Here is a 57,671-nt window from a genome sequence, read left to right as displayed (position 1 = left end):
ATTGGATCAAAATAATAAACAAGGCCCTAATAAGATCATAATACTCTAAGGAATCAACATTCAAAAACAGCAACTTTAATAAACAATCGTAAAAGAAAAAACAAAATCACCAAACACCGAAACCACATGAAAACTAAATTTTTAATTTCCTTACTATTTACTTTCATCGGGGCCGGAACGCTTTGCGCACAAACGAGTACCCCTTTTACTTTAAAATTAGACCACGTTGCATTGTCAGTTAAGGACCTGGAAAAATCTGTTGGTTTTTATAAAAATGTTTTAAACTTTTCAGAGATAACCAACCTTACTAAAAAAGAGGGGATTCGCTGGATCTCCTTAGGAGAGGGAAAAGAGCTTCACCTTGTTGCTACAATCAAAGAACCCGTTACCATCAATAAAGCGGTACATTTAGCATTTAAAGCAACTCATTTTGAAGCATTAATCGACCTCTTAAAAACTCTAAAAATTACGTATTCTGACTGGCCTGGTAGACTGAATACAATTACCGTTCGGGCTGATGGAATCAAGCAAATCTACATTCAGGATCCTGATGGATACTGGATTGAGATTAATAGTGTTGAAAAATAGTAAACAAGGAAGTTTTCCCGTTCAGGCGTTTTTTTATTTCTAGCATAAGGTATTTGTATATGCTAGAGCTAAAGGTATTTACTAATCAAATATGTAAAAATTGAAACTTTTCTCCTAAATTGTGTAATGCTTTTTACCGCTTTGTTCACCAACTTTGTTGAACAATAAGTAGCGATTTTTAATCATTATAAAAATAAGATTATGAGCGATCATGCAAATGAATACACAGTTGAAGGAATAGATAAACTTAAAAGCCTAGTTAAAGAAATTAATACTTGCCTTTTTTGTACCAATCTTAAAACAAACGATGGAGCAACGACTAGACCAATGGGTGCCGTAAAAGTATGCGATGAAGGAAACATTTGGTTTTTTAGTGAAAAAGACAGTGATAAGAATAAAGAAATAGAACAAGATTCCAATGTTCAATTATTTTTTGCACATCCAGGTAAAGGAAGTTATATGGTTGTAAACGGTGAAGCAATCATTAGTACAGACCGGGATAAAATTGAAGAGTTGTGGACACCAGTAGTAAATATATGGTTCAAAGAAGGTAAAAATGACCCCAATATTTCCCTGATCAAAGTTAAACCAACAAGTGCCTATTTTTGGGATACTGACGGCAATCAAATGATTAACTTTCTAAAAATGGCTGCGTCCGTGGTTACCGGTACCAATTTAGTAAGTGGAAATGAAGGAGAAATAAAGCTTTAAAAAATAGTAAAAAAAAAACGCTTCAATAAATTGGAGCGTTTTTATAAAAATATAATTTCTGAGTAGCTTATTGCAGCACTCTATTTATTTGAGAGAAATTTTTCTCATAGTACTTTTCTTTTGTGGAAGATATGATTACACCATTGCTTAAGGAGGAGTGAATAAATTTAATTTCGCCTTCGCAAACCTCAACTACCATTCCAACGTGATTAATTTGACTTCTACCATTTGTTTTAAAGAAAATAAGATCTCCTTTTTGAGCTTCTTCTGTGTTTATTTTGGTACCCATACTCGATTGTTCTCGAGATGTTCGAGGTAATTTAATGTCAAATGCACCAAAAGTAGTACACATAAGTCCTGAGCAATCAAATCCCGATTTAGTAGTTCCGCCCGTGCGGTATCTCGTTCCTATATTTTCGGAAGCGCGTTCTATCAATTGGTCAAGAAAATCATGGCTAAAAGTAGGCTTGATTGCATTATTAAAATCAATTTTACTGCTTTCTATTTTAGTCTCTTTATCATTTAAATCGACAGCAAGAGCCACACTGTTTTCAGCAACTGTCTGAGAAAGAATACTCAATTTATAACCTACAGGAAGACCATTTTTAATCGCTGGATTTTGATTTTCTAACTCTTTAACTGTAATTCCGTATTCTTTTGCAATGGCATATTTTGTCTCTTTGGCCAGTACCTCTCTTGTAATTGTCTGCAGACTAGTTGGAGAATTTTGAATTGGTGCCGCTATCGTTTCTTGTGTTTTTGGTACACTAATTTGCGTTGACGCTATATTTTTAGACGCTGCTTCAGATACTGATGGAGTACCAAGTGAGGCAACAACCATTTCTGGTCTTGGTGAATCGACTCCTGGGATAACTACTTTCTGACCAACTCTAAGGGACTTAACTCCTAAAGACGGATTGGCTTTGTCAAATTCCTTAATTGTAATTCCGTATTTTTTTGTAATCGAATATTTAGTTTCTTTTGCTACTACTTCCCAAACGAAGGAGTGTGAGCTTTGGATTGCTTCGGATTCAATTTTAGATTCTTTAGCCGGTTCAATATTGGTAGGAATTTGTTTTGTTGTTGCAAGATTTGCTTTTTCGTTTGCAATTGCTGCAGCAGGTATATTTATTTTTTGACCAATTTTCAATTCGGCGGTTGCCAGTGAAGGATTGATTTGGTTTAATTCTTTAATGGAAATCCCGTATTGTTTGGCGATTCCGTAAAGTGTTTCTTTAGCTTGAACTTCGTGTTCTTTGGTCGCTTGATTTACAGCACTTTTGGTTTTAACGGTAGTGTTTTTGGTTGAAGCTACAGGAATTAATAAAACGGAATTGAGTTTTAAAAGGTTTTTAGCATTGGGATTTGACTTAAAAATAGCACTTTGCTTGACTTCATATTTCTCAGCGATGCTTGATATTGTTTCCCCTTTAACTATAGTGTGCTTTGTGATTTTTTCTTGTGCAAAAAGAACGATACTGTTCAAAAGAACTAGTCCTACTATTACCTTTAATCTCATATTCATTTGTTTCAAATTACCTACCCCTTTGTATTCTTTCTAGCGATCTCGGGATATAATTATTAGATCTCGCTAAACTTTTCTTTTTTACAATTTCATTGAAAGATGTAAAAATAATTTAAGGCTCTTTTTATAAAAGAGACTCAGACTGTGTCTATTTTACATTCCTATTGTTTTATGTTTCATTGGTAAAAACACTAAAAAACATGCCTCGTTGCAATTCTGTTGCAATTACTAAACTCGATGTCAAATTTTGAAGAATATTGATTGCAAAAACAAGCAAAAAAAGCTTCATTCCCAACAGAATATTTCAAAAAAGCTAATATAGGAGATTTAATCAAAAATTAGACTCTTTTTTTTAATTTTAACGTTCAAAAATTAAAAAACTACCCTGTTTTTTGAATTTTACTTCTATTTTACACCTTTGACTCTTTTCTTTTCTTCAAAAAATCTTATTTGAACAACAAGAAATATTTGAAAATAAGGGCTATCGTTTGTAGCCCTGATGAAAGAGGAAAGCCTTTTGAAATAGAATTGCTTATTTTTCCCGATCATAAAGAGCGACCAGCGGAAGCTCCTTTATGATCAGGAAAAAGCAATTGTATGAAAAAGCTTGAAACGGCCAGCAGGAAGCAGCTCCAAAAAAATAAGTGATTTTGAACAAAAAAGTATTATATAGGTAAAACACCAGTGTATAATGGTAACTAATTATTCAAATTCAGAAGTAAAGAATAACTTAACATTTGGATATTTATTTTGTGTCATCTGTATTGTGAAGTCTGAATCAGCTAGAAAAACTAATTGTCCGTATTTATCATGTGCTAGAAATTTTTGCTTGATTCGTCTGAATTCTTTAAACTCATCACTTTTTACATCATTTGGTTTTACCCAGCACGCCTTGTATACTGGAAAATTCTCGTAGGTACATTTAGCGCCATATTCATGTTCTAAACGGTATTGAATAACCTCGTATTGCAGCGCTCCTACTGTTCCAATGATTTTTCTGTTGTTCATTTCAAGCGTAAATAATTGCGCAACACCTTCGTCCATTAACTGATCAATTCCTTTGTCGAGTTGTTTGGCTTTCATTGGGTCTGCATTATTGATGTATCTAAAATGCTCTGGAGAGAAACTTGGAATTCCTTTGAAGCTCATGATTTCCCCTTCGGTTAAAGTATCTCCAATTTTGAAATTTCCAGTATCGTGTAAACCAACAATATCTCCCGGATAGGAGATGTCCACGATTTCCTTCTTTTCAGCAAAAAATGCATTTGGACTAGAAAATTTTAAATTCTTCTTTTGGCGAACGTGATAATACGGTTTGTTTCGTTCAAAAGTTCCTGAAACAATTTTTATAAAGGCCAGTCGGTCTCTGTGTTTTGGATCCATATTGGCATGGATTTTAAATACAAAACCGGTCATTTTCTCTTCTTTTGGATCTACCAATCGTGTTTCTGAATCTTTTGGTCTTGGAGATGGCGCAATTTGAACAAAACAGTCCAATAATTCTCTTACTCCAAAATTATTTAAAGCAGAACCAAAAAAGACAGGTTGTAATTTTCCGTCTAAATAGTCTTGTCGGTCAAATTTGGGATAGACTTCGTCTATTAATTCTAATTCTTCGCGTAAAGTAGCAGCAGGTTTTTGCCCAATAATTTTTTCTAATTGTGGGTTTTGTACATCTGAAAAAGCTATAGTTTCTTCAATATTTTTGCGGTTGTCCCCACTAAAAAGATTGATGTTTTGCTCCCATAAATTGTATATTCCTTGGAAGTCATATCCCATTCCTATTGGGAAACTCAGGGGAGTTACTTTTAAACCAAGTTTCTGTTCCACTTCGTCCATTAGATCAAAAGCATCTTTTCCTTCTCGGTCTAATTTGTTAATGAAAACGATAATTGGTATTTTTCGCATTCTACAAACCGCTACTAATTTCTCTGTTTGTTCCTCAACACCTTTGGCAACGTCAATTACTACAATCACACTGTCTACTGCCGTTAAGGTTCTAAAGGTATCTTCTGCAAAATCCTTATGTCCCGGAGTATCTAATATGTTTATTTTTTTATCTTTATAATTGAATGCCAAAACCGATGTAGAAACCGAAATTCCTCTTTGGCGTTCAATTTCCATGAAATCGCTCGTGGCTCCTTTTTTGATTTTATTGTTTTTAACAGCACCCGCTTCTTGGATGGCGCCCCCAAAAAGGAGTAGTTTTTCTGTAAGTGTAGTTTTACCTGCATCTGGATGCGATATAATCCCGAAAGTTCTTCTGCGTTGTATTTCTTCTAAAAAGCCCATATTTGTATAAATAGTCTGCAAAAGTACTATTTATAAGTGTGAATAAAAAAAATGAGACTGTCTTTTAGAACAGCCTCATTTTTTTTGCAAATTTTTTATGATTACATGTTTATCGACCAAACCGAATACCCATTTGGAGGACATTGTATTTTGACCCATTTGTCAGCTTGAGTTGTTGGTATCCATGCAGAATTTCCAGTAAAATCTTTTATTTGAGCATTAGTCCAGTTAGTCTGAATCCATCTCTCTTGCCATGTGGCGGAGTTATTGATATAGACTACTAATCCTGGATTTCCATTGTACCCATTTCTTCTGGCGATGTATTCATCAGTATCAGTATATAAAATCGAGGTTGTTCCCGTTGCTTTTTGGTTGTGAATCCAAATCAAATTGTTCATTTTGGTTTTGTTCAGCCATTCTTCATAATCTCTGTAAAAAATAGTTGGATATCCTTCATGGGTTAAGATGTAAGCATAGGCTAGCTCTTTTTTCCAAATCTCATCAGTATCGTGGTTGGAGACGAACGTAACTGCTTTGTGCGGGTTTCTTTTCCACATCATGTCATCGTTGAGGATGCTCAGGTTGTTTCCGTCAAATGCATCGTTCATTTTATAATAGCAGGCAAAATCAAAAACAGAACTATTGGCATTATTTGCCCAATCATTCAGTATGTTTACGTTAGAATCCCATAATTCACCCACTGAGAATCCACCAACGTTTGCATTCCAATCTTTTATGACCCAAGGAGCAAAACCTTTAACATAATCAAATCTCCAGCCATCAAATTTCATCGTGTTCTTGTAATACTTTCCTACGCCATCTGCTCTTTTCCAAAGCCAGTCTTGCACATTTGGTGCCACATGGGCTAAATCTGGAAAGCCGCCAAAAGCTCCTTCATCATTGTTTCCATAAGAATTTTTGTAAAAATCAGCGCTAGTTCTTGGGAATTTTCCAGAAGCTACGCCCGTAAAATTGGTGTACGTTTGAGTTCCTGTAAACGGATTGTTCTCTATCTGCCCTCCGCTATTGTGATTCAATACCATGTCAGCATATACTTGCATGTTTTCAGTATGTGCTTTTGTAATTAGACTTTCTAATTCGGTACGTGAACCAAATCGAGTTTCTACCGTGCCATTTTGATTGTAATTTCCAAAATCGAAATAATCAGTAGGATCGTATCCCATAGAAAAGGGTCCGTTCTGTGCCTTTGAAACGGGTGGAAGCCAAACGGAAACAATACCCACATTTGACCACGCCGTAATTTTAGTGTTTACCGTGTTCCACCAAGTACCGCCGGCAGGTACATCCCAGTAGAAAGCTTGCATCATAACACCTCCGCCTGGATTTGCGAGATATTTTCCGTTTGTAGTATTTGATGCTTTTCCGGTGCTGAAAGGATGACCATCATGATGGGTGACATCAATAACTTTAAATTGTTTCGCAGCAGCAGTAGCATCGTTTGTAAAATCATCACTTGAATTACACGAAGACAAACCAACCAATAATGCGGCCAGCAAGTAATTTTTAAAATTTTGTGTGTTCATAAAAAGAGTAATTTGGGGTTAGTTAATAGATTTGGGTAAATGCTTTTAAAAGCAGATTTAGAAATAATTTCTTGTATTAGATTTTGATTCGTAGGTTGTTTCAGAATTTCAAATCTCTACCATTTTGTGAATATTGAAATAGAGGGCGATAAAAAGTAGTATAACTTTATTTTTATATCTGTTTTTCTATCAAATTAATATGTTTTAGCTAATTTATACAATTTCTTACACGAGAAGCGTCAGAGTCTTTTTTAATTCGGAACGAAAACGTTGTAGTGTTGAGAACTTTTTATTTAGAGGTTTTAAAATGAGAATTTTATGGAAATGTAGCTCGCCTTTTGCGGTGAACTCATTAAATTTTAGTGAGATTTTTGTTTGTAGCCAATAGTATGAAGCAGCACATTTTTAATTTTGAAAATACAAATACAGTGCAAAGGAAAATTTTTAATCAATGATGAAGGTCAGATTCTAGAAAGTAGAATCTGCATTGGCTTTTTACAATCAGATTATTTCTAGTGTAGTAGCTTATTAAGCTAATTAAAAAATGTCTTTATAATATTTTGTTAATACTAGTTAGGAAACTTGTATTATCTAATTGAATTGCTATTTTTGTTCGTTTTAAATTTGAGGATAGCTACGGAATTGTATTATGAAAAGCAGTTCAATACTTGATTCTTAAAGCGTATATTTGCCAAAATTATTCTGGCTTTTATAGTTGGATTTAAAAACAACACAATCAGGATGTTTTACATTTAATATAAATTATAATAATGCCAATAAATAAAATACAAATGAAATCTATTAATAATAGAATTGCACTGACTTTTTTTCTTTTGCTTTTTACAAGTGTCATAACAAGTGCTCAAGAAATTATTAAGGACTCCGTTATCGCTCCTGTTAAAAAGATACAATCGACCGGAAAACTTAAAATTGACGGAGTAATAGCAACGGTGGGAGACTATATTATTTTAGATTCAGATATTGATAAGTCCTTTCTTGAAATTTCTACGCAAGGAGGTTCTGTGAATGATATTTCAAGATGTCAAATGCTAGGAAAATTATTAGAAGATAAATTGTATGCGCATCAAGCAATCCAAGATAGTATCGTAGTAACTGATTCAGAGGTAAAAGGAATGATGGAAGACCGCTTGAATTATATGATTGAAAAAATTGGTTCTTTAGAAAAAGTAGTTCAATATTATAAAAAGGATTCTGAAGAAGAATTTAGAACCTATTTCTCAGATATTTTAAAAGAAGGAAAGTTGACCTCTGAAATGCGAAATAAGATCGTTGAAGCAGTCGAAATTACTCCTGAAGAAGTTCGTAATTATTTCAAAACTATTCCTAAAACTGATTTGCCAACTTTTGGAGTGGAGTTAGAAGTGGCACAAATTGTTGTTACTCCAAAAGTCTCTGCTGAGGATAAGCAAAAAGTAATTGATAAACTGAATGAGTTTAAAAAAGAAATCGAAGAAGGCTCCAGTTTTTCAACTAAAGCAGTTTTATATTCTCAAGATCCGGGATCTAGATCGAATGGAGGATATTACAAAATGAATCGCAAAACTCCCTTTGTCAAAGAATTTAAGGAGGTTGCTTTTAGTTTAGCGGAAGGTGAAATATCAGCTCCTTTTGAAACAGATTTTGGATATCATATTATTTATGTAGAAAAAATTAAAGGACAGGAAATAGAGTTGCGTCATATTTTACTATCGCCAACGATTACTGAAACGGCGCTGGATGAAGCGAAAGAAAAAATTACTTTGATCAAGAAAAGAATTGAAGATAAAGAAATTACTTTTGCGGAAGCAGCCAGAACATTATCTGATGAAAAAGAAACAAGAGCCAATGGAGGAGCATTGATTAATCCACAAACGCAAGACACTCGTTTTGAATTGACAAAAATGGATCCTACTTTTTACAGTCAAGTTTCTAATTTGAAAGCAAATCAAGTTTCTGTTCCTATTTTAGACCAAGGAGAAGAAGGAAAGAAGAAATTCAAGCTGATCACTGTCACTAATAGAATTGATGAACATACGGCTGATTATGCTAAGGATTATATCAAAATTAAAGAATTGGCTTTAAAAAATAAGCAGATTCTGGCTATTGGAAAATGGTTTAATGAAAAAATAAAAGAAACTTATATCAAAATCATAGGCGAATACAGAGACTGTGATTTTGCAAATAATTGGCTTAAGAAATAGTACTATTTTTCAAATTTCAGGTACGTTTAGTACTAAAAAATTTTTCTTTTAATAAATAAAAAGAGTTAGTTTTATGATCTCATAACGCTAACTCTTTTTTAATTTTAAATACCTTATACATGTCAGACGTAGTAGCAATACAGAATTTAGTTCAAAAACGACAAGAGTTAAAAAGCGAAATAGCAAAAATTATTGTTGGGCAAGATGCTGTGGTAGATCAAATTTTACTTTGTATTTTTTCTGGTGGTCACGCCTTATTGGTAGGAGTTCCTGGATTAGCAAAAACCTTGATGGTAAATACGTTGGCGCAAGCACTGGGTCTTGATTTTAAAAGAATTCAGTTTACTCCTGATTTAATGCCCTCGGATATACTAGGAAGTGAAATATTAGATGAAAACAGACATTTTAAATTTATAAAAGGACCTATTTTTTCTAATATTGTGTTAGCCGATGAAATCAATAGAACACCGCCAAAAACTCAGGCTGCTTTGTTAGAGGCCATGCAGGAGCGTTCCGTGACTATTGCAGGTGAGAATTACAAGTTAAATTTACCTTATTTTGTTTTGGCTACCCAAAATCCAATAGAGCAAGAGGGAACTTATCCTTTGCCTGAAGCGCAATTAGACCGGTTCATGTTTGCTATAAAACTAGAATATCCCTCTTTTGCAGAGGAAGTTCAAGTTGTAAAGCGTACGACTTCCGACATAAAAAATACCATAAATCCATTATTTACGGCACAACAAATTATTGATTTTCAGGCTTTAATTCGCAGAATTCCCGTAGCGGATAATGTTATTGAATATGCTGTAACTCTCGTTAGTAAAACGCGTCCTGACAATCCACTTTCTACTGAATTTGTGAAAAATTATTTAGACTGGGGAGCGGGACCACGCGCTTCACAAAATTTAATTTTGGCTGCAAAAGCCAATGCTGCTTTCAACGGAAAATTCTCTCCCGATATCGAAGATGTCAAAGCGGTAGCAATAGGAATACTTCGTCACCGAATAATCAAAAACTACAAAGCAGATGCGGAAGGTATCACCGAAGAAATGATAATTACAACGTTGTTCTAAATGCTTTTTTTGTTGCTTTGAGCTTGATTTTCAGGAGTAACTACAACGTTTTCTTAATTATTCAATTATTTGCATTTTAGAAACGATACGAATACAATTGATTAGTTATGGATTAATCAATTTTATGTTAATTTTTTTAAATTTTATCATTTTTAAACAGTAAAAATCAGTATTAGGTAATAATATCTTTTGAAAACATGGCGTTCATTAAATTTTTTTAAATTTCATCTTAAAGAGCTAAATTTGCGTCATAAATAAAAAACTAGATAGTATGGCTTTTAATTTTGAGAGGATCAAAAGAAGCAGCCTTTAACATTGAAAACAATTGCATTATGAGCATTTATAACGATTATCTAAAGGAAATCGAAGAAAGAAAAGGACAAGGATTGCATCCAAAGCCAATTGATGGTGCTGAATTATTGGGCGAAATCATCACACAAATTAAAGATGTAGATAACGCAGATCGTGAAGACTCTCTTACCTTCTTTATTTACAATACGGTTCCTGGAACTACTCCTGCTGCTGGCAGAAAAGCTGCATTTTTAAAGGAGATTATACTTGGCGTATCCGTTGTAAAAGAAATTACTCCTGCTTTTGCGTTTGAACTATTGTCTCACATGAAAGGCGGTCCTTCGATAAAGGTGCTACTTGACCTAGCTTTAGATACAAATGTTGCTATTGCTAAAGAAGCAGCAGAGGTTCTTAAAACGCAATTTTTCCTTTATGAGGCGGATACCAATCGCTTAGAAGCGGCATTCAAAAGTGGAAACGAAATTGCTAAAGAAATTTTAGAAAGTTATGCTAAAGCGGAGTTTTTCACAAAGCTTCCTGAAGTAGTAGAAGAAATAAAAGTAGTTACTTACATTGCTGGAGAAGGCGATATTTCAACTGATTTATTGTCGCCGGGGAACCAAGCGCATTCTAGATCTGATCGTGAGCTTCATGGTAAATGTTTGATTTCCCCTGCAGCTCAGGATGAAATTCAGGCTTTACAAGCGCAACATCCAGACAAAAGCGTCATGTTGATTGCTGAAAAAGGAACAATGGGTGTGGGTTCCTCAAGAATGTCAGGTGTGAACAATGTGGCGCTTTGGACTGGTAAAAAAGCAAGTCCTTACGTTCCGTTTATAAATATTGCACCAATTGTAGCAGGAACAAACGGAATTTCTCCAATTTTCCTAACTACTGTTGATGTAACCGGTGGTATTGGTCTTGACCTTAAAAACTGGGTAAAGAAATTAGATGAAAATGGAAATCCAATTCGCAACGAAAGTGGTGATGTGGTTCTAGAGGAAGCGTATTCTGTAGCTACTGGAACGGTGCTAACCATCAATACTAAAACAAAGAAATTATACAATGGCGATACAGAATTGATCGATATTTCTAAGGCATTTACACCTCAGAAAATGGAATTTATAAAAGCTGGTGGTTCTTACGCGATTGTTTTTGGAAAAAAACTACAAACGTTTGCTTCAAAAACTTTAGGAATTGCGATTGTTCCCGTTTTTGCTCCATCCAAAGAAGTTTCTATAGACGGACAAGGTCTTACAGCCGTTGAAAAAATATTTAATAAAAATGCTGTTGGTTCAACGCCTGGGAAAGTCTTGCACGCTGGATCTGACGTTCGTGTTACCGTAAATATTGTTGGTTCACAAGATACGACAGGTTTGATGACTTCTCAAGAATTAGAGTCTATGGCCGCTACTGTGATTTCACCAATTGTAGATGGTGCTTATCAATCGGGATGTCATACAGCATCGGTTTGGGATAATAAATCGAAGGCAAACATTCCAAGATTGATGCAGTTCATGAATGATTTCGGTTTGATCACTGCGCGTGATCCTAAAGGCGTTTATCATGCCATGACGGATGTAATTCATAAGGTGTTAAATGATATTACTGTTGATGAATGGGCGATCATTATTGGTGGTGACTCGCATACCAGAATGTCAAAAGGAGTTGCTTTTGGTGCTGACTCAGGTACCGTTGCGCTTGCTTTGGCTACAGGAGAGGCATCTATGCCAATTCCAGAATCAGTAAAAGTTACTTTCAAGGGAGACATGAAAAATTACATGGATTTCCGTGATGTGGTGCATGCTACACAATCTCAAATGTTGAAGCAATTTGGCGGTGAAAATGTATTTCAAGGACGTATTATTGAGGTGCATTTAGGAACCCTTACTGCCGATCAAGCCTTTACTTTTACAGATTGGACGGCTGAAATGAAAGCGAAAGCTTCTATTTGTATTTCTGAGGACGACACTTTGATTGAATCATTAGAAATTGCCAAAGGTAGAATCCAGATCATGATTGATAAAGGAATGGACAACGAAAAGCAAGTGCTAAAAGGATTGATTGCTATTGCTAATAATAGAATTGCAGCTATTGAATCAGGGGAGAAACCTGCGTTGACTCCAGATGCTAATGCAAAATATTATGCGGAAGTGGTTATTGATTTAGATATTGTTGTAGAGCCAATGATTGCCGATCCAGACGTGAATAACGCGGACGTTTCTAAGCGCTACACGCACGATACCATTAGACCACTTTCTTTTTATGGAGGTGTTAAAAAAGTAGATCTTGGTTTTGTAGGTTCTTGTATGGTGCATAAAGGCGATTTGAAGATTCTTTCTCAAATGCTAAAAAACATCGACGAACAATATGGAAAAGTGGAGTTCAAAGCGCCGCTTGTAGTAGCGCCACCAACATACAACATCGTTGATGAACTCAAAGCAGAAGGAGACTGGGAAGTTTTACAAAAATATTCTGGATTTGAATTTGATGATAATGCTCCTAAAGGCATAGCGCGTACTGGATATGAAAACATTCTATACCTAGAGCGTCCAGGGTGCAACTTATGTATGGGTAACCAAGAAAAAGCGGCCAAAGGAGATACAGTTATGGCAACATCAACTCGTCTTTTCCAAGGAAGAGTTGTTGAGGATACAGAAGGTAAAAAAGGAGAATCGTTGCTTTCATCTACACCGGTTGTGGTATTGTCTACAATATTAGGTAGAACTCCAACAATGGAAGAATATAAAGCAGCGGTGAAAGGAATCAATTTAACTCAGTTTGCGCCATCTCATAAATTATTAGTAAAATAATATCTCATTTTTGTTAATTATATCAAAAAGCCTGAGTCTGTCAAAAGACTTAGGCTTTTTTTATGGGTATAGTTTCTCTATTTTTTGTACCTTGTGACTATTAAATACTTGAATTTTTATTACACATAACAAACAATCCTATACATTATGGCTTTTGATATTGAAATGATTAAAAAAGTGTACGACAACATGGCAACTCGTGTTGATAAAGCACGCGAAATAGTTGGACATCCACTTACTCTAACGGAGAAAATCTTATACAATCACCTTTGGGATGGAATGCCATCAAAAGCTTTTACACGTGGTGCTGATTATGTTGATTTTGCTCCAGATAGAGTGGCTTGTCAAGATGCTACTGCTCAAATGGCGTTGTTACAATTCATGCATGCTGGTAAAGCTAAGGTTGCTGTGCCTACAACGGTGCATTGTGATCACTTGATCCAAGCTAAAGTTGATGCGGTGACGGATTTGGCAAGAGCCAAAACACAAAGTAATGAAGTGTTTGAGTTTCTTTCGTCAGTATCTGATAAATACGGAATAGGTTTTTGGAAACCAGGAGCTGGAATTATCCACCAAGTGGTGTTAGAGAATTATGCATTTCCAGGTGGAATGATGATTGGAACCGACTCACATACCGTAAATGCGGGTGGTTTAGGAATGGTAGCTATTGGTGTTGGTGGTGCTGATGCTGTCGATGTAATGTCAGGAATGGCCTGGGAATTAAAATTTCCTAAATTAATTGGAGTAAAATTAACGGGTAAGCTTTCTGGTTGGACAGCTCCAAAAGACGTTATCCTTAAAGTAGCCGGAATTCTTACCGTAAAAGGGGGAACTGGCGCTATTGTTGAATATTTTGGCGAAGGCGCAACCGCTATGTCATGTACTGGTAAAGGAACAATTTGTAATATGGGTGCCGAAATTGGTGCTACAACTTCTACATTTGGGTATGATGATTCCATGAGTCGTTATTTGCGTTCCACAGACAGAGCTGATGTTGCCGATGCTGCCGATAAAATTGCGCCGTATTTAACTGGTGACGCAGAAGTATATACTAATCCCGAATTGTATTTTGATCAAGTAATCGAAATCAATTTAGACGAATTAGAACCGCATTTAAACGGTCCTTTTACACCAGATTTAGCAACCCCTATTTCTAAAATGAAAGAGGAAGCCATCAAAAATAACTGGCCTTTGAAAATTGAAGTGGGTTTAATTGGCTCTTGTACGAACTCGTCTTACGAGGATATTGCTCGTGCTGCTTCAATAGCAAAACAAGTTACGGATAAAAACTTAAAAATTAAATCAGAATTTACCATTACTCCAGGTTCTGAATTGGTTCGATATACTATAGAACGTGACGGATTTATCGATATTTTTGATAAAATGGGAGCGACTGTATTTGCAAACGCCTGCGGACCTTGTATTGGAATGTGGGATCGAGAAGGAGCAGACAAAGAAGAGCGCAACACAATCGTTCACTCATTCAATCGTAACTTCTCTAAGCGTGCTGATGGAAATCCAAATACTTTAGCATTCGTAGGTTCACCAGAATTGGTAACTGCACTGGCTATAGCGGGTGATTTAAGTTTCAATCCATTGACAGATACTTTGATCAATGAAAATGGGGAAAAAGTTAAATTAGAAGCGCCAACAGGAGATGAATTGCCTCCAAAAGGTTTTGCCGCTGAAGATCCCGGTTTTCAAGCACCAGCCGAAGATGGTTCTGGTATCGTTGTTTCGGTGAGCGAAACTTCGGAGCGTTTGCAGTTATTAGCGCCTTTCTCACCTTGGGATGGAAAAAATATTACAGGAGCTAAATTGCTTATCAAAGCATTCGGAAAATGTACTACAGATCACATCTCGATGGCTGGACCATGGTTGCGTTTCCGCGGACACTTAGATAATATTTCTAATAATATGTTGATTGGTGCTATCAATGCATTCAACCAAAAACCAAATAAAGTCAAAAACCAATTGACTGGTATTTATGATGCAGTTCCCGCCGTTGCACGTGCATACAAAGCAGCTGGAGTTCCATCGATTGTAGTGGGTGATCATAATTACGGAGAAGGATCCTCTCGTGAACATGCCGCTATGGAACCGCGTTTCCTAGGTGTAAAAGCAGTATTGGTAAAATCATTTGCCCGTATTCACGAAACAAACCTTAAAAAACAAGGGCTATTAGGTTTGACCTTTGCAACAGAAGCAGATTACGATAAAATTCAAGAAGATGACATAATCAATTTCACGGATTTAGTTGATTTTGCTGTCGGAAAACCCTTAACATTGGAATTCGTTCACGCAGATGGAACCAAAGATATAATTTTGGCAAACCATACGTATAACGAAGGTCAAATAGGTTGGTTCGTAGCCGGTTCAGCATTAAACCTGATTGCTGCTGCTGGAAAAATATAAGTAAAGTAAATAATTTTTATAGTAAAAACTCTCAAGCCAACTTGGGAGTTTTTTTATGGTTGGTGGATTCAATTAATTAATGCGAATTCCTGATTATTGTTTAATAATTGTAAATATACTTCATTTGGAGAATCAAATTGATGCCTTTTCCGAGGTCTATTATTTAACTTTTCTACTACTATTTGTACCTGTACATCTGTTATCATTTCGAAGTTTGAACCCTTTGGGAAATACTGCCGGACTAAACCATTTAAATTTTCATTTGCACCTCTTTCCCAACTGCAATAAGGGTTTGCAAAGTAATAATCTATTTCTAAAGCTTGTGCTATTAATTCATGTTTTGCAAATTCCTTACCATTATCCGATGTAATCGTTTTTAAAAAAGGCTTCCAGTTCTCCAATAATTCAATAGTAGCTTTTTTAACAATCTCAGCATCTTTACTCTCTATTTTTTTCATTTGTAACATCCCAGTTGCTCTATCATTTATCGTTAGTAAAGCTCCTTTATGGTCTTTCCCTATTACTAAATCAATTTCCAAGTCTCCAAATCTTTGCTTTTCTTCTACTTCAATTGGACGATTTTCGATGCCAACTCTGCCAACTATTAATCCTCTTTTATCTTTTAAAGCACCTCGCTTTCGGTAGGTCTTACCTTTACTTCGCAGATGCTTGTATAAATCTCCTGTGTTTTTCTTGTCATTTAAAATAAATTTATAAATTGTTTCATGGCAAACACAATTAATACCCTCTTTTAAAGATTTCCCAACTATTTGTTCTGGCGAGTAATCAGCGCGGATTAGTTTGCTGACGTACTGTTTAATTTCATTACTAAAACATTGATTTTTAGGCTTCTCTTTGTGCCTTTTATTACATTTTCGACTTGCTAAGTCTGCTTTATAATTAGAGTTACGCTCGTCCGAATTACGTTTTATCTCTCTATATATAGATGAAATGTGCACGTTTATATCAACAGCTATTTGCGCTTTACTGACGTTTTGTTGCATCAGAAATTCTAATTTGTATCTTTGTTCAACGGTAAAATGCTTCATACTTTGCGAATTTTAGGCGAGGAGCAAGTAAGATAAATTTTTCCATTTCAGCAAACAGGGAAAAGAATTAATTTTCTTTTCTTTGTTCTGAAAAAATATTTCATCTTTCTTTGAGATTCCTAACTTTCGCATTTATTAATTGAATTCAAGTATGTATTTTAGTGATGATTTTAAATTAGGCAACCATACTTTCCAAGTTCACCGCTTTCTTTAAAAAAGCTTTGATCAATAGGCGATTGGGTGCTACACCAGACGTAATTACTTGTTTCTTTGTGTTAATACCTTCTGTAGAAATGGTACTATTTGGATCTTGTTTCGAACCCATAAACCACAATACAAAATTCATACTGCTCGAAGAAGATACGGCTGAAACGCTTTCTTTTTTTGTTGAAACAGTCAGTTCAACTGTATTTAAATCTGCCACAGTATTTGCAGTTTGTGCCACAACACTTGTATTTGAAATTAGAATAAAAACAAATAGAATAAGGCCATTAACCATGGTTTTTGTATTTGCTTTTAAAGAAAAATATTTCATAACAATTATATTTTTACGAGAAAGACGGTTTGTATCTCTAACTCGATTGCGAAAGTATACCAATTAAAATCGAGCCGAAAATATTTTCGATGAAGCACCATTATAATCGTTTAAAGCACAAACTTGTTGTTTAAAGCGACTATTTAATATGCAGTTAACACTGCATTACCATGATCTCGATGGCAATCCATCATACCAGGAGCTCATTACTATGAAATTTTAAAAGCACTAATGCAACCAAAAAAAAAGTACCCAACACAGTTCGATGTGGAGCCATAACCAACACCACATAGTATAATATATAGTAGCATCGATTGATTACCGATTTAAATATCGGTTTCACAAAAAAACAAAATATGAAGTATAGAAGAATAAAACTGAAGATTTCATTCACCAGAGGTAGCCTTTTACCTTTGTAAAATAATAGTGCTATCCTTAGAAATAGGGAATAAAAAAAAAGGCTTCCGTTGTTACGGAAGCCTTTTAAATAACTTATGCTTGTCCCGCAGGACCAAAATTAAGCGGTATAGGTGCTTGTTCAGTGTCTTTTATTTCGCCATGAGCGACTTCAAAACGGTGAATATTTTCCCCAATTGCTTTTAATAATCTTTTAGCATGCTGTGGAGTCAAGACAATTCTTGATTTCACCTTAGCTTTAGGAATACCTGGCATGATACTTACAAAATCTAAAACAAACTCTGATGAAGAGTGATTTATTATTGCTAAATTGGAATAAATTCCTTCAGCAATTTTTTCGTCTAACTCAATATTAATCTGCTCTTGTTGTTGATTAGAATTACTCATACCTTAATAAATATATTCTTCTTTGTTAGCCATCATATCATTGTAATCCTCTTTTGAACCTACAATTGTATTATCATATTCTCTCATACCCGTTCCGGCAGGGATTCTATGTCCAACAATTACATTTTCTTTCAATCCTTCTAAGTAATCGATTTTACCTGCAACAGCAGCTTCATTCAATACTTTAGTCGTTTCTTGGAAAGATGCAGCAGAGATAAATGATTTTGTTTGAAGTGATGCTCTTGTAATACCTTGTAAAACTGGCGTTGCTGTTGCAGTAACAACATCACGAGCTACAACAAGATTTTTATCCGTACGTTTCAATAAAGAGTTCTCATCACGCAACTCACGAGGCGTAATAATCTGACCTTCTTTAAGCGCACTAGAATCTCCAGCATCTTCAACCACTTTCATACCGTATAATTTGTCGTTCTGAACGATAAAATCTTTAGTGTGAATCAATTGATCTTCTAAGAATAAAGTATCACCTGGATCTTGAACTCTAACTTTACGCATCATTTGACGTATTACTACTTCAAAGTGTTTATCATTAATTTTCACCCCTTGCAAACGGTATACTTCTTGAATTTCATTTACCAAATACTGTTGAACAGCCGCTGGTCCTTGAATTCTTAAAATATCATCTGGAGTAATAGCTCCATCAGATAAAGGTACACCTGCTCTAACGAAGTCATTCTCTTGAACTAGAATTTGACTTGATAATTTAACCAAGTATTTTCTAATATCACCGAACTTAGATTCGATAACAACCTCACGATTCCCTCTTTTGATTTTTCCAAAAGAAACAACACCATCAATTTCAGAAACAACTGCTGGGTTTGAAGGATTACGAGCTTCTAACAACTCTGTAATTCTAGGTAAACCTCCTGTAATATCTCCAGATTTAGAAGAACGACGTGGGATTTTTACCAATACCTTACCTGCTTTAATTTTCTCCCCGTTTTCAACCATCAAGTGGGCTCCAACTGGTAAGTTATAAGAACGAATCAATTCATTGTCTTTACCGTAAACCAATAAAGTTGGAATTAATTTTTTAGCTCTTGATTCAGAAATTACTTTTTCTTGGAAACCAGTTTGCTCATCAATTTCAACCATGAATGATTGACCTTGCTCTAACTCTTCGTAAGCAATTTTACCAGTGAATTCAGAAACAATAACTCCATTGTATGGATCCCATTTACAAATCACATCGCCTTTAACGACAGACTGACCGTCTTTTACGAAAATGGAGGATCCGTAAGGAATATTATTGGTACTTAATAAAATACCTGTTCTTTCATCAATTAATTTCAATTCAGTAGAACGAGAAACTACAATATCAACTGCATTTCCTTCACTATCTTCTCCCTTAACGGTTTTTAAATCTTCTATTTCAAGTTTACCATTAAATTTGGTAATGATACTTGACTCTTCGGATATACCACCCGCAACCCCACCAACGTGAAAAGTACGTAATGTTAATTGTGTACCAGGTTCTCCAATAGACTGTGCTGCAATTACACCAACAGCTTCTCCTCTTTGTGTCATTTTTCCAGTAGCTAAATTTCTACCGTAACATTTAGCACAAATCCCTTTCAACGCTTCACAAGTTAATGGAGAACGAACTTCTACTTTCTCGATAGGAGAAGCATCAATTGCTTTCATTATAACTTCTGTAATTTGCTGACCAGAATGAATTAAAATTTCATTATTCAATGGATTGATTAAGTCTTGTAGCACTACACGACCTAATATTCTTTCTCCTAATGTTTCAACAATTTCTTCATTTTTCTTCAATGCTGAGACTTCAACACCTCTAAGTGTACCACAATCATCGATATTAACAATAACATCTTGCGATACATCATGCAATCTTCTTGTTAAGTATCCTGCATCTGCCGTTTTCAAAGCTGTATCCGCAAGACCTTTACGCGCACCGTGAGTAGAAATAAAGTACTCAAGGATCGAAAGACCTTCTTTAAAGTTAGAAAGAATCGGGTTTTCAATAATTTCACCACCACCAGCAGTCGATTTTTTAGGCTTAGCCATCAAACCACGCATACCAGTTAACTGACGAATTTGTTCTTTGGAACCCCTTGCTCCAGAATCAAGCATCATATACACTGAGTTGAAACCTTGTTGGTCTTCTCTAATGTTTTTCATTGCTAACTCTGTCAATTGAGCATTTGCTGAAGTCCATACATCAATAACTTGGTTGTAACGTTCGTTATTGGTAATAAGACCCATGTTATAATTTGCAGAAATACCTTGAACTTGTTCTCTGGCGTCTGCAATTAATTTTGGTTTTTGATCTGGAATTCTAATATCACCTAAAGAGAATGACAATCCACCTTTGAAGGCAAATTTGTATCCCATGTCTTTCATGTTATCCAAGAAAGCCGCTGTTGTAGGTACATCAGTAGAACTTAAAACGTGCCCAATAATGTCTCTAAGATTTTTCTTAGTCAATACATCATTGATATATCCAGCTGCTTCCGGTACTACTTCATTAAATAATACACGACCCGCAGTTGTTTGAATAATTTTAAAAACTAATTCCCCAGCTTCATTGAAATCCTTAGCTCTTATTCGAACACGAGCATTCAATTCTACTCTACCTTCATTCAAAGCAATATTTACTTCTTCAGCAGAATAAAAAGTGATTCCTTCTCCTAAAATTTTAAGTTCAGGAGTTGACAAACGCTCTTTGGTCATATAATAAAGACCAAGCACCATGTCTTGAGAAGGTACCGTAATTGGAGCTCCATTAGCAGGATTCAGAATATTGTGAGAACCCAACATTAACAATTGTGCTTCCAAAATAGCTTCTGGTCCTAGTGGCAAGTGAACTGCCATTTGATCCCCATCAAAATCCGCATTAAATGCAGTACAAACTAAAGGGTGCAATTGGATTGCTTTTCCTTCAATTAATTTTGGTTGAAATGCTTGGATACCTAATCTGTGCAAAGTAGGAGCACGATTCAGTAATATTGGATGCCCTTTAATTACATTTTCAAGGATGTCCCATACTACGGGCTCTTTCTTATCTATTATTTTCTTAGCTGATTTTACCGTTTTTACAATCCCTCTTTCTATCAATTTACGGATAACGAAAGGTTTGTATAATTCTGCTGCCATATCTTTAGGGATACCACACTCAGATAATTTTAATTCAGGTCCGACAACAATTACCGAACGAGCAGAATAATCCACACGTTTTCCAAGTAAGTTTTGACGGAAACGACCTTGTTTTCCTTTTAATGAGTCAGATAAAGATTTTAATGGTCTGTTTGATTCTGTTTTTACTGCAGAAGCTTTACGCGTATTATCGAAAAGTGAATCTACAGATTCCTGCAACATACGTTTTTCGTTTCTTAAGATAACTTCTGGAGCTTTAATCTCCATTAATCTTTTTAAACGGTTGTTACGGATGATTACACGACGGTATAAATCATTTAAATCTGAAGTTGCAAAACGACCTCCATCAAGTGGCACAAGCGGACGCAATTCTGGTGGAATAACTGGTACCACTTTCATAATCATCCATTCTGGACGATTCTCACGGTTCAAGTTAGACTCCCGGAAAGATTCCACAACTTGTAATCTTTTTAATGCTTCCGTTTTACGTTGTTTAGACGTCTCATTGTTCGCATTATGTCTCAATTGGTAAGACAATTGATCTAAATCGATTCTTGCCAATAAATCCATAATACACTCTGCTCCCATTTTGGCAACAAATTTATTTGGATCAAAATCATCAAGATATTGATTGTCAGCAGGAAGTGTATCTAAAATATTTAAATATTCTTCTTCTGTAAGGAAGTCCAATCTTTGTACTGATTCACCTTCTGCATTTTTAGCAATACCGGCTTGGATTACTACGTATCTTTCGTAGTAAATAATCATATCTAATTTCTTAGAAGGAAGTCCAAGTATATAACCAATTTTATTTGGAAGAGAACGGAAATACCAGATATGAGCAATTGGCACAACAAGGTTGATGTGACCTACTCTATCTCTACGTACTTTTTTCTCCGTAACTTCAACACCACAACGGTCACAGATGATCCCTTTGTAACGTATTCTTTTATACTTACCACAAGCACATTCAAAATCTTTTACTGGTCCGAAAATACGCTCGCAGAAAAGACCATCACGCTCTGGTTTGTGCGTTCTGTAGTTGATGGTTTCAGGTTTCAATACTTCACCTCTTGATTCTTTCAAAATCGATTCAGGAGAAGCAAGGCCTATTGAGATTTTATTAAACCTTTTTACAGGGTTTTTATCTTTATTGTTATTATTTCTATTATTCATCATAGTTTTTACTATTGATTTATTTGCAATTAAAAATTGATTGTAGATTTATGACTTTCTTAAATCATTAAACTATTACCTCGAATTACTTCTCTAAACTTCAAATAAAAATTTTGAAGTGCTAATTATAAAACCAATTGAAGTTTTATAAAAAATCGGAACGATTTACGGGTATAAATCCTAAAAACTTTTATAAATGAGTAATCAGTCCCAATAAAAAATTGGAACTGATTACTTCAACTATTATTTATTCTTCTAAACGAATATCAAGTCCAAGACCTTTCAATTCATGCATTAATACATTGAATGATTCTGGTAATCCTGGTTCTGGCATAGACTCTCCTTTTACGATTGCTTCGTAAGTTTTAGCTCTACCGATAACATCATCAGACTTCACAGTCAAGATTTCTCTAAGCGTACTTGATGCTCCATAAGCTTCAAGTGCCCAAACCTCCATCTCTCCAAAACGTTGACCTCCAAATTGAGCTTTACCTCCAAGTGGTTGTTGAGTAATCAACGAGTATGGACCTATAGAACGTGCGTGCATTTTATCGTCAACCATGTGTCCAAGTTTCAACATATAAATTACTCCAACTGTTGCCGCTTGGTGGAAACGCTCTCCTGTACCACCATCATAAAGATAAGTATGTCCGAAACGTGGCACTCCAGCTTCATCAGTCAATGCATTGATTTGATCAAGAGATGCTCCGTCAAAAATTGGAGTAGCAAATTTTCTACCCAAGTTTTGTCCAGCCCAACCCAGTACCGTTTCATAAATTTGACCAATGTTCATACGTGAAGGTACCCCAAGTGGGTTCAATACGATATCAACTGGTGTTCCGTCTTCAAGGAAAGGCATATCTTCATGACGAACGATACGAGCAACAATACCTTTGTTACCGTGACGTCCCGCCATTTTATCCCCAACTTTCAACTTACGTTTTTTGGCAATATATACTTTCGCTAATTTCAAAATCCCTGCTGGCAATTCATCTCCAACAGTAATAGTGAATTTCTCTCTACGTAATGCACCTTGTAAATCGTTCAATTTAATTTTATAGTTATGAATCAAATCATTAACCATTTTATTAGTTGCATCATCAGCAACCCATTGCCCTTTACTTAAGTGAGCAAAATCTTCCACAGCATAAAGCATTTTTTGAGTGTATTTTTTACCTTTTGGTAAAACTTCTTCACCCAAATCATTCATTACCCCTTGAGATGTTTTTCCGTTTACGATCAAGAAAAGTTTTTCCACTAATTTGTCTTTTAATTCAACAAATTTAACTTCAAACTCCATTTCAAGTGCTCCTAAAGCATCTTTATCCTGAGTACGTTTACGCTTATCTTTTACAGCTCTTGCGAACAATTTTTTATCTAAAACAACACCATGTAAAGAAGGAGACGCTTTCAATGAAGCATCTTTTACATCACCTGCTTTATCCCCGAAGATTGCACGAAGCAATTTCTCTTCTGGAGTAGGATCTGATTCCCCTTTTGGAGTAATTTTACCGATCAAAATGTCACCAGGTTTAACCTCGGCTCCAATTCTAATCATACCATTTTCATCTAAATCTTTAGTAGCTTCTTCAGAAACGTTTGGTATATCATTCGTCAATTCCTCGTTACCTAATTTAGTATCTCTAACTTCTAATGAATAATCATCGACGTGAATAGAGGTAAAAATATCGTCACGAACTACTTTTTCAGAAATTACAATCGCATCCTCAAAGTTGTATCCTTTCCATGGCATAAAAGCAACTTTTAGGTTACGACCTAAAGCTAATTCACCATTTTGAGTCGCATATCCTTCTGATAATACTTGTCCAGGCACTACTCTATCCCCTTTTCTTACGATCGGTTTCAGGTTGATGCTTGTACCTTGATTGGTTTTTCTAAATTTAATTAGATTATATGTTTTTTCATCAGACTCAAAACTTACCATTCTTTCTTCTTCAGAACGATCGTATTTGATAGTGATAATATTTGCATCCACATATTCTATAACTCCATCTCCTTCAGCATTAATCAATACTCTAGAATCAGAAGCTACTTGACGCTCTAAACCTGTTCCAACAATTGGAGCTTCAGGACGAATTAATGGTACGGCCTGACGCATCATGTTAGATCCCATCAAGGCTCTATTCGCATCATCATGTTCCAAGAAAGGAATCAATGAAGCTGAAATAGAAGCAATTTGATTTGGAGCAACATCTGTGTAATCCACTCTTGTTGGCTCAATTACTGGGAAATCACCTTCCTGACGTGCAATAACGTCTTCGGCAGTAATTTTCCCAGTAGCATCCATTTGAATGTTTGCTTGAGCAATTAACATTCCTTCTTCTTCTTCAGCACTTAAGTAAACTGGAGTAGAAACTAAATCAACAGTTCCGTTAGTTACTTTACGGTATGGTGTTTCAATGAAACCCATTCCGTTTACTTTAGCATAAACCCCAAGAGAGGATATCAAACCAATGTTTGGTCCCTCAGGAGTTTCAATTGGACACAAACGTCCGTAATGCGTATAGTGAACATCACGTACTTCAAATCCAGCTCTTTCTCTTGAAAGTCCACCTGGTCCTAGTGCAGATAATCTTCTTTTGTGCGTAATCTCAGCAAGTGGATTGGTTTGATCCATGAACTGCGACAACTGGTTTGTTCCAAAGAAAGAGTTGATAACTGACGATAATGTTTTTGCATTAATCAAGTCAATTGGCGTAAACACCTCGTTATCTCTAACGTTCATACGCTCTCTAATGGTTCTAGCCATACGTGCTAAACCAACACCGAATTGTTGAGACAATTGTTCACCAACTGTTCTTACACGACGGTTTGATAAGTGATCAATATCATCAATCTCTGCTTTAGAGTTGATCAATTCAATCAAATATTTCACGATAGTTATGATATCCTCTTTGGTCAAGACTTGCTTTTCCATTGGAGTATCCAACCCTAATTTTTTATTAATTCTGTAACGACCTACTTCACCTAAGTTATAACGTTGGTCAGAGAAGAACAATTTATCAATAATACCACGAGCCGTTTCTTCATCAGGCGGTTCAGCGTTACGCAATTGTCTGTAGATATGTTCAACAGCCTCTTTTTCAGAGTTTGTTGGATCTTTTTGTAGCGTATTATGAATGATGGCATAATCACCTTGATTAGCATCTTCTTTATGCAACAAAATAGATTTAACGTTAGAATCAATGATTTCTTCTACATTATCTTTGTCGATAATGGTATCTCTATCAAGGATAATTTCGTTACGTTCGATAGAAACTACTTCACCAGTATCTTCATCAACAAAATCTTCATGCCATGTATTCAATACACGAGCCGCTAATTTTCTACCGATATACTTTTTAAGTCCTGTTTTAGAAACCTTAATTTCCTCTGCAAGATCAAAAATCTCAAGGATATCCTTGTCTCTTTCAAATCCAATTGCACGAAATAAAGTAGTTACAGGTAATTTTTTCTTTCTGTCAATATAAGCATACATTACACTGTTTATATCTGTAGAAAATTCTATCCAAGAACCTTTAAAAGGAATTACTCTGGCAGAATACAATTTTGTTCCATTTGCATGGAATGATTGACCAAAGAAAACTCCAGGAGATCTGTGTAATTGCGAAACAACTACACGCTCAGCACCATTAATAACAAAGGTACCACTTGGCGTCATATAAGGAATTGTACCAAGATAGACATCTTGAACAATAGTTTCAAAATCTTCATGTTCTGGATCTGTACAATATAGTTTTAACCTTGCTTTTAAAGGCACACTATAAGTAAGTCCTCTTTCTATACATTCTTGAATAGTATAACGTGGTGGATCTACAAAATAATCAAGGAATTCCAATACAAAGTTATTTCTTGTATCAGTAATTGGGAAATTTTCCATGAAGGTATTGTAAAGCCCTTCGTCACCTCTTTCGTCAGATTTAGTTTCTAATTGAAAAAAATCTTTAAACGATTTAACCTGAACATCTAGAAAATCTGGATAGTCAGGAATATTTTTTGTAGAGGCAAAATTCAATCTTTCAGTCTGATTTGTTAGCATCAATGGACAAAATTTTGATTAAAAAAGTAATTTTTTTTATGTAAATAGTATTTATTTACACTTTTCTTTTACAACCGTTACATCTTTAAAAACCAATTTAAGATAACTACTTTCTTATTATCTGTTAATTTTTTTTCCTCGTAATGGGTAAAATGAATTTATTTAAAAGACTAAAATGCAAGTACACAAGGCAGCCTTTTGTTATACGAAAAATGGTTTAGGTCATTGGGTGATTAAACCCAAGACCTAAACCTTATTCTTAAAACTGATTTTAACTATTTAAGTTCAACCTCAGCTCCAGCTTCTTCTAAAGATTTTTTAAGACCTTCAGCTTCTTCTTTAGAAACTCCTTCTTTAACGTTGCTTGGTGCGCTATCTACTACATCTTTAGCTTCTTTCAAACCTAAACCTGTAAGTTCTTTAACCAATTTCACTACAGCTAATTTAGAAGCACCTGCTGCTTTTAATACAACTGTAAATTCTGTTTGAACATCTTCAGCAGCAGCTTCGCCACCTCCTGAAACTACTACAGCTGCAGCAGCTGGTTCGATTCCGTACTCATCTTTTAATATTGTTGCTAATTCGTTAACTTCTTTTACTGTTAGGTTAACTAATTGTTCTGCGAATTGTTTCAAATCTGCCATTTTTTCTATCGTTTTAAAATGATTTGTAAAAATATAATTTATTTATTGTGCGCTTTTTAATTAATAAAAAGTAGAGAGAACTCTATTTTTTATTATGCTTCTACTTCTTCTGTAGCCTCTTCGCTTTTCGCAAATTGGTTTTGAAGAGCAGAAATAACTCTTTGTGCTGGTGCTTGCAATAAACCAATAAGTTCGCCGATAAGCTCTTCTTTAGATTTAATAGTTGCTAATGCATCTAATTGATCGTCACCAATGTAAATTTCAGCGTTAATATAGGCACCCTTTAATAATGGGGTTGCAGATTTTTTTCTGAAATCTTTAATTATTTTTCCAGGTGCATTTGCAACGTCTGAAATAAAGATAGCACTGTTACCTGTCAAAACTGAAGGTAAATCACCATAATCATTAGCAGAAGCCTCCATTGCTTTTGCAAGCAACGTATTTTTTACAACCTCTAATTTTATACCTGCTTTGTAACAAGCCCTTCTCAAGTTTGAAGTAGATTCTGCATTCATACCAGAAATATCAGATACATAAACAATGTTTGTACCGGCTAACTGTGCAGTTAAAACTTCAATCGCGATTGATTTTTCTTCTCTAGTCATACTAAAAATTTTTAACTACCAATTATACTGCTTTAGGATCCAATGCAATTGCAGGACTCATTGTGCTAGTTAGGTAAATACTTTTAATGTAAGTTCCTTTAGCCGCAGTTGGTTTAAGTTTGATTAATGTTTGAATAATTTCGTGAGCATTGTCAATGATTTGTTCTGTTCCAAAAGAAACTTTTCCAATTCCTGCATGCACTATACCAGTTTTATCGACTTTGAAATCGATTTTACCAGCTTTAACCTCAGCAACAGCTTTTGCAACATCCATAGTTACAGTACCTGTCTTAGGGTTAGGCATTAAACCTCTAGGTCCTAAAATACGACCTAATGGACCTAATTTACCCATAACAGAAGGCATTGTGATAATTACATCAACATCTGTCCAACCATCTTTGATTTTTTGTAAATAATCGTCAAGACCTACAAAGTCTGCACCAGCTGCTAAAGCTTCCGCTTCTTTATCTGGAGTAACCAATGCTAATACTTTAACGTCTTTACCAGTTCCATGAGGTAATGTTACCACACCTCTAACCATTTGATTCGCTTTTCTTGGATCTACACCCAAACGTACTGCGATATCAACAGACTCATCAAATTTTGCAGAAGCAACTACTTTTATCAATGCCGCAGCATCTTTAAGAGAGTATAGTTTGTTCTTTTCAATTTTTGAAGCAGCCTCTTTTTGCTTTTTTGTCAATTTTGCCATGTCTTTCTCTTAATTAAAAAGGAGCGTCTCCTGATACAGTTATACCCATAGATCTAGCTGTTCCAGCAACCATACTCATTGCAGACTCCATAGTGAATGCATTTAAGTCAGGCATCTTGTCTTCAGCAATAGCTCTAATTTGTTCCCAAGTAACACTAGCTACTTTTTTACGATTAGGCTCACCAGAACCAGATTTTAGCTTTGCAGCTTCCATTAACTGAACTGCTGCTGGAGGAGTTTTTACAACAAAATCAAATGATTTGTCTTTATACACAGTAATTTGTACTGGGCATATTTTGCCGGGTTTATCCTGAGTTCTTGCATTAAATTGCTTGCAAAACTCCATGATGTTTACCCCAGCAGCTCCTAAAGCAGGTCCAACCGGTGGCGATGGATTCGCAGCACCTCCCTTAACTTGTAGTTTAACTACCTTACTAATTTCTTTAGCCATTTTTTAAAAATTTAACATTACAATCATTGGAAGCGATTGCAATGGATATTATAGATGTAACAAAAATTATACTTTTTCAACTTGCATAAAACTCAACTCTAATGGTGTTTTTCTTCCGAAAATCTTTACCATTACCTCTAGTTTACGCTTTTCTTCATTAATTTTCTCAACAGTTCCGTTAAACCCATTGAAAGGACCATCAACAACCTTAATTGTTTCTCCAATATTAAAAGGTATTGCACGCGTATCGGTATTAACCGCTAACTCATCCACCTTGCCTAACATTCTGTTTACTTCTGAAATTCTTAAAGGAACAGGCTCTCCCCCTTTAATTTCCCCTAAAAATCCAATAACGCTTGTTATAGACTTAATAATATGAGGTATTTCTCCAATAAGATTTGCCTCAATCATAACATAACCCGGAAAATAAACTTTGTCTTTGATTATTTTTTTTCCTTCTTTAACGGTAACGACTTTTTCAGTAGGAACTAAAACTTGGGAAACATAATCACCCATACCTAATCTTGCGATTTCGGTCTCGATGTATGCTTTCACCTTATTTTCTTGTCCGCTTACTGCTCTAACGACATACCACTTTTTAATATTATTATCTGCCATAACAAAAAATTTAAGCTTTTATCCAGTTAAAAAATCCAGCTAAAGCTTTTGCAAAAATTTCGTCTACTCCCCAAGTTGCCAAGGCGAACAATACTGAAAAGACAGCAACAACAATTGTTAGACGTTGCACCTCAGGCCAAGCTGGCCAAGTTACATTTGACTTTAATTCCTCAAATGCTTCCGATATGTAATTTACAACTTTTGTCATTATGATTTGTTTTTTTGCACGGGCGGAGGGATTCGAACCCCCATCAACGGTTTTGGAGACCGCTATTCTACCCTTGAACTACGCCCGTATTAAAGCCAGTAACCACCATTATAATAGTTACTGGCTATATAATTTAATATAATTATGCTGTTATTTCAGTTACCTGACCAGCACCTACTGTTCTACCACCTTCACGGATAGCAAAACGTAAACCAACACTTAATGCAATTGCGCTAAGCAATACAACACTAATAGTTAAGTTATCCCCAGGCATAACCATCTCTACACCTTCTGGCAAAGTAATGATACCTGTTACATCAGTTGTACGTACATAGAACTGTGGACGGTAGTTATTATGAAATGGCGTATGACGACCACCTTCTTCTTTTTTCAAGATATAAACCTCTGCTTTAAATGTAGCATGTGGTTTAACCGAACCTGGCTTACAAATAACCATTCCTCTTTTGATGTCTTCTTTTTGAATACCTCTTAAAAGAATACCTACGTTGTCTCCAGCTTCTCCTCTATCCAGGATTTTACGGAACATCTCAACTCCTGTAATAGTAGAAGTCAATTTTTCAGCACCCATACCAATGATTTCAACTGGATCTCCAGTATTAGCAACACCAGTTTCGATACGACCTGTAGCTACAGTTCCACGACCAGTGATTGAAAATACATCTTCAACAGGCATCAAGAAAGGTTTTGCAACGTCTCTTACTGGCTCTTCAATCCAAGAGTCAACAGCTTCCATCAATTCAAGAATTTTTGGTACCCAAACTGGATCATTATTCAATCCACCTAAAGCTGAACCTTGAACAACTGGACCATTATCTCCATCATATTCGTAGAAAGATAATAAGTCTCTGATTTCCATCTCAACTAATTCAAGTAATTCCTCATCATCAACCATATCCACTTTATTCATGAATACAACCATTCTAGGAATACCTACCTGACGGCCTAATAGAATATGCTCACGTGTTTGTGGCATTGGTCCATCAGTCGCAGCTACAACAAGAATAGCACCATCCATTTGAGCAGCACCTGTAACCATGTTCTTTACATAATCCGCGTGACCTGGACAGTCAACGTGAGCGTAATGACGATTAGCAGTTTCATACTCTACGTGTGATGTATTAATTGTAATACCTCTTTCTTTTTCTTCTGGAGCATTATCAATTTGATCAAATGATTTTGCTTGACAGTAACCAGCATCAGATAACACTTTAGTTATCGCTGCAGTTAATGTAGTTTTTCCGTGATCCACGTGCCCAATTGTACCAATGTTTAAGTGGGGCTTGTTACGGTTAAAGGTTTCTTTTGCCATTTTACTTAATTTTTAATCTATTTATATATTTAATTTCAATCTCCTACTTACTTGAGCCAATGTCGGGAATTGAACCCGAGACCTCTTCCTTACCAAGGAAGCACTCTACCCCTGAGCTACACCGGCGGTAAAGATTTTAGATTCCTGATCTTAGGTCTTCGATAGTAGAACTTTACAGTCCTGACATCTAAATTCTAAAATCTAAATTCTTTTGGTGGGGAGAGCAGGATTCGAACCTGCGAAGTTTACACAGCAGATTTACAGTCTGCCCTCGTTGGCCGCTTGAGTATCTCCCCTACTCCTTTTATTGTCAAATCCTTACAGTCTTGATTCGGTAAAGGGTCTCCCCTTATCTTCACCCGAGATAAACTTCTCCTCTTTACGGATTCAAAGAAATATACTGCGAGGTAATACAACCTTCCTCTTTCTTGAGCCGGCGGAGGGACTCGAACCCACGACCTGCTGATTACAAATCAGCTGCTCTAGCCAACTGAGCTACGCTGGCAATTCAATAAAAAAAGTCCGCTATTTCTAACGGACTGCAAATGTATAGATTTTATCTCTCAATCAAAACATTTTTTAAAAAAATTTATATTAAATATGCGAACTTATTTTTTCTTTTCTTTTTACCAGCAACCGCTCTAGTGATTCTGAAGAGAGTTCTACTGCCTCTTCAAATGTTTTACATTGTTTTTTAACTAAAAAATCGTCTCCAGGAACGTTAATTTTTATCTCTGCAATTTTATTTTCTTTATCACTTGTCTTTTCAACTTTTAAAAAAACATCTGCAGACACGACTTTATCGTAATACTTCTCCAACTTGTCCAATCGTTCTTGAACAAAATCTACTAGCTTTTTGTCAACAGCAAAGTTAACTGCATGAACACTTACCTTCATAATCATCTTTTTTAATTGTTAAACATTTGTAAAATCACTTCCTCCCGCGAGGGTGGGCCTCTTTGTATACACTTTTAAGCTCTGAAAGACTATTATGGGTATAAATCTGCGTAGACGCCAGACTAGAATGTCCTAATAATTCTTTCACTGAATTCAAATCTGCTCCATTGTTTAATAAATGCGTAGCAAAAGTATGTCGCAATATATGTGGACTTTTTTTTACTTTTTCAGAGACAGTACTAAAGTAAGAATTAATTAGACGATACACAAAGGAATCATTTAATTTTAACCCTTTTTTAGTGAGAAAAAAATAATCCTCATCAACACCCACCAATACCGAAGTACGTTCTTTCAGATACCAATTAAATTGATCTGCTATCACCGGCAAAATAGGAATAATTCGTTCTTTGTTTCGCTTCCCAACCACTTTGACTACACGATTTACTAAGTCAACATTTGCCATTTTAAGATGAATTAATTCCGCTCGACGCATCCCTGTTGTGTAGAGCAAATCAATGAGTAACTTATTTCTGATGTCCTCAAAACCAACCGTCGTTTGCAGCTGATTCAAAACCTCGGTCACTTCCTTTTCAGAAAAAGGGATTTGTATTATTTTTGGAACCTTAAGCGCCTTGTGCCTCAACATTGGACTAGTCTCTATTTGCTTTGTCTTTACTAGAAATTTGTAAAAAGCTTTCAAAGAAGCCATCTTTCTATTCACTGAAACATTAGATACAGCACTATTAACCAATACTACAATCCAATTTCTAATTTGGCCGTAGCCCACCTGATCTATTTCTTCTTGATCAAAATGCGTTTTATGAAATGCTTCAAAAGAAGCGAGGTCATCACAGTAAGCCGTGACGGTATGTGTAGAGTATTTCTTCTCCAACTGGAGGTAATCCCGAAATGCATCTTTATTTGTAGACATAAAAAAACCGTTAGCATCAAAGTTATAAAATTTTGATGACTAACGGTATTTTTATTTAATGGAATCGACTAACTCTCTAAGTTATCTCTCATATTTTGGATATAAGCCGCTTTTTGAATTTTGATTCTATTTGTTACTGAAGGCTTAATAAAAGCAGTACGTGCTCTTAGTTGACGAACAGTTCCTGTTTTATCAAATTTTCTTTTGTAGCGTTTTAACGCTCTATCGATATTTTCTCCGTCTTTAATTGGTATAATTAACATAATATAGACACCCCCTTTCTTTAAGTGTGCAAAAGTAATCATTATTTTGACTTATGAGTTATTAATTGCCAATTTATTTTTGGTGTGCCGGCAAAAACAGCCTTTCGCTCCAAAACAAATCCGCGTTTGCCGTCAGGCTATCCGTTGCAATCTTTTACTCCGCAAAGCTTCATAAAAGGATTTCCACTTCTATCCTTCACACAAAAAAAAGAGCCAATAACAAAATTGACTCTTTTTTTTACTTTATTTTAAAGGCACTACTATTTCACCGCTGGTTTATAATCTTGCTTATCAATTATCATTTTTGATAAAATCTCCTTAAGAATTTCCGAAGTTCCACCACCTATTGGCCCCAAACGACTGTCTCTAAACAAACGTGCTAAGGGATATTCTTCCATGTAACCATAGCCTCCCAGCATTTGCAAACAACTGTAAATAGTTTCATCTGCAACTTTAGTAGATTTTAATTTAGCCATAGTAGCTTCTTTAACTACATATTCTCCTTTGTCTAATCGCGCAACAGCAGCATAATTAAATACTTTACAATGCTCAACCTCTGTTGCATGCTCTACTAACGTATGCCTCAAGGCTTGAAATTTATTTATTTTTTTTCCAAAAGCCTCTCGTTGTGACATGTATTCTATTGTATAATCAATCGCATATTCCGCTCTCGCATGGGCATTTATAGCCATAATCAAGCGCTCTAAAGCAAAATGTTGCATAATATACGGAAAGCCCTTTCCTTCCTCTCCCATCAAATTCTCGACAGGAATTTCTACATTATCAAATGCAATTTCTGCCGTATCGGAAGCTCTCCATCCTAATTTATCTAGTTTTACAGCTGAAACTCCTTTCAAATTCGTATCCATCAAAAAGATACTAATCCCTTTATTCCCAAGCTCAGGACTTGTTTTTGCAGCCACTATATAATAATCAGCATAAACTCCATTTGTGATGAATGTTTTAGAACCATTAATAATGTATTTGTCTCCCTTTTTTACTGCATTGGTGCGCATACCCGCAACATCACTACCCCCAAAAGGTTCTGTTATACACAAAGCGCCTATCTTGTCACCAGCAATGCTTGGAGCTAAATAATCTTGTTTTATTCTTTCGTCTCCTTCTGCATTCAAATGAGTCATGGCTAAATAAGAGTGAGCCCACATAGCAGCAGCGAAACCGGATGATTTAACTTTTTGGAGTTCTTCTAGAAAAATAACGGTGTAAAATAAATCTAAATTCAGTCCGCCATAAACCTCTGGATACCCGATTCCAAAAAAGCCCATTTCCCCGAACTTTTTCCATATAAATCGCTCAATTGACCCGGTTTTTTCCCATTTTTCAATATGAGGCACAACTTCTTTTTGTAAAAAATCTTTTAAACTTTCTCTAAATAATTGGTGTTCTTCTGTGAAATAACTTGAATTCATATAACTATTATTATTTTTAACAAATTGATGTAATTGAAACCAAAAGCAGCAGCTTTGCGTTTCAGACTTAAGTTTTATTTGAGCCAAACCATAAAGCCGCATTTTAAAAAAGAATTATAGTACAAAACGACCGTTTTGCAGTAAATTACACTATTTTAGAGCAGCAAATTATAGACTTTTAATCAAAGTCCAAATATAAGTCAATTATTTTTGCTTTATCAACAGGAAATCCCTTAATTTTTGTTAAATCCTCAATGTTGTTAAAATCTCCTTTCATACTTCTGTAGGTCACAATTTCCTTTGCCAAAGTATATCTGAAATAATAAAACTGTGACAACTCTTTTAGTGACGCGTTATTGATATCAATTTTCTTAAATTCTGGCAACGTTGTGATCTTAAAATGGGCGTTCAAATTTTCAATCACTTCTGGCGACAATCCCCACACATCCTGCATTTGTTCCATGGAAACAAACCCTCCTAAAGTTTCTTTTTGTTTTAAAATTCGAAGGGAAATGGCTTCGCCGATACCGTAAATTTTGATTAGATCCTCTTTTGTTGCCCGGTTTATGTCTAGAACTACTATTTTTTCTTTTTTGGCGAAAGCCGGATTGGAATAATTTTTAAATTTATTCGGCGCTTTTTTATTATTTACCCAATCCGGAAATTTAAAAAATGGCGCTATCTCTTGCAATAAAGAATCAGACACTTTTGTAACATCTTGAAATTCTTCAGGAGAGTTTACAAATTTATTTTCTTTTCTAAAGGCTAACAATCGATCAATCTCCTTCACGGACATTCCCAACTTATACCCTTTATAATCCGTTATAAAATTAGGATTAAAGAGATATACTTTTGGCGTCCTAATTTCAACATTCCTTTTCATGGAATCTAATCCAGATTGTAGCGAAAGCCATTTTTGTTCCGCTGGATCTTCTTTTGTTACTTTGGTAAAATCCCCAAAATAATAAACGAGTTGTAAAGAAATGATAATTAAAAACAAACAGAAGATCCCTGTGCCTTGCTGTTTGGAAAACTTAAAATAAGTCTGAATCGTTTTAAAACTCATTTGATGCGATTGTGTTTACCCATTGATAAAGGAAATCTAAATTTATAAATAAAAGTAAGACCTGTAACATGGTGAAGAAAAATATATTTACAAAAAAATAACACATTGGCAGCACCTATTATATTGGGTTTTCAAAAGATTTGATTCCGATACAGCACATTATATTGTGTTTTATAACTTAAAACTAAATTATTGTTTTTTATTTTTTGTAAAAAAGAATACATTTGGAGCTTAATAACAAACAAAACCATATAACCCATGTCAATTTGGAAAACTAAACCCCTTTCGGTCTTGCTTAATGAAGCATCTGAATCCGAAAAAGGATTAAAAAGGACTTTGTCATCACGTTCATTAGTAGCACTTGGAGTTGGAGCTATTATTGGAGCTGGATTATTCTCATTAACTGGTATTGCTGCTGCGGAACACGCAGGTCCAGCAGTTACCCTTTCCTTTATCTTAGCTGCAGTAGGATGTGCCTTTGCAGGACTTTGCTATGCTGAATTTGCGTCCATGATACCTGTTGCAGGTAGTGCTTATACTTATTCCTACGCCACCATGGGAGAATTTATGGCTTGGATTATAGGTTGGGATTTAGTTCTTGAATACGCATTAGGTGCCGCTACCGTTGGAGTTAGTTGGTCACGATATTTACTGGAATTATTAAATAAGTACGGCATTCATCTGAATCCGAAATTTATATGTTCTCCTTGGGAAACCTTAACATTAGGTGACGGTACCGTTATCGAAGGAGGTTATATTAACCTTCCTGCTATCTTAATCGTTTCCGCACTGTCATTATTATTAATCAGAGGTACAAAAGAATCTGCCTCCATCAATAACATTTTAGTAGTAGTAAAGGTTATTGTTGTAATTATGTTCATTGTTTTAGGATGGGACTACATCGATCCTGCAAATTATTCCCCATATATTCCAGAAAACATTGGTGTTAAAGGCCAGTTTGGTTGGTCAGGAATAGCTGCTGGAGCCGGAACTGTTTTCTTTGCCTTCATTGGTTTTGATGCTGTTTCAACTGCTGCACAAGAAGCAAAAAACCCTCAAAAAGGAATGCCTATTGGCATTTTAGGATCCTTGGTAATCTGTACTATATTGTATGTATTATTTGCTCATGTTATGACGGGTCTTGTACCGTATTATGAATTTGCAGGCGATGCAAAACCAGCTGCAACAGCATTTGCAGTAACGGGCTATACGTTCCTTCAAACGGGATTAATTGTCGCTATTTTAGCAGGATACACCTCGGTAATGTTGGTGATGCTAATGGGACAAAGTCGCGTTTTCTATACGATGAGTAAAGATGGATTACTTCCTGCTTTTTTCAGCGATATTCATTCAAAATTTAGAACTCCTTGGAAAACAAATCTTTTCTTCATGGTATTTGTGAGCCTTTTTGCAGGTTTCGTACCGGTAAGTGATTTGGGTCACATGGTTAGTATTGGAACCTTGTTAGCCTTTGTACTAGTTTGTATCGGCGTATTAGTGATGCGTAAAAAAATGCCGGATGCACCACGATCTTTTAAAACCCCATTCGTTCCTTACGTTCCTATTGCTGGAGTTTTAGTTTGTAGTTACTTGATGTACTCGCTACCGTATGAAAGTTGGATTCGATTGATTATATGGATGGCACTGGGTGTTGCACTGTACTTTGTTTACGGAAAGAAAAACAGTAAATTAAACAATCCTGATAAATAGATTTACCACAAAAATAAAAAAGGGGATTATAAAGTGCAAGTACTTTATAATCCCCTTTATATTTTTATACCTTCTTACAAATCAAAAACTGACGTACGTTTAGCGCGGATTAAATCCTTTAACCGAATCCAAAAAGCTAAGGTTAAATAAACCGCAAACCACAATCCTGCAGTTACGAATGATAAATAAATAAAAAAAAGCCGCACACTACTGGCACGCATTCCTAATGTATCTGCTAAACGGGAGGAAACGTGAAAGCCATGCTTTTCAAAAAAGAACTTGAGCTTAATAATTGCTGACATTTTCTTGAGTTGTTTGTTGCAACAAAATTACAAAATTTACCTATCGGTTTAGGTATTAATCATTGCAATTTCCAATGGAGACCTTTACACCTTACTTTTGACTAATTCCAATCCCAAAGCACATTCTAAGCATCTGCTTTTATTACAATACTCCTTTTTGAGTTGCAGCAACGATTGTGTGTCAAAAGCATTTTTTGAAACGATACCAAACGAAGTAAACTTATCAATGATAGCATTTTTCTCAGGATTCAAGCCGTTTAATAAATGTATCAAGTCTTCCGTAATTTCTTTTCCCTGACTTTTGGCAAAAGCAAACTGCAGCGGAATTATTGTATTCACCAACAACAAATCGACGAAAGATTTAGAAAGCATTTTCTTTTTAATGGGACTTTCTTTGTCAAACTGATAATGATTTTCCCAATAAGGAGAAACCCCAATTTGAAAAACTTGAACATTATTTTTCAAGGAATTCAAAGTACTTATTTTAGAAAATAAATTCTGATGTGTGTGATATAAATTAGCCAACTGAGACAAACGAATTGTTGGAAAATTATCCGGTCGATGCTTAAAAAACTGAACTTGATCTGCCATTAAATGCTCTAATTGATACTTATGCAACAAATAAAAATACCTGAATTTTAAATCCTTATAATAATTGTCTTCTTTTTCAGAATCCAATAATCCAGCTAATCCAAAAAATAATGCTTCTAGATTCTCAACTTCAAAACTTTCTTTTCGGATTATAGAAAAAGGAATGGATTGGGCCATTTTAAAGAACGCGTCTCCATTGGCATTCAAACCAAAATTCCTAGCCAAAAGACTAAACAAAACAGCTTCCCAATCTTGACTGGTCTCCTCTAACAAATCAAAAATAGGCTTAGATTTTCTTTCTAAACGTTCAAAAAACAACCGTTCCTGCCAATTTTTAAAAATAAATTCATCGACCTCTTTAATTTGCTTTTCACAGAAAATCCATGATTTAGGAGCCATTAAAGATTGATAGTTTTGGATGGTTGCTGGATCAACATGTTTTTTAAGTTCCAAGACGGGAATTTCAATATTATTGCTTCTATAAATCTCAGTGTCGTGTTCCCAAACCACATGAAGAATTACATTTTCATACGCTGAGTCTATTTCATGATGATGCACATACCAGTCTGAAGATTTAAGATGAATTTCAACGTTTCCAGCCCACTTTTGATTTCCAATAGTAATTTGAGCATTGAAAAAATCAGGACCAGCCAATTCAACATACTGACCGACATTGATAATTGTGATTTCTTCATCATTGAAAGTTCTCAAATTCAAAGCATCAAACTTTTTGAATTTCCAAAGGTAATGGAGAAAATCTTCTTTCATTTTTTAGATTTTAGACACTCCTCAACCCAACCCGCTCTATTAAAAAGAGCGAAAGACGAAATTGAGGATTTCACATTTCATCATTAAAGGATAACTAAGATAGTAAATTATACAAGAAGTCTTACTTTAAAAAACATTCAATTGAAATCTAAATAAGTTTATCGCAGCAGATACAATTTGGCGCAAGCCCTAGCATCTGACAAAGCTTCGTGATGATTCAAAACGATGTTCATTTCGCGGCAACAATCACTCAATTTGGTTGGTTTTAATCCTTTGCTTTTATAGATTTTTACGGTACATTCCCATCGGGCTGCGAGATTTAGATCAGCATAATCCAAACCATAGAGCAGCATTGATTTCGCTAAAACATTACGGTCAAAACTTTCATTGTGCGCCACTACCACTCTGTTTTGTAGCCGCTTTTTAATTTCCGGGTAAACCTGTATAAATGATTTTGCATGAAGTGTATCGCGCGGATAAATTCCATGAACTTGTATTGTAAAGGGAGAATACAGGTTATTTGGTGGTTTGATCAAGGTTACAAACTCATCCACAATTATTCCGTTTTCTACAGTAACAATTCCCACGGAACATGGATGATAAGCGGTGGCAGTCTCAAAATCTATAGCGGTGAATGTCATTTTCGGGGTTTTAGGTTTTGGGTTATCGGTTATCGGTTATGAGTTATGAGTTATCTGTTATCGGTTATGCGTTATCGGTTATCTGTTATGAGTTATCTGGTATGAGTTATCTGGTATGCGTTATCTGGTATCGGTTTTGGGCTATGATTTAAATATTGGTTTCATTATAATTTAAAAAAAAGCCACAAATTAGAAGAACTAACACAAAATCAATTTGTGCTGATTGGTCTAATTTATGGCAAAAAAAAAATCTTATTTTATCGAACCAATAATATCGTATTTGGTAATAATATGGTGATTACCGTTTTGTAATTCTACTAAAACCGCTTCATTTTCTTTGGTAAACAATTTGGAAACCTCTTCTATTGGGGTTCCTTGTTTTACAATTGGAAAAGGTTTTCCCATAATTTCTTTAATGGGTTTATCGGCCACATCTTTATCCGCAACATAACTTTGAAACAAATCACTTTCGTCCACAGAGCCAACAAATCCATTGATATCGATGACCGGAATTTGTGAAATTTTATATTTACGCATGCGCTCAATTGCATGTGAGACTAATTCTTCGGTACGCACAACAATTAATGGTTTATCAATGTGATCCTTGATGACATCTTCTGCTTTTGTAATTTCCTCTTCTAGAAAACCACGTTCACGCATCCAATCGTCATTGAACATTTTACCTACATAACGACTTCCTGAATCATGGAAAAGAACCACAACTACATCCTCTGGTTTGAAATGTTCTTTGAGCTGCAACAATCCTTTTACCGCTGCGCCTGCTGAATTACCTACAAAAATCCCTTCTTCCAAAGCAATTTTACGTGTGTATACCGCGGCATCTTTGTCCGTTACTTTTGTAAACCCATCTATTAAAGAGAAATCCACATTTTTGGGAAGAATATCTTCTCCAATTCCTTCGGTTATATAGGAATAGATTTCGTTTTCGTCAAAAATCCCAGTTTCATGGTATTTTTTAAAGACAGAACCATACGTATCAATTCCCCATATTTTAATATTCGGATTGCGTTCTTTTAGGTATTTTGCTACTCCAGAAATCGTACCACCAGTTCCTACACCTACAACAAAGTGTGTAATTTTACCTTCTGTTTGCTCCCAGATCTCCGGACCTGTCTGCTCGTAATGTGCTATTGCATTGGATGGATTGTCGTATTGATTCACATACCACGAATTAGGCGTCTCTTCAGCCAGTCTTTTCGAAACTGAATAATAAGATCTTGGGTCAGTAGGTTCCACATCCGTAGGGCACACTACTACTTTTGCTCCTACGGCACGAAGAATGTCCATTTTCTCTTTAGACTGTTTGTCTGATATCACACAAATCAGCTTGTATCCCTTGATGATGGCCACTAAAGCCAATCCCATCCCTGTATTTCCTGAAGTTCCTTCAATGATGGTTCCGCCAGGTTTTAATCTTCCATCAGCTTCCGCATCGGCAATCATTTTTACAGCCATTCTGTCTTTGACAGAATTCCCTGGATTGAATGTTTCCACTTTTGCAAGTACCAGAGCATCCACTTCAGCGGTTACTCTATTTAGTTTAACTAATGGTGTGTTGCCTATTGTACCTAATATATTTTCTGCGTAACGCATTGTATCGTAAATTTAAGATTGTAATTTGTTGTAAATAATGGTGCAAAGATAGTATTTTGTTACAAAATAATCTTCGTTGTGGAATTTAGGAACAAAAATTCCTTCACTACCTCTTTTAGTTAACCCTAATGAAATGAATTTCATTTAGAGCATCGTCCTTTACTTGCTTGCTTTAGCTCCTGAAACCACAATGGTGACTCATCCTAAAAAATTCTGAGAAAGAATATTCTAGAACGTATTCCTATACTGATTTTTTAATTAAAGAAGTTCCAAATCAACCCAAATCGAATGGTAAAATCTCTGGATGGATTGTTAGGTGAAGCATAAAAATTATTCCCGGTGAGCGCCGAATTAAAATGTTCCGCTTTAAAATAGATTCTTGTTCTTTGGATTTTTGCGTTTATAAAAAAGTCAAGATTGGGATGGTTGCCAATTTGTTTGTCTTTTTGAACAAAAAACTCTCCTATCACAGGATTGTATTCATTCGCATAATAATTAGAAAAATAATTTAAAGAAATACCTGTTTGCAGAAACAAGGCTTTTTTAAATATAAAATCCGAAAAGTAAAATGTATTGCGCGTCACAATTGCCGGAACATTTAATATAGCGTCCTGCTGTTCTGTTTTTTGATAGAGAATGGTATTATCCAAAGCAAAGTTCCCGAATTTTAATTCTCTACTGATTTTAACCGACAAATAATTGATCGTCCCAGCGTATTGTGCAGGAGCTACGATTTGCGTTTTTGCGGCTTTCTGTTGGGCACTCGACGCATCTGTAAAATACAAATGATCATTCAAAACTGAAAATTGCAGTTCTGCATTTATCCACGGCGAAATTGCATTGGCTTTTATGGTATTAATTTTTTCATTCTTAAACTCATTGGACCAATTGTACTGTACGTAACTACTTTGATGCAAATTATAATTATTATTGGGTAATTTGTTTATATTCTGATATTGAAAAACCAACTGAATTTCGTCATTTACGTTGTATTGCAACTTCGCATCCAAATTAGACAGCGACTGTGCCGTTACCGATCGGGAATATAAAAATTTACCTTTCCACTTATCGCGTCGGTATTCATATTGTCCACCAGCGCTGTTGATTTGCTGACTGAATGCACTAGGAATCGTGTTTTGATTATCAAACACCAAAATCCGATTGTAGTAATAATTAGACCTGAAATCATCAACAAAAAATTGAAAATTTCCCAAAGTAGTGTTCTCATAAATCAACCCTACTCTATTGTACATTTTATTATAACGCGTTTGATCATTAATACCACTATCTAGGAAGGAATCACCAAAACGATTCACCTGCTCTGAACCCACCGTAGAAAGCAATGTGGCTTGATTATATTCGAAAAACTTATTTTCGTAATTAAATTGATGCGTCACATAAAGATTATTTGCTCCTTTATTTGGGTTGACTCTAAAATTATGATCTAAAAAAATGCGCTTGCCTTTTAAAAATGATTTAGCATCATTAAAATACACTTCAAATCGCTGTCGGTTATTGTAGTTTGGGTCTTCACTCTCAAAATTCTCGATGGTAGTAATTCCGCCGTTTTCTTCATTGAGAATGTCTTGAAAGGTATAATGCGCTTTGGCAAAATAACGTTTGTTCTTTGTATTGTAATTAGTCGTAAATCTAAAATTTCCAGTACTAGACAATTGATTGAGATACTCCCCTTCAGATCGCAATCCTTTATAAGCTATTGAAAAATTTAAATTTTCAGAAGTATTTAGGGTAATAAAAGCATCAACAGATTGTCCTTTTTTGATTGTAGTTTTAAAATACAATTCGGTTACGGGAGTCGCCACAGAATAATACCTAATTTGGTTGGCTTCTAAAAAATTAAAATGTTTGGCTTTAAAGCCAAATTCAGGATACGGAGAAAAATCCGTTAAGCTGTATTGCAACGTATTATAGGTTTGACCGTCATTAGCAAACGGCAACAATCCAAAAATATCCTTTCGTAAATAATTATGACTGTACTCTTTTTGAATCGTCAGTGACGTATCAATATAGGTCGTATCATTTTCGATTGTAATCACCTGATACAAATCGATGGTGGCAATTTTACCTGCTGTTGTATCTTTAATTCGCTTTTGCTGACCTAAATCTTGAGCAATACATACGTTTGTTACTAATAAAAATAATAATACCGCTTTTTTCATAAATAAAGAATACAGGAATTAATTTTGGAGCAGAAAATAGAATTACGTTAGACTGCAGGTATTAATTTGGATTTCATACCAACATAAAAGTACAAAAAAGCAAAGGTAGTTAAATAACTAAATAAAAATTTAAACTTAACAATAATCCAACTCATTATTTAAATATGCGGGAAAAGCAACTTATGAAGTATTGCTGCTATATACATCCCATACTAAGTTTTCCAACTTTCAATTTTGATACGATTACACATTAAGCTAACAGCTTTAAATTTGGACTTAAAGCAAAAAAAGTTGCAAGAAATAAATCTTGCAACCTTTTAAAAATAGTCTGATTAAATAATCAGGATTGCCTGTTAGGGCATCAACTAAAAATTAGTAACCAGAATTTTGTTGAATTAAAGCATTACCATTCACTTCAACTTGCGGAATAGGTAATGCAAATTTGAAACTACTCAATGGCAAGTTAGATGGATTACCCGCTGGAAAACTCCAAGCATTTGATGCGTACTCAGCAGCATCTCTATCTAAACCAGCACCTGCTAGAGTACCGATACGCTTTAAATCAATAAATCTAAAACCTTCAAATGCCAATTCTTTTCTTCTTTCGTCTAAGATTCCTTTCCAAGCTGCTTGAGGATTAGCAAATACTGGAAGAACTTGAGCTGTTGGGAAACGAGCATCTAAAATTGCCTTCAAATTCGTACCAACACCAACTAAATCACTTGCTGCAGCTCTCGCCTCTGCTCTAATAAAGTACATTTCTGACAGTCTAGAAACCATAAAATCTGGATTGAAACCATTTGCTGCAGTAACAGCAGATTGACCACCATGTTTTTGCAAAACAATAATATCAGAGTTTCTAACATCCGTTGCAGTAGCATAGTTTGGATCAATTAAAGATGGACTAGTACCAGTCAAATGTACAATAGTATTTAGTCTAAAGTCATTTGGATTAGAAGCAAGTTTGTTATACAAAGCTCTACTTACTTCATAAAATGGAGAACCATTTCTTCTATTAGCAACTGACACCCAACCGTTATTTAGGTTGGTAGTTTGAACATTTTGTTGAACCGTTCTTCTAAATCTAAAAATAACTTCTGTATTAGCACTTTCACTATGCGTGTGAAAAACAGCATTGTACTGTGCTTGCGTATTTGCTAAAGTAATTCCAGATGTATTAATTACGGTATTTGCAAAAATTTCAGCATTAGGATAATCTCCTTTAAGTGCGTAAGCACGAGCCTTGAGCGCTTGAGCCAAAACTTTAGAAGGATAATACGTCTTGTTAGTATACGCTGTAGCTGTATTAGCATTAAAGATAGCAATTGCAGCATCTAAATCAGCATGAATTAAGGTATAAAATTGAGCATTTGTAGACCTTAGTGGTTTATCGGTAGTAAGTATAATTCTGTCCGCTAAAACACCAGCTAACGCAGCATCATCCTTAGGGTTAGGAGAAAAATAAGACATGATCTTCAGGTGCGCTAATGCTCTTAAAACTAAAGCTTCCGCTTTAGACCTATTAATAAGCTGTTGATCAGCAGGACTAGTAGCAACCACTTGATCTGCAAAAGTAAGAACACGATTAACTCTTGCTAAACCGAAGTATTGAGATTGCCAAATTAATCGAGCAGATTCATTATCAACATTCATTAAAAAAACATAATCTTCAGTAATTCCCTGACCACCATTATTAAATCCAGGCGCAGCTTCATCCGTAAAAACAGAACTAAAAACATATTCCGCTCTATTAGTCATTAAATTCATTGATGAATTTACCAAATTGACTAAATCACTACTCTTAGTTATTGCCACTTCTTCGGTAAGAGAACCAGGCGTGAAAGGCTCTAACAAATCATTTGTACACGAAACAAAAAGTGCCAATGATACTATTAATATTCCAAATATTTTCTTCATAATTTCTCTTTAATTAAAATTTAACATCTACACCGAAAGTGTACAATCTTGGTGTTGGATACTGATAAACATCTGCAGTTCTACTACTTTCAACATCAAAACCTTTCCATTTAGAGAAAGTCAATAAGTTTTCTCCTTGTAGAGAGAATGACACAGCAGTCATAAAAGTACCCTTTAAGAATTTTTGAGGAACATTGTATCCCACTTGAACGTTTCTCATACGAATATAAGATGCATCTCTAAGAAAACGATCAGAATTATCACTCAAACCAAGATTGCTTGCATTTAATCTTGGAACATCAGTAATTGTATTTGTTGGAGTCCAAGCATTTAACATCTCATCTGAAACAGTAAATTGACCAATATTACCTACTGAATACAAGTTACTTAAATCAAAATCAAATCGAGACACATCATACGCAAAAGTGAATAACGTGGAAGCATAAAATCCTTTGATACTGAAATCAAAACCAAAACCACCTTGATACTTTGGTAAATTATTTACACCTGCTCTTCTTTTATCAGCTTGAACCGGAGCTTCTGTTGGATTTCCTGCTGCATTTTCAAATAATAAGTTTCCGTTTACTGGATTTACTCCTAAATATTTATACACAAAAGGTTCGTTAATACCACCACCATTCTCACTAACATAAAGACCAGCACCTGAAAAAATTCGTCCAGCACCTTGAACATCGGATACAATATTTGTGTTAAGTGAACCGTTAGCTTTAACTGTTAAAGATATTTCTTTCTCTTGATTTCTAATGATATCATAAGACAAGTTTAACTCTAAACCTTTGTTAGTAACAGTTACATCAGTATTTTGAGTTAAAGTTGCTGCACCCGCAGTTGAAGATATCGGATTTTCTAAAAACAATTTAGTTGTTGCTCTATTGTAATAATCAGCTGCTCCTCTAAGTCTACCTTTAAACATTTCGAAATCTAAACCAGCATTCCATTGTGTAGTTATTTCCCATTGTAAGTCAGGATAACCAAAAGAAATGTTATAACCGGTACCACCATTATAAGCGTTATTCGCAATACCATATATGTCAGTAAAACGAGGGGGATTAATACCTTGAAAAACATCTCCTGTTACAACTCTTTGATTCCCTACTGTACCGTAAGATCCTCTTAATTTTAATACATCTATAAAAGACACATCATCCATAAATGCTTCTTCATCAATATTCCATCTACCTCCTACAGAATAGAAAGTACCCCATTGTTTTTGGTCAACAAATCTTGAAGAGCCATCTGTTCTAACAGATCCAACAATACCATATTTACCCTTAAAGTCATAATCAAATGAACCAAAATAAGAAATTAAATCATTTCTAAGGTTACGCGCTAAAATTCCCGGTACATAAAAATCATTAGTACCAGTATCAGCAGCATATCCAGCTCCTGTATTAGGAACGAAAACACCTTCAATTAAACCTCTTTGTCTGATGTTATTAGTGTACCAACGAGAATGATTGTACTCCATGTTCGCATTCACATTGAAAGTATGATCTCCTAACGTTTTACCATAATTGATTTGCCATAAATTGTTAAAATACCACTCTCTTCTTGAGTTTATATCCTCAAAACCGGTAAAAGTTTGTCCAACAGCTTGAAACAACAATGCATTGAAAGAGTTTGGAAACTCTGATTGAAAAAATCTAGTGTCTAATAATTGACCATTTAATCTACTGCGTACGGTTAAATCTTTTGTGATGTCATACGAGAAATCTGTAGCAACATCAATACGAACTTCATCCGTTTGGTTTTTGTATTGTTGTAGTTTATCTACCAACATAATAGGAGTAGCCAATAAACCCGGAGTATTATTGTAATAATCCAATGCTGAACGAGGGCCAGTATAAATACTTGGAGAAACATACGGAGCTGATAAAAAAGCACCTAAAACATAATTTCTATTAATAGCACCGTCACCTAAAGAAGTCGCTTCATTGTTTTTACTGAAACCAAATGCAGTATTAACTTGATATTTAAACTTTTCATTTGTAGATCTACCATTAATGTTATTTCTTAATGTAAATCTTTTTAAACCAGTTGTAGCTAAAATACCTTGTTGCTCGAAATAACCCAAAGAGGTGTAAGAACTAACATTTTGACTACTGTTTTCTACAGCTATGGTATGTGAAGTTGTATTTGATTGAGTAAAGAAATAATCAACCCAGTCCGTATTGATATCATACGCTGCAATTTGTGCATCAGTTAACGTTGCTCCCAAACCAGAACCAAAATTTTTCTCAATCTGCAATAACTGTTTAGAGTTAGCATAACTGTATTTTGGTTTTTGCAATTCTCCAACACCATACTGAGAGCTTGCTCTGAATGTAGTTTTTGCCTCACCAAATTTAGCTCTTTTTGTTTTAATAACAATAACACCATTTGACCCTCTGTTACCATACTCAGCAATTGCTGCAGCATCTTTTAGCACAGATGTAGACTCAATGTCATTAGGGTTAATAGAACGGAAGTTGTCACTATTAGAAGGAAAACCATCAATCACATATAATGGATCTGAGTTTCCTGTAATAGTTCCTACCCCTCTAATAACAACTGTTGATTTAGCACCTGGCTGACCTGTAGTAGCAGTAATATTAACCCCCGCTAATTGACCTTGAAGTGTATTAATCGCATTTGCATTAGGTCTGTTTTCAATTGTTTTACTAGAAACAGTCGCATCTGATACAACAGCTGACTTTTTAGTTACCGTTCTATACCCTTGAACAACTACCTCAGCTAACATCTTAGCATCATCTTGCATCGATACGTTGATGGTACTTGCAGCACCTACTGTTTTTGACGATTGGCTCATCCCTACGAAAGAGAAAACCAAAACGTCTCCCGTTTTCGCTTTTATTGAATAAGCACCATCGAAATTGGTTTGTACTCCTACTTTAGTACCTTTAATTAAAACATTTACACCAGGAACTGGACCAGAAGCATCAGAAACGACACCGGTAATAGTTCTCTCTTGTGCAAATGCAAATTGCATTGACAAGGCCAACAGCAATGAAAAAATCCATTTGAATTTTGATCTCATATTAAATTTGTTTTGAATTAGTTATTTCACAAAAATCATAATAATTTCTTAAAGAAACAAATATATACTAGAATTAACACAATTTATTTTTTTACAACTTAACCGATCAAAAAAAACATTTACATGCATCGTATTAATAGTTAAACCACATTATTCGCAGATATTTACCTTTAAGTATGTTTTTATGCTAAATTAACATAATGTTAAGCTGCTGTCTTTTTAACTCAAAATTTAGAAGAAACACGCATAAAGCTGCACTATAACAGGAATGACGGTTCGCGAAAAAGAACATAAAATTTGCGGCAAACAGAATTTTTAGTCGCCGAGAGAGCGACAAAGTGCATTCTCTTTTTTATACCACAAACCCCCTAAAACAGGGCGAGAAAAAATCATTTTTCCCATAAAACAATACCATCCTACTAGTGATTTGACTACCCTTACCCTACCCTTTCCAAAGACTGACCCGTTTGCGTTTAAGCCCGTAAAATGAACTACTTACCTAAACAAAGGCTTTTCCACGTTTAAAACCCATAAATTGGCAGAAAAAACATAAAATAGCAAATTTCTTATAAAAAATTACATACTAAAAAGATTTTTTTTACGTTTTAAAAGAAAATTTATGCTCCAAAACATCACAAATTGGCTCCTTACACTCTAGAATACAGACCAATTAAAACCCAATTTTCTTTAGGAATACTGCATATCTAGACCTAAAAACTGTTTCCTTTTTTCTACCTTTGCAGCATGTTTTCACTTTTCAAATCAAAACCCGTACTGAAGGACCTAATCCCAGACGATCATATCGACATTCACTCTCATTTGCTGCCTGGCATAGACGATGGAGCAAAAAACTTTGAAGATACGCTTCGCCTTACGACTGCGCTTCAGGGTTTTGGTGTTTCGCAATTGATAACCACTCCTCATATCATCCAGCATGTTTGGGACAATACTCATGAACAAATACTAACCAATAAAGTAGCGACAGTTCTTGAATTACAGCACCACCATATTTACATTCCCTTTAAAGCTGCCGCCGAGTATTTGATGGACGATCAGTTTGTACGGCTGTTTCAATCCAAGGATTTACTGACCTTGAAAGATAATTATGTACTGGTCGAAATGTCGTATATCAACGCCCCTATTCAATTATACGACATCCTTTTTGACTTGCAAGTGGCAGGCTACATTCCAGTATTAGCCCATCCAGAGCGCTACCTATTTTACCATAATAACTTTAATGAATACGTCAAATTAAAAAGAGCCGGTTGCTTGTTTCAACTGAATCTGCTGTCCATCGTAGGCTATTATGGTGCTGGGATAACCAAAATAGCGGAACAGTTGCTTCAAAAAGGCCTTTACTCCTATGTAGGATCCGATGTGCATCACAACAATCACATTGCAGCCTTTGACCAAAAAGTACTAATCAAAGACATCATGCCATTACAAGAAGCCATGGCTAACAATCAATTTTTTAAATTTGGCTAACACGAATAGTTGCCGCACCTTACTTATTATTTATTTTCAATCTTGGGTGATTATTTTCTTCTAAAACAGGAATCAAACTTTTTATTAATTCTTAACTGGTTTAAAATTTTTCTCGATATACTATTTTTCAACATATAAGTCATATAAGTTTAATGCTTAATACCGCTTCATTTCCTCGTAGAACAGGAACTAAACTTTTTCTTAATTCCTTATTGGTTTAAAACTTTTCTCGTTTGCTATTTTTCAACATATAAGTCATATAAGTTTTTAAAAATTGTGCTACTTAAGTTCGCTGTAAAATAAGAACTAAACTTTTTGATAATTGCTTACTGGTTTAAAATTTTTCTCGATATACTATTTTTCAACATATAAGTCATATAAGTTTAATGCTTAATACCGCTTCATTTCCCCGTAAAACAGGAACTAAACTTTTTGTTAATTCCTTAATGGTTTGAAAACTTTTCTTGGAATACAATTTCTAAACCAATAAGTTATATAAGTTTTAAAAAATTGGGCTACTTAAGGTCGCTGTAAAATAAGAACTAACCTTTTTCTTATTTTCTTACTATTTTGAAACCTATAAGTGATATAACTTTTTAGTATTTAGTAGAAACTGCAGCAAAACATTTTTTTACTACCAATTTCAATGTTTCACAAGATGAAAGAAAAAGTGAATTAGATTAACTGAATCAATCCCTGAGAATCCTTTGAATCGGTGGCTACAAAAAAAGTAAGTGATCAAAGCGAACTGTACTATTAATTCACAACACAAACAAGCTTACTTTTTGACAAATTATTAAACGTGATCTTTTAAAAGTGGCTGACTGAACACCGAATACGGTATCCCACTTTAGCAGGAATCATTTATTTTATTTATTTGAAATACTGCTATAGCTCAAATCAAACTATAGAAGACAAAACACTTTAAATAAAAAAAAGGTTTACAAAGAAATTAATTCTTTATAAACCTTTTTAAAAGTGGTGCGGTAGAAAAATTACATTTTAAATATTTTTTTATACCAAGGTGCTTTTTCAACCTTGACACCATAGCCATAACCATATCCATACCCTTTTGTTGAATCGGTATCATTAAGTAGCAAACACATATTAGGCAACTTTTGCTCTTTGTATAAGGTGTTGGCAATATTCAGCATTCTCTTCTCTAAGAAATTGGCACGAGCCACATAAATAAAACAATCTGCATGCTTTGCAATTAATATTGTATCTGTAACTAGACTTACTGGAGCTGTATCTACAATGATGTAATCGTATTGATTTTTTAGCGTTTCAAAAAGGGTGTCTACTTTCTTGTTCATCAATAACTCCGCAGGATTAGGCGGAATTACACCAGCAGGCAGTACATGGAAATCTTCAAACCCCTCGTATTTTACAATAAGATCTTCCAATAGTACATTGTTAGAAGACAAATAATTAGTAAGACCACGATCCGGCAAAGTCAAATACTCATCTAATCTAGGATTCCTGATGTCCATTCCAATCAACAAAACCTTTTTCCCTGAAAGTGCAAAAGTAGCAGCCAGATTAGCAGAGACAAAAGTTTTCCCCTCTTTAGGAAAAGTGGAGGTTAAAAAAATAGTTTTAGCCTGACCGTCTGGAACCTTGCTGAGCATAAACTCTAGATTGGTTCGAATAATTCGCAAAGCCTCGGCTGAACTTGTTCTGCTTTCTGATTTGATAATTTCTGATGGACTATCAGAAGTCGGCACATCTCCTATAAAAGGAATTAATGTTTTTCCTTCTAAATCCAAGCGGCTCTTTATTTTAGTGTCTAACAAATCCATTACGTAAATCACTCCAAATGGAACTAAAATACCCAACAGTAGTGCACCTAAATAAATAATATTTTTTTTGGGAGAAACAGGAACATCCGAACCTTTAGCAGAATCGACTACTCTGGCACTAGACTCTGTTGCTGCTAAAGAAATAGCTGTTTCCTCTCTTTTTTGCAACAAATACAAGTACAGCTCTTCTTTTACTTTTTGTTGTCTGGCTATCACCCTAAACTGCCGTTCCTGAACCGGAATTTTACTTATTTTTTGATTCAAAAGTCCTTCCTGATTGTTGAGATCTCTTTTTTGAATCCTTAGATTGGATTGCATGCGACTCAAACTTGATGCAACATTTGACTTTATGGACGCCAATTGCTCATTCAGTTTAATCACAGTAGGATTAACATCGGTAGCCGATTTCAAGATTCTGTTCCGGTCTAAAACCAACTGATTGTAAGATCCTATTAATTCAGTAGCTTCCCCGCTTACAATATTTGTAGGCAATAAATCAGACGGCTTGCTTTTTTTTATAAAATCGACCATCGACGAAATAACATTCAATTGTATATCAGTCTCTATGCCTTTTTTATCGTATTCATTAGACCCCGTAATAAAAAGTCCTGCCTCTGTTTCGATGTCTGTTACCTGATTCGCATTTTTAAAATTCTGAACATTTTGCTCTACACCGTCCAATTCGTCGGTGATCAAGGCCAATCTATTAGCTATAAACTTAGAGGTGTTTTCAGAAATAAAATTTTTATCAGCGGCAGCATCCTCATTGTAATTTTGAACTAAATTATCCAAAAAATCTTCCGCTTTTTGCCGTACAGGATCTACGAGAGAAAGCTCGACAATACTACTTGTTTTGCTTAATGGAGCTACATTCAAACGGGCTCTGTAACTCGCGGCTACATTTTCAAGCGGACTAATTACAATATTGATTGGCTTTACATCTTCATTATAAGGCCTTGGGTTAACAAGCGATTTATTTAGCACTAACGTACCATATTTCGTCTTCACCGGTTCTCCATAGCGAAAAACTTTTTTATTTCCTTCCAACACATTCCCTTGACCCAACAGGTCTTCAAACTGAAAAGTAGATTCCGACAGCGCCAAAAATTGATAAGACCGGCTTGTACTGTAAAAATCAGGCTTTTGTTCTAAATAATTGATTAAAATTGGAGCATTTTTGTACAAATTAGTATTGATTACTTTACCCTCCACTACAAAGGCGATATTCAAATTCATTTTGCGAACGGTACTCTCCACCAAAGTTCTGGATTTCAAGATTTCCACTTCATTATCAAGGTTGCTTTTTCCACCACCAATTCCCATATCAGCAAAAGCAGATAATTCTGAGGACAGTCCACCCTTCTTTTCATCTTTTACTAAAATAGTCGTCGCCGCGCGGTACTGTGGAACGTTATATCGCAAATAGAGGTAGGCGCCAAACAAACTGACAAAAACCCCTAATACAAACCATCTCCAATGGGATGCGTACTGATCTACAACAGCCCTTATTTGAAAATCCTGTTCTGAATTTTCATTTAACATATTATTTTCCATGAAAGCGTTTTATTTTGAAGAAGTAATTATTAATGTGGTTAAAGCAATCAAGATGGACATGACTGAGAATATCAAACCAGTACTCGGACCCACTGCTGATCCGTTTATTTTGTTTTGGTTGGGCTCCACATAGACCACATCATTTTGCGCCAAGTAATAAAAGGGCGTATTCATAAAACCCGCTTTGGTGATGTCTACTCTATTATAGGATTTCACACCGTCAATTTCTCGAATGATTAAAATATTGTTTCTTTTTCCATACACCGTTAAATCTTTAGCCATACTCAAAGCTTCAATTAATGTAATTCGCTCCGAAGCAATAGGATAAGATCCTGGAGCATTAACCTCTCCCTGAACAGACACTTTAAAATTTGTAATGCGAAGACTAATTATCGGTTTTTTGATGTATCGTGAAATTTTAGCATCTAATATCTCAAGTACATTGGTTCTGGACAAACCACTCACTTTCAGCTTTCCCAAAGTAGGAAAATCAATAAATCCATAAGCATCTACTAAATAAACAGAACCAGCAGTAGCACCAGCAACCGTTTCGCTAGAAACATTCAAACTAAAAGATTTTGCAATTTCAGGATCCTCGGCATAAACCGAAATCTGCAGCAAATCATCCGGCTGTATTTTAATTTCATACGAATTTAATTTTTCTTGTCCTGCCACAGCATCAATATCCTGGTAATAAATCATATCTTTTTTAGATGCACAAGAGCCCAACAACACTAAAAACAAAAATGGGATTGATTTTTTTAATAAGAAAAAGTATTTCATAGAGTAAATTTTAAAAGGGCGCAAATATAGGGATTATTATTATATTATTTTTAGACATTCAGCAGTACCATTTACTAGGACTTCGTTTTTATTGTCAAGTGGCATTGAAGTCAGCCTACAATGAAACTAAAACTACTTAAAACAAGAGATCACAAAATACTTTTACTTTTAATTCTTCAAACAAAACGAAATGCGATTACTTGCAAAAAATAATTATACTAACACTCAAGTGTTTCATTAAAGATAGAAATCAAACAAAAATTAAAAAAATAATGAGTTCTATCTTTTCCCTGCGTCTGCAACAGGGTTGTCCAATTATTTATCTAAAAGTTCATACGTCGAATTCATACTTTTAAACTCCGGCACAATCTTTTTCATTTGAGCCACTATAGCGTCGTTTGCAAACAAATTAGAAAGATTAATCAATTCATTGATATCTGTATGCAGGGCTTCAAACTCTTCTTGAAGTTCTTGTGCAATCATGATTTTAGCATGGTGCGTTGGGATGGACTTGGATGTATCATTGAGCAGTTCTTCATAAAGTTTTTCTCCCGGACGCAATCCTACAATCTCAATCTTAATGTCTCGCTCTGGAATAAATCCTGCTAACTTAATCATCTTTCGCGCCAAGTCAATAATTTTGACTGGTTTCCCCATGTCAAAAATGTATATTTCACCTCCATTTCCCATTGCTCCGGCTTCCAGCACTAATTGGCAGGCCTCTGGAATGGTCATAAAATAACGAATGATGTCTTTATGGGTAATCGTTAGTGGTCCGCCTTCGGCAATTTGTTTGGTAAACAAAGGAACCACCGAGCCATTGGAGCCTAATACGTTCCCAAAACGAGTGGTAATGAATTTAGTGGCGCCCGTTCCTTTCTCTTTTTGATCTCTGAGCTGCAACGACTGTACATATTTTTCGGCAATTCTTTTACTGGCTCCCATGACATTGCTGGGATTTACTGCTTTGTCTGTAGAGACCATGACGAATTTTTTCACGTTGTACAAGCAAGCTAAATCAGCAAGATTTTTGGTTCCCTTTATATTGGTAAAAATGGCTTGACATGGATTTTCTTCCATTAACGGCACGTGCTTGTACGCCGCAGCATGAAAGACTACTTGGGGATGGTATGTTTTAAAGACCATATCCATCGCCTCCACATTTCTAATATCGGCGATGACGGTTCTTATTTTTGCCGTAGTGCTAATGCTTTCTGTTTCTAATTGCAAATGATGGAGCGGTGTCTCTGCCTGATCCAGCATAATAATTTTTTTTGGATTAAAAACCAAAACTTGACGAACGATTTCACTTCCTATGGAACCAGCTGCACCAGTAATCAAAATTACCTTATCCTTCAATTGTTTAGAAATCGCTTTACTGTCCAGCACAATTGGTTTGCGTTCAAGAAGATCTTCAATTTGAATGGTCTTCACTTTCTGGGAAATCTCTTTTTGATTCTCCCAATCCGAAATTAAAGGCACTGTAAAAACTTTGAAATTGTATTCCAAGCATTGATCCACAATAACAATTTGCTCCTCTCGTGACAATCCTTTGTCCGCAATAATGACACTTCCCGCACCAACGGAACGCATTAATGCAGGCAACTTTTTCTTTTGCACTAAAATAGGCAAATCCAACATTCTCTTGGAAGCGTTTTGATTGTTCTTGTCTACGAACCCAACAATTTTAAAACGTGTAGGAGTTTCGAACTTTAAAGCGTTAGCAACTGATATCGCATTGGCATCCGTACCATAGATTACCGTACGAATTAATTTAGCATTACTTTTTTCGGAGAAGTACAGTTCAAAAGTTTGTTTCACTACTACACGATACAAAAACAAAGCACAAAAAGAAAGCACGATATTGATAAAAAGTGCGGTGTTGAGGAAGGGCTTTTCTTTAAAAAAAATCTGACTGATAAAATTAAATAGAAGAAACAAAACCAAAACCGACAGTTGCGAGAAGAGCAATTTCACTGCATCAATATTGGAGGAATGGCGGATGATACCAGAATAGGTCCTGAATAACCAAAAGAAAAACAAATTGAGCCCAAAAAAAGAACTAATGAATGTAATATTATGAGATGTTGCAATATAATTCATGCCGATTCCTCTAAATATCATGTAAGTAGAGAAAAAACAAAACATTAAAATCAGCATATCAATGCTGACGATAATCCACCGGGGTAAATAGCCTAAATTATGCAAGTTCATTCTACGATTTAACGCTGTCGTAAGTTCAGAAATGAACTGGGATACTTTTTTATTGATAGGAATACTCAATTTAATTGGTCTTATTTTAAGTGATGTTTTTTTGATTGAAAAATGCAAATCAAATATAGGAAATAAAATAGTTGCTGCTACGCAAGTGCCTTTTTTTATATCTAAACGAATAAAATACTTGTAGCGTATATTTTAAAACTTCTTTTACGAAATATATTACGTTTTAGCGGCGTGTATTGGGAACGCGTCAGTTCGAGTGGCCCGCTTTTTATCGGGATGTATCGAGAGCCCGTCAGTTCGAGTGGACAGCTTTTTAGCGGGATGTATCGAGAGCTCGTCAGTTCGAGTGGACCGCTTTTTAGCGGGGTGTATCGAGAACGCGTCAGTTCGAGTGGACCGCTTTTTAGCGGGGTGTATCGAGAACCGTTGCAAACACAAAGCTTCTCGATACTTTTTTGGCTAATGGCGATTTGTTTTTAATTCTAAACTTTCATAGCCAAAAACACTCGAAGTGACGTTAAGCATTAGAATAGTTAAATTTATATCGAGAGCTCGTCAGTTCGAGTGGACCGCTTTTTAGCGGGATGTATCGAGAACCGTTGCAAAAACAAACTTCTCGATACTTTTTTGGCTGATGGCGATTTGTTTTTAATTCTAAACTTTCTAGCCAAAAACACTCGAAGTGACGTTCTGGGAAGCGAGAATGTCTAAAAAACGAGAACGCGTCAGTTCGAGTGGACCGCTTTTTAGCGGGGTGTATCGAGAACGCGTCAGTTCGAGTGGCCCGCTTTTTAGCGGGATGTATCGAGAACCGTTGCAAACACAAAGCTTCTCGATACTTTTTTGGCTGATGGCGATTTGTTTTTAATTCTAAACTTTCATAGCCAAAAACACTCGAAGTGACGTTCTGGGGAGCGAGAATGTCAAAAAAACGAGATCGCGTCAGTTCGAGTGGACCGCTTTTTAGCGGGGTGTATCGAGAGCGCGTCAGTTCGAGTGGCCCGCTTTTTAGCGGGGTGTATCGAGAACCGTTGCAAACACAAACTTCTCTATACTTTTTTGGCTAATGGCGATTTGTTTTTAATTCTAAACTTTCATAGCCAAAAACACTCGAAGAGACGTTCTGGTGAGCGAGAATGTCTAAAAAACGAGAACGCGTCAGTTCGAGTGGCCCGCTTTTTAGCGGGGTGTATCGAGAACCGTTGCAAACACAAAACTTCTCGATACTTTTTTGGCTGATGGCGATTTGTTTTTTAAATCTAAACCTTCTAGCCAAAAACACTCGAAGAGACGTTAAGGATTAGAATAGTTAAATTTATATCGAGAGCTCGTCAGTTCGAGTGGCCCGCTTTTTAGCGGGATGTATCGAGAACCGTTACAAACACAAAGCTTCTCGATACTTTTTTGGCTAATGGCGATTTGTTTTTAAATCTAAACTTTCATAGCCAAAAACACTCGAAGTGACGTTCTGGGAAGCGAGAATGTCTAAAAAACGAGAACGCGTCAGTTCGAGTGGACCGCTTTTTAGCGGGGTGTATCGAGAACGCGTCAGTTCGAGTGGCCCGCTTTTTAGCGGGATGTATCGAGAACCGTTGCAAACACAAAGCTTCTCGATACTTTTTTGGCTGATGGCGATTTGTTTTTAATTCTAAACTTTCATAGCCAAAAACACT

At 35.4% G+C, this 57,671-nt stretch carries 39 protein-coding genes and 4 tRNA genes (1 of these 43 running past the window's edge); 9 read left to right on the top strand and 34 right to left on the bottom strand.

Annotation, left to right across the window (positions count from 1 at the left end; translation table 11 throughout):
• From IWX83_RS07765 to IWX83_RS07755, 3 genes are all read left to right on the top strand, one after another.
• On the top strand, positions 1–41 hold the end of the coding sequence (locus tag IWX83_RS07765; protein ID WP_196828843.1) for a glycosyltransferase family 9 protein. Its footprint begins 1,012 nt before the window's first position; only the last 41 of its 1,053 coding nucleotides appear in the window; its start codon lies beyond the left edge, outside the window; the stop codon is at positions 39–41.
• A gap of 85 nt (positions 42–126) precedes the next feature.
• Positions 127–588 (top strand): VOC family protein, encoded by a 462-nt coding sequence (locus IWX83_RS07760; protein WP_073353542.1) that lies wholly within the window; start codon positions 127–129, stop codon positions 586–588.
• A 201-nt stretch (positions 589–789) separates the two neighbouring features.
• A complete protein-coding gene (locus IWX83_RS07755; RefSeq protein WP_196828841.1) occupies positions 790–1,299 on the top strand; it encodes a pyridoxamine 5'-phosphate oxidase family protein in 510 nt (169 codons plus the stop codon).
• Positions 1,300–1,366: 67 nt separating this feature from the next.
• Here IWX83_RS07755 and IWX83_RS07750 read toward each other — a convergent pair whose 3' ends face one another.
• The 3 genes from IWX83_RS07750 to IWX83_RS07740 form a co-directional block, all read right to left on the bottom strand.
• Positions 1,367–2,818 carry a C40 family peptidase gene (locus IWX83_RS07750; RefSeq protein WP_196828839.1) on the bottom strand — a complete coding sequence of 484 codons (1,452 nt, stop codon included), beginning with the start codon at positions 2,816–2,818 and terminating at the stop codon, positions 1,367–1,369.
• Between the two features lie 708 nt (positions 2,819–3,526).
• Positions 3,527–5,116 carry a peptide chain release factor 3 gene (locus tag IWX83_RS07745; protein WP_196828837.1) on the bottom strand — a complete coding sequence of 530 codons (1,590 nt, stop codon included), beginning with the start codon at positions 5,114–5,116 and terminating at the stop codon, positions 3,527–3,529.
• Positions 5,117–5,217: 101 nt separating this feature from the next.
• Complete coding sequence (locus tag IWX83_RS07740; RefSeq protein ID WP_196828835.1) at positions 5,218–6,660, bottom strand: alpha-amylase; 1,443 nt, start codon at positions 6,658–6,660, stop codon at positions 5,218–5,220.
• Positions 6,661–7,430: 770 nt separating this feature from the next.
• Here IWX83_RS07740 and IWX83_RS07735 point away from each other — a divergent pair.
• The 4 genes from IWX83_RS07735 (at position 7,431) to IWX83_RS07720 (ending at position 15,453) form a co-directional block, all read left to right on the top strand.
• On the top strand, positions 7,431–8,861 hold the full coding sequence (locus tag IWX83_RS07735) for a peptidylprolyl isomerase (RefSeq protein WP_073353549.1): 1,431 nt from the start codon (positions 7,431–7,433) through the stop codon (positions 8,859–8,861).
• Positions 8,862–8,980: 119 nt separating this feature from the next.
• Positions 8,981–9,934 carry a MoxR family ATPase gene (locus IWX83_RS07730; protein ID WP_196828833.1) on the top strand — a complete coding sequence of 318 codons (954 nt, stop codon included), beginning with the start codon at positions 8,981–8,983 and terminating at the stop codon, positions 9,932–9,934.
• A gap of 332 nt (positions 9,935–10,266) precedes the next feature.
• Positions 10,267–13,038: a bifunctional aconitate hydratase 2/2-methylisocitrate dehydratase gene (locus IWX83_RS07725; RefSeq protein ID WP_196828831.1), complete on the top strand. Its 2,772-nt coding sequence runs from the start codon at positions 10,267–10,269 to the stop codon at positions 13,036–13,038.
• A 147-nt stretch (positions 13,039–13,185) separates the two neighbouring features.
• Complete coding sequence (locus IWX83_RS07720; RefSeq protein ID WP_196828829.1) at positions 13,186–15,453, top strand: aconitate hydratase; 2,268 nt, start codon at positions 13,186–13,188, stop codon at positions 15,451–15,453.
• A gap of 68 nt (positions 15,454–15,521) precedes the next feature.
• Here IWX83_RS07720 and IWX83_RS07715 read toward each other — a convergent pair whose 3' ends face one another.
• The 21 genes from IWX83_RS07715 to IWX83_RS07615 form a co-directional block, all read right to left on the bottom strand.
• Positions 15,522–16,502, bottom strand: a complete 981-nt coding sequence (locus tag IWX83_RS07715) for an IS30 family transposase (protein WP_196828827.1) — start codon at positions 16,500–16,502, stop codon at positions 15,522–15,524.
• Positions 16,503–16,677: 175 nt separating this feature from the next.
• The gene (locus IWX83_RS07710) at positions 16,678–17,037 is read right to left on the bottom strand and encodes a hypothetical protein (protein ID WP_073354718.1); all 360 of its coding nucleotides are present in this window, start codon (positions 17,035–17,037) and stop codon (positions 16,678–16,680) included.
• Between the two features lie 492 nt (positions 17,038–17,529).
• Positions 17,530–17,841, bottom strand: a complete 312-nt coding sequence (locus tag IWX83_RS07705) for a DUF3467 domain-containing protein (RefSeq protein WP_073354716.1) — start codon at positions 17,839–17,841, stop codon at positions 17,530–17,532.
• Between the two features lie 3 nt (positions 17,842–17,844).
• Positions 17,845–22,158, bottom strand: coding sequence for a DNA-directed RNA polymerase subunit beta' (gene rpoC, locus IWX83_RS07700; RefSeq protein ID WP_196828825.1), 4,314 nt, complete (start codon positions 22,156–22,158; stop codon positions 17,845–17,847).
• Positions 22,159–22,402: 244 nt separating this feature from the next.
• Entirely contained in the window at positions 22,403–26,215 is a 3,813-nt protein-coding gene (rpoB, locus tag IWX83_RS07695) for a DNA-directed RNA polymerase subunit beta (protein ID WP_196828823.1), read from the bottom strand.
• A gap of 275 nt (positions 26,216–26,490) precedes the next feature.
• Entirely contained in the window at positions 26,491–26,859 is a 369-nt protein-coding gene (gene rplL, locus IWX83_RS07690) for a 50S ribosomal protein L7/L12 (RefSeq protein WP_039109063.1), read from the bottom strand.
• 92 nt (positions 26,860–26,951) lie between these two features.
• A complete protein-coding gene (gene rplJ, locus IWX83_RS07685; RefSeq protein ID WP_091259083.1) occupies positions 26,952–27,464 on the bottom strand; it encodes a 50S ribosomal protein L10 in 513 nt (170 codons plus the stop codon).
• A 22-nt stretch (positions 27,465–27,486) separates the two neighbouring features.
• Positions 27,487–28,176, bottom strand: a complete 690-nt coding sequence (gene rplA, locus IWX83_RS07680) for a 50S ribosomal protein L1 (RefSeq protein ID WP_066082291.1) — start codon at positions 28,174–28,176, stop codon at positions 27,487–27,489.
• A gap of 13 nt (positions 28,177–28,189) precedes the next feature.
• Positions 28,190–28,627, bottom strand: a complete 438-nt coding sequence (gene rplK, locus IWX83_RS07675; protein WP_066082293.1) for a 50S ribosomal protein L11 — start codon at positions 28,625–28,627, stop codon at positions 28,190–28,192.
• A 66-nt stretch (positions 28,628–28,693) separates the two neighbouring features.
• The gene (gene nusG, locus IWX83_RS07670) at positions 28,694–29,245 is read right to left on the bottom strand and encodes a transcription termination/antitermination protein NusG (RefSeq protein WP_066082295.1); all 552 of its coding nucleotides are present in this window, start codon (positions 29,243–29,245) and stop codon (positions 28,694–28,696) included.
• A 10-nt stretch (positions 29,246–29,255) separates the two neighbouring features.
• Positions 29,256–29,453: a preprotein translocase subunit SecE gene (gene secE, locus IWX83_RS07665; protein WP_066082297.1), complete on the bottom strand. Its 198-nt coding sequence runs from the start codon at positions 29,451–29,453 to the stop codon at positions 29,256–29,258.
• A gap of 17 nt (positions 29,454–29,470) precedes the next feature.
• Positions 29,471–29,541, bottom strand: a tRNA-Trp gene (locus IWX83_RS07660).
• 54 nt (positions 29,542–29,595) lie between these two features.
• A complete protein-coding gene (gene tuf, locus IWX83_RS07655; protein WP_073354708.1) occupies positions 29,596–30,783 on the bottom strand; it encodes an elongation factor Tu in 1,188 nt (395 codons plus the stop codon).
• A gap of 54 nt (positions 30,784–30,837) precedes the next feature.
• Positions 30,838–30,909 (bottom strand) — tRNA-Thr (locus IWX83_RS07650).
• A gap of 86 nt (positions 30,910–30,995) precedes the next feature.
• A tRNA-Tyr gene (locus tag IWX83_RS07645) sits at positions 30,996–31,079 on the bottom strand.
• 135 nt (positions 31,080–31,214) lie between these two features.
• Positions 31,215–31,288, bottom strand: a tRNA-Thr gene (locus IWX83_RS07640).
• Between the two features lie 89 nt (positions 31,289–31,377).
• On the bottom strand, positions 31,378–31,680 hold the full coding sequence (gene hpf, locus IWX83_RS07635) for a ribosome hibernation-promoting factor, HPF/YfiA family (protein WP_073354720.1): 303 nt from the start codon (positions 31,678–31,680) through the stop codon (positions 31,378–31,380).
• A 34-nt stretch (positions 31,681–31,714) separates the two neighbouring features.
• Positions 31,715–32,611: a tyrosine-type recombinase/integrase gene (locus IWX83_RS07630; protein WP_196828821.1), complete on the bottom strand. Its 897-nt coding sequence runs from the start codon at positions 32,609–32,611 to the stop codon at positions 31,715–31,717.
• A gap of 68 nt (positions 32,612–32,679) precedes the next feature.
• The gene (rpsU, locus tag IWX83_RS07625; RefSeq protein WP_035670421.1) at positions 32,680–32,874 is read right to left on the bottom strand and encodes a 30S ribosomal protein S21; all 195 of its coding nucleotides are present in this window, start codon (positions 32,872–32,874) and stop codon (positions 32,680–32,682) included.
• A gap of 260 nt (positions 32,875–33,134) precedes the next feature.
• Positions 33,135–34,304 (bottom strand): acyl-CoA dehydrogenase family protein, encoded by a 1,170-nt coding sequence (locus tag IWX83_RS07620; protein WP_066082302.1) that lies wholly within the window; start codon positions 34,302–34,304, stop codon positions 33,135–33,137.
• Positions 34,305–34,482: 178 nt separating this feature from the next.
• Positions 34,483–35,370 (bottom strand): helix-hairpin-helix domain-containing protein, encoded by an 888-nt coding sequence (locus tag IWX83_RS07615; RefSeq protein WP_196828819.1) that lies wholly within the window; start codon positions 35,368–35,370, stop codon positions 34,483–34,485.
• A gap of 258 nt (positions 35,371–35,628) precedes the next feature.
• Between IWX83_RS07615 and IWX83_RS07610 the strand changes: the two genes are divergently transcribed.
• Positions 35,629–37,080 carry an amino acid permease gene (locus IWX83_RS07610; RefSeq protein ID WP_091259101.1) on the top strand — a complete coding sequence of 484 codons (1,452 nt, stop codon included), beginning with the start codon at positions 35,629–35,631 and terminating at the stop codon, positions 37,078–37,080.
• A 74-nt stretch (positions 37,081–37,154) separates the two neighbouring features.
• Here the strand turns inward: IWX83_RS07610 and IWX83_RS07605 are convergent, their stop codons facing one another.
• The 7 genes from IWX83_RS07605 to IWX83_RS07575 form a co-directional block, all read right to left on the bottom strand.
• Complete coding sequence (locus IWX83_RS07605; RefSeq protein ID WP_066082307.1) at positions 37,155–37,382, bottom strand: PspC family transcriptional regulator; 228 nt, start codon at positions 37,380–37,382, stop codon at positions 37,155–37,157.
• A gap of 84 nt (positions 37,383–37,466) precedes the next feature.
• Positions 37,467–38,741 (bottom strand): DUF2851 family protein, encoded by a 1,275-nt coding sequence (locus IWX83_RS07600; RefSeq protein WP_073354698.1) that lies wholly within the window; start codon positions 38,739–38,741, stop codon positions 37,467–37,469.
• A 158-nt stretch (positions 38,742–38,899) separates the two neighbouring features.
• Positions 38,900–39,382 carry a 3'-5' exonuclease gene (locus tag IWX83_RS07595; protein WP_073354696.1) on the bottom strand — a complete coding sequence of 161 codons (483 nt, stop codon included), beginning with the start codon at positions 39,380–39,382 and terminating at the stop codon, positions 38,900–38,902.
• A gap of 252 nt (positions 39,383–39,634) precedes the next feature.
• Positions 39,635–40,996 carry a pyridoxal-phosphate dependent enzyme gene (locus tag IWX83_RS07590; protein WP_196828817.1) on the bottom strand — a complete coding sequence of 454 codons (1,362 nt, stop codon included), beginning with the start codon at positions 40,994–40,996 and terminating at the stop codon, positions 39,635–39,637.
• A gap of 254 nt (positions 40,997–41,250) precedes the next feature.
• Positions 41,251–43,176 (bottom strand): putative porin, encoded by a 1,926-nt coding sequence (locus IWX83_RS07585; protein ID WP_196828815.1) that lies wholly within the window; start codon positions 43,174–43,176, stop codon positions 41,251–41,253.
• A gap of 372 nt (positions 43,177–43,548) precedes the next feature.
• A complete protein-coding gene (locus IWX83_RS07580; RefSeq protein ID WP_196828813.1) occupies positions 43,549–45,093 on the bottom strand; it encodes a RagB/SusD family nutrient uptake outer membrane protein in 1,545 nt (514 codons plus the stop codon).
• A gap of 13 nt (positions 45,094–45,106) precedes the next feature.
• Entirely contained in the window at positions 45,107–48,151 is a 3,045-nt protein-coding gene (locus IWX83_RS07575) for a SusC/RagA family TonB-linked outer membrane protein (protein WP_196828811.1), read from the bottom strand.
• A 744-nt stretch (positions 48,152–48,895) separates the two neighbouring features.
• Here IWX83_RS07575 and IWX83_RS07570 point away from each other — a divergent pair.
• Positions 48,896–49,636 carry a tyrosine-protein phosphatase gene (locus IWX83_RS07570; RefSeq protein WP_196828809.1) on the top strand — a complete coding sequence of 247 codons (741 nt, stop codon included), beginning with the start codon at positions 48,896–48,898 and terminating at the stop codon, positions 49,634–49,636.
• A gap of 995 nt (positions 49,637–50,631) precedes the next feature.
• On the opposite strand, the gene IWX83_RS07565 is transcribed toward IWX83_RS07570, so the two are convergent.
• The 3 genes from IWX83_RS07565 to IWX83_RS07555 all read right to left on the bottom strand — a co-directional run bounded on the left by IWX83_RS07565 (position 50,632) and on the right by IWX83_RS07555 (position 55,989).
• Positions 50,632–52,992 (bottom strand): polysaccharide biosynthesis tyrosine autokinase, encoded by a 2,361-nt coding sequence (locus tag IWX83_RS07565; protein WP_196828807.1) that lies wholly within the window; start codon positions 52,990–52,992, stop codon positions 50,632–50,634.
• 9 nt (positions 52,993–53,001) lie between these two features.
• Complete coding sequence (locus IWX83_RS07560; protein ID WP_196828805.1) at positions 53,002–53,775, bottom strand: polysaccharide biosynthesis/export family protein; 774 nt, start codon at positions 53,773–53,775, stop codon at positions 53,002–53,004.
• A 315-nt stretch (positions 53,776–54,090) separates the two neighbouring features.
• The gene (locus IWX83_RS07555) at positions 54,091–55,989 is read right to left on the bottom strand and encodes a nucleoside-diphosphate sugar epimerase/dehydratase (protein WP_084129477.1); all 1,899 of its coding nucleotides are present in this window, start codon (positions 55,987–55,989) and stop codon (positions 54,091–54,093) included.
• Positions 55,990–57,671: the final 1,682 nt, after the last annotated feature.

The organism is Flavobacterium sp. CG_9.1, assembly GCF_015751645.1.
GTDB lineage: Bacteria > Bacteroidota > Bacteroidia > Flavobacteriales > Flavobacteriaceae > Flavobacterium > Flavobacterium xanthum.
Note: the sequence above shows the minus strand (reverse complement) of the source record. Positions and strands in the feature narration are given on the sequence as shown.

Excerpts from the sequence above, each read along its gene's own strand:
- nusG (WP_066082295.1), bottom strand. The coding sequence starts at position 29,245 with ATGGCAGATAATAATATTAAAAAGTGGTATGTCGTTAGAGCAGTAAGC.
- IWX83_RS07605 (WP_066082307.1), bottom strand. The coding sequence starts at position 37,382 with ATGTCAGCAATTATTAAGCTCAAGTTCTTTTTTGAAAAGCATGGCTTT.
- rplL (WP_039109063.1), bottom strand. The coding sequence starts at position 26,859 with ATGGCAGATTTGAAACAATTCGCAGAACAATTAGTTAACCTAACAGTA.
- IWX83_RS07745 (WP_196828837.1), bottom strand. The coding sequence starts at position 5,116 with ATGGGCTTTTTAGAAGAAATACAACGCAGAAGAACTTTCGGGATTATA.
- rpsU (WP_035670421.1), bottom strand. The coding sequence starts at position 32,874 with ATGTTAATTATACCAATTAAAGACGGAGAAAATATCGATAGAGCGTTA.
- IWX83_RS07615 (WP_196828819.1), bottom strand. The coding sequence starts at position 35,370 with ATGAGTTTTAAAACGATTCAGACTTATTTTAAGTTTTCCAAACAGCAA.
- rpoB (WP_196828823.1), bottom strand. The coding sequence starts at position 26,215 with ATGCTAACAAATCAGACTGAAAGATTGAATTTTGCCTCTACAAAAAAT.
- IWX83_RS07600 (WP_073354698.1), bottom strand. The coding sequence starts at position 38,741 with ATGAAAGAAGATTTTCTCCATTACCTTTGGAAATTCAAAAAGTTTGAT.
- rpoC (WP_196828825.1), bottom strand. The coding sequence starts at position 22,158 with ATGATGAATAATAGAAATAATAACAATAAAGATAAAAACCCTGTAAAA.
- hpf (WP_073354720.1), bottom strand. The coding sequence starts at position 31,680 with ATGAAGGTAAGTGTTCATGCAGTTAACTTTGCTGTTGACAAAAAGCTA.
- IWX83_RS07755 (WP_196828841.1), top strand. The coding sequence starts at position 790 with ATGAGCGATCATGCAAATGAATACACAGTTGAAGGAATAGATAAACTT.
- IWX83_RS07595 (WP_073354696.1), bottom strand. The coding sequence starts at position 39,382 with ATGACATTCACCGCTATAGATTTTGAGACTGCCACCGCTTATCATCCA.
- IWX83_RS07585 (WP_196828815.1), bottom strand. The coding sequence starts at position 43,176 with ATGAAAAAAGCGGTATTATTATTTTTATTAGTAACAAACGTATGTATT.
- IWX83_RS07710 (WP_073354718.1), bottom strand. The coding sequence starts at position 17,037 with ATGAAATATTTTTCTTTAAAAGCAAATACAAAAACCATGGTTAATGGC.
- IWX83_RS07720 (WP_196828829.1), top strand. The coding sequence starts at position 13,186 with ATGGCTTTTGATATTGAAATGATTAAAAAAGTGTACGACAACATGGCA.
- IWX83_RS07750 (WP_196828839.1), bottom strand. The coding sequence starts at position 2,818 with ATGAGATTAAAGGTAATAGTAGGACTAGTTCTTTTGAACAGTATCGTT.
- IWX83_RS07575 (WP_196828811.1), bottom strand. The coding sequence starts at position 48,151 with ATGAGATCAAAATTCAAATGGATTTTTTCATTGCTGTTGGCCTTGTCA.
- rplJ (WP_091259083.1), bottom strand. The coding sequence starts at position 27,464 with ATGACTAGAGAAGAAAAATCAATCGCGATTGAAGTTTTAACTGCACAG.
- IWX83_RS07620 (WP_066082302.1), bottom strand. The coding sequence starts at position 34,304 with ATGAATTCAAGTTATTTCACAGAAGAACACCAATTATTTAGAGAAAGT.
- IWX83_RS07630 (WP_196828821.1), bottom strand. The coding sequence starts at position 32,611 with ATGTCTACAAATAAAGATGCATTTCGGGATTACCTCCAGTTGGAGAAG.
- IWX83_RS07725 (WP_196828831.1), top strand. The coding sequence starts at position 10,267 with ATGAGCATTTATAACGATTATCTAAAGGAAATCGAAGAAAGAAAAGGA.
- IWX83_RS07565 (WP_196828807.1), bottom strand. The coding sequence starts at position 52,992 with ATGGAAAATAATATGTTAAATGAAAATTCAGAACAGGATTTTCAAATA.
- IWX83_RS07570 (WP_196828809.1), top strand. The coding sequence starts at position 48,896 with ATGTTTTCACTTTTCAAATCAAAACCCGTACTGAAGGACCTAATCCCA.
- IWX83_RS07610 (WP_091259101.1), top strand. The coding sequence starts at position 35,629 with ATGTCAATTTGGAAAACTAAACCCCTTTCGGTCTTGCTTAATGAAGCA.
- IWX83_RS07590 (WP_196828817.1), bottom strand. The coding sequence starts at position 40,996 with ATGCGTTACGCAGAAAATATATTAGGTACAATAGGCAACACACCATTA.
- IWX83_RS07740 (WP_196828835.1), bottom strand. The coding sequence starts at position 6,660 with ATGAACACACAAAATTTTAAAAATTACTTGCTGGCCGCATTATTGGTT.
- secE (WP_066082297.1), bottom strand. The coding sequence starts at position 29,453 with ATGACAAAAGTTGTAAATTACATATCGGAAGCATTTGAGGAATTAAAG.
- tuf (WP_073354708.1), bottom strand. The coding sequence starts at position 30,783 with ATGGCAAAAGAAACCTTTAACCGTAACAAGCCCCACTTAAACATTGGT.
- IWX83_RS07760 (WP_073353542.1), top strand. The coding sequence starts at position 127 with ATGAAAACTAAATTTTTAATTTCCTTACTATTTACTTTCATCGGGGCC.
- IWX83_RS07730 (WP_196828833.1), top strand. The coding sequence starts at position 8,981 with ATGTCAGACGTAGTAGCAATACAGAATTTAGTTCAAAAACGACAAGAG.
- IWX83_RS07715 (WP_196828827.1), bottom strand. The coding sequence starts at position 16,502 with ATGAAGCATTTTACCGTTGAACAAAGATACAAATTAGAATTTCTGATG.
- rplA (WP_066082291.1), bottom strand. The coding sequence starts at position 28,176 with ATGGCAAAATTGACAAAAAAGCAAAAAGAGGCTGCTTCAAAAATTGAA.
- IWX83_RS07555 (WP_084129477.1), bottom strand. The coding sequence starts at position 55,989 with ATGAACTTGCATAATTTAGGCTATTTACCCCGGTGGATTATCGTCAGC.
- rplK (WP_066082293.1), bottom strand. The coding sequence starts at position 28,627 with ATGGCTAAAGAAATTAGTAAGGTAGTTAAACTACAAGTTAAGGGAGGT.
- IWX83_RS07580 (WP_196828813.1), bottom strand. The coding sequence starts at position 45,093 with ATGAAGAAAATATTTGGAATATTAATAGTATCATTGGCACTTTTTGTT.
- IWX83_RS07705 (WP_073354716.1), bottom strand. The coding sequence starts at position 17,841 with ATGAGTAATTCTAATCAACAACAAGAGCAGATTAATATTGAGTTAGAC.
- IWX83_RS07560 (WP_196828805.1), bottom strand. The coding sequence starts at position 53,775 with ATGAAATACTTTTTCTTATTAAAAAAATCAATCCCATTTTTGTTTTTA.
- IWX83_RS07735 (WP_073353549.1), top strand. The coding sequence starts at position 7,431 with ATGCCAATAAATAAAATACAAATGAAATCTATTAATAATAGAATTGCA.